This window comes from Pseudomonas sp. B1-22, assembly GCF_050474425.1.
Classification (GTDB): Bacteria; Pseudomonadota; Gammaproteobacteria; order Pseudomonadales; family Pseudomonadaceae; genus Pseudomonas.
Genome location: NZ_JBCHVH010000005.1, coordinates 454,336 through 511,552, shown reverse-complemented (window position 1 = coordinate 511,552; position 57,217 = coordinate 454,336). Strand labels below are relative to the sequence as shown.

Annotated in this window: 47 protein-coding genes and 3 tRNA genes (2 of these 50 running past the window's edge); 24 read left to right on the top strand and 26 right to left on the bottom strand. The window is 64.1% G+C overall.

The window, feature by feature from the left end:
* Nucleotides 1-784: the 5' portion of a posphoenolpyruvate synthetase regulatory kinase/phosphorylase PpsR gene (gene ppsR / locus ACQ5BL_RS21200; protein ID WP_207888454.1), read on the bottom strand. The gene continues 35 nt to the left of window position 1, outside the view; only the first 784 of its 819 coding nucleotides appear in the window; its start codon is at nt 782-784; its stop codon lies beyond the left edge, outside the window.
* Between the two features lie 165 nt (nt 785-949).
* Between ppsR and ppsA the strand changes: the two genes are divergently transcribed.
* From ppsA to ACQ5BL_RS21160, 8 genes are all read left to right on the top strand, one after another.
* A complete protein-coding gene (gene ppsA / locus ACQ5BL_RS21195) occupies nt 950-3,319 on the top strand; it encodes a phosphoenolpyruvate synthase (RefSeq protein ID WP_207888455.1) in 2,370 nt (789 codons plus the stop codon).
* Nucleotides 3,320-3,385: 66 nt separating this feature from the next.
* On the top strand, nt 3,386-4,360 hold the full coding sequence (locus ACQ5BL_RS21190) for an alpha/beta fold hydrolase (protein WP_243806968.1): 975 nt from the start codon (nt 3,386-3,388) through the stop codon (nt 4,358-4,360).
* 105 nt (nt 4,361-4,465) lie between these two features.
* On the top strand, nt 4,466-4,954 hold the full coding sequence (gene rraA, locus ACQ5BL_RS21185; protein WP_152222602.1) for a ribonuclease E activity regulator RraA: 489 nt from the start codon (nt 4,466-4,468) through the stop codon (nt 4,952-4,954).
* Between the two features lie 93 nt (nt 4,955-5,047).
* Nucleotides 5,048-6,046, top strand: coding sequence for a zinc transporter ZntB (locus ACQ5BL_RS21180; RefSeq protein WP_243806967.1), 999 nt, complete (start codon nt 5,048-5,050; stop codon nt 6,044-6,046).
* A 48-nt stretch (nt 6,047-6,094) separates the two neighbouring features.
* Nucleotides 6,095-6,349, top strand: a complete 255-nt coding sequence (locus ACQ5BL_RS21175; RefSeq protein WP_207888458.1) for a CrfX protein — start codon at nt 6,095-6,097, stop codon at nt 6,347-6,349.
* Nucleotides 6,350-6,351: 2 nt separating this feature from the next.
* Complete coding sequence (locus ACQ5BL_RS21170) at nt 6,352-7,176, top strand: mechanosensitive ion channel family protein (RefSeq protein ID WP_207888459.1); 825 nt, start codon at nt 6,352-6,354, stop codon at nt 7,174-7,176.
* Between the two features lie 72 nt (nt 7,177-7,248).
* Nucleotides 7,249-7,839 (top strand): RNA polymerase sigma factor SigX, encoded by a 591-nt coding sequence (gene sigX, locus ACQ5BL_RS21165; RefSeq protein ID WP_207888460.1) that lies wholly within the window; start codon nt 7,249-7,251, stop codon nt 7,837-7,839.
* A 108-nt stretch (nt 7,840-7,947) separates the two neighbouring features.
* A complete protein-coding gene (locus ACQ5BL_RS21160) occupies nt 7,948-9,003 on the top strand; it encodes an OmpA family protein (RefSeq protein ID WP_207888461.1) in 1,056 nt (351 codons plus the stop codon).
* Between the two features lie 69 nt (nt 9,004-9,072).
* On the opposite strand, the gene cobA is transcribed toward ACQ5BL_RS21160, so the two are convergent.
* The 12 genes from cobA to acnB form a co-directional block, all read right to left on the bottom strand.
* Nucleotides 9,073-9,810 carry a uroporphyrinogen-III C-methyltransferase gene (gene cobA, locus ACQ5BL_RS21155; RefSeq protein ID WP_243806966.1) on the bottom strand — a complete coding sequence of 246 codons (738 nt, stop codon included), beginning with the start codon at nt 9,808-9,810 and terminating at the stop codon, nt 9,073-9,075.
* Nucleotides 9,811-9,833: 23 nt separating this feature from the next.
* Nucleotides 9,834-12,548, bottom strand: coding sequence for a nitrate reductase (locus tag ACQ5BL_RS21150; protein ID WP_243806965.1), 2,715 nt, complete (start codon nt 12,546-12,548; stop codon nt 9,834-9,836).
* Nucleotides 12,549-12,570: 22 nt separating this feature from the next.
* On the bottom strand, nt 12,571-12,900 hold the full coding sequence (gene nirD, locus ACQ5BL_RS21145) for a nitrite reductase small subunit NirD (protein WP_243806964.1): 330 nt from the start codon (nt 12,898-12,900) through the stop codon (nt 12,571-12,573).
* A gap of 56 nt (nt 12,901-12,956) precedes the next feature.
* Entirely contained in the window at nt 12,957-15,407 is a 2,451-nt protein-coding gene (gene nirB, locus ACQ5BL_RS21140; RefSeq protein ID WP_243806963.1) for a nitrite reductase large subunit NirB, read from the bottom strand.
* A 268-nt stretch (nt 15,408-15,675) separates the two neighbouring features.
* Nucleotides 15,676-17,346, bottom strand: a complete 1,671-nt coding sequence (locus ACQ5BL_RS21135; protein WP_243806962.1) for a bifunctional protein-serine/threonine kinase/phosphatase — start codon at nt 17,344-17,346, stop codon at nt 15,676-15,678.
* A gap of 230 nt (nt 17,347-17,576) precedes the next feature.
* A complete protein-coding gene (locus tag ACQ5BL_RS21130) occupies nt 17,577-18,788 on the bottom strand; it encodes a nitrate/nitrite transporter (RefSeq protein WP_430293233.1) in 1,212 nt (403 codons plus the stop codon).
* Nucleotides 18,789-19,097: 309 nt separating this feature from the next.
* Complete coding sequence (locus ACQ5BL_RS21125; protein WP_243806960.1) at nt 19,098-19,589, bottom strand: cytochrome C; 492 nt, start codon at nt 19,587-19,589, stop codon at nt 19,098-19,100.
* A gap of 79 nt (nt 19,590-19,668) precedes the next feature.
* The gene (locus ACQ5BL_RS21120; protein WP_243806959.1) at nt 19,669-20,097 is read right to left on the bottom strand and encodes a thioesterase family protein; all 429 of its coding nucleotides are present in this window, start codon (nt 20,095-20,097) and stop codon (nt 19,669-19,671) included.
* A gap of 86 nt (nt 20,098-20,183) precedes the next feature.
* Nucleotides 20,184-20,873: a polysaccharide lyase family 7 protein gene (locus ACQ5BL_RS21115; RefSeq protein ID WP_207888305.1), complete on the bottom strand. Its 690-nt coding sequence runs from the start codon at nt 20,871-20,873 to the stop codon at nt 20,184-20,186.
* 202 nt (nt 20,874-21,075) lie between these two features.
* Nucleotides 21,076-21,654, bottom strand: a complete 579-nt coding sequence (locus tag ACQ5BL_RS21110) for an ANTAR domain-containing response regulator (protein WP_207888306.1) — start codon at nt 21,652-21,654, stop codon at nt 21,076-21,078.
* Between the two features lie 2 nt (nt 21,655-21,656).
* Nucleotides 21,657-22,859 (bottom strand): CmpA/NrtA family ABC transporter substrate-binding protein, encoded by a 1,203-nt coding sequence (locus ACQ5BL_RS21105; RefSeq protein WP_243806958.1) that lies wholly within the window; start codon nt 22,857-22,859, stop codon nt 21,657-21,659.
* 378 nt (nt 22,860-23,237) lie between these two features.
* Complete coding sequence (acnB, locus tag ACQ5BL_RS21100; protein ID WP_243806957.1) at nt 23,238-25,847, bottom strand: bifunctional aconitate hydratase 2/2-methylisocitrate dehydratase; 2,610 nt, start codon at nt 25,845-25,847, stop codon at nt 23,238-23,240.
* 427 nt (nt 25,848-26,274) lie between these two features.
* On the opposite strand from acnB, the gene ACQ5BL_RS21095 reads away from it, so the two are divergent.
* On the top strand, nt 26,275-26,751 hold the full coding sequence (locus tag ACQ5BL_RS21095) for a DUF1289 domain-containing protein (RefSeq protein ID WP_243806956.1): 477 nt from the start codon (nt 26,275-26,277) through the stop codon (nt 26,749-26,751).
* Nucleotides 26,752-26,902: 151 nt separating this feature from the next.
* Here the strand turns inward: ACQ5BL_RS21095 and ACQ5BL_RS21090 are convergent, their stop codons facing one another.
* A complete protein-coding gene (locus ACQ5BL_RS21090) occupies nt 26,903-27,766 on the bottom strand; it encodes a universal stress protein (RefSeq protein WP_243806955.1) in 864 nt (287 codons plus the stop codon).
* Between the two features lie 165 nt (nt 27,767-27,931).
* On the opposite strand from ACQ5BL_RS21090, the gene ACQ5BL_RS21085 reads away from it, so the two are divergent.
* The gene (locus ACQ5BL_RS21085; protein ID WP_243806954.1) at nt 27,932-28,549 is read left to right on the top strand and encodes a tRNA-(ms[2]io[6]A)-hydroxylase; all 618 of its coding nucleotides are present in this window, start codon (nt 27,932-27,934) and stop codon (nt 28,547-28,549) included.
* 147 nt (nt 28,550-28,696) lie between these two features.
* Here ACQ5BL_RS21085 and ACQ5BL_RS21080 read toward each other — a convergent pair whose 3' ends face one another.
* From ACQ5BL_RS21080 to ACQ5BL_RS21070, 3 genes are all read right to left on the bottom strand, one after another.
* Nucleotides 28,697-30,025, bottom strand: coding sequence for an SPFH domain-containing protein (locus ACQ5BL_RS21080; protein WP_243806953.1), 1,329 nt, complete (start codon nt 30,023-30,025; stop codon nt 28,697-28,699).
* Between the two features lie 122 nt (nt 30,026-30,147).
* A complete protein-coding gene (gene lpxH / locus ACQ5BL_RS21075; protein ID WP_243806952.1) occupies nt 30,148-30,870 on the bottom strand; it encodes a UDP-2,3-diacylglucosamine diphosphatase in 723 nt (240 codons plus the stop codon).
* A gap of 4 nt (nt 30,871-30,874) precedes the next feature.
* Entirely contained in the window at nt 30,875-31,381 is a 507-nt protein-coding gene (locus ACQ5BL_RS21070; protein ID WP_207888314.1) for a peptidylprolyl isomerase, read from the bottom strand.
* 121 nt (nt 31,382-31,502) lie between these two features.
* Here ACQ5BL_RS21070 and ACQ5BL_RS21065 point away from each other — a divergent pair, with 121 nt between their 5' ends.
* Nucleotides 31,503-33,185 carry a glutamine--tRNA ligase/YqeY domain fusion protein gene (locus ACQ5BL_RS21065; protein WP_430293267.1) on the top strand — a complete coding sequence of 561 codons (1,683 nt, stop codon included), beginning with the start codon at nt 31,503-31,505 and terminating at the stop codon, nt 33,183-33,185.
* A gap of 3 nt (nt 33,186-33,188) precedes the next feature.
* Nucleotides 33,189-34,577, top strand: coding sequence for a cysteine--tRNA ligase (cysS, locus tag ACQ5BL_RS21060; protein ID WP_243806951.1), 1,389 nt, complete (start codon nt 33,189-33,191; stop codon nt 34,575-34,577).
* A gap of 65 nt (nt 34,578-34,642) precedes the next feature.
* On the opposite strand, the gene folD is transcribed toward cysS, so the two are convergent.
* On the bottom strand, nt 34,643-35,497 hold the full coding sequence (gene folD / locus ACQ5BL_RS21055; RefSeq protein ID WP_243806950.1) for a bifunctional methylenetetrahydrofolate dehydrogenase/methenyltetrahydrofolate cyclohydrolase FolD: 855 nt from the start codon (nt 35,495-35,497) through the stop codon (nt 34,643-34,645).
* A 264-nt stretch (nt 35,498-35,761) separates the two neighbouring features.
* Between folD and ACQ5BL_RS21050 the strand changes: the two genes are divergently transcribed.
* The 9 genes from ACQ5BL_RS21050 to ACQ5BL_RS21010 all read left to right on the top strand — a co-directional run bounded on the left by ACQ5BL_RS21050 (nt 35,762) and on the right by ACQ5BL_RS21010 (nt 44,708).
* A tRNA-Arg gene (locus tag ACQ5BL_RS21050) sits at nt 35,762-35,838 on the top strand.
* A gap of 31 nt (nt 35,839-35,869) precedes the next feature.
* Nucleotides 35,870-35,945 (top strand) — tRNA-His (locus ACQ5BL_RS21045).
* A gap of 52 nt (nt 35,946-35,997) precedes the next feature.
* Nucleotides 35,998-36,082 (top strand) — tRNA-Leu (locus tag ACQ5BL_RS21040).
* Between the two features lie 141 nt (nt 36,083-36,223).
* Nucleotides 36,224-37,534, top strand: a complete 1,311-nt coding sequence (gene tig / locus ACQ5BL_RS21035; RefSeq protein WP_207888317.1) for a trigger factor — start codon at nt 36,224-36,226, stop codon at nt 37,532-37,534.
* A 92-nt stretch (nt 37,535-37,626) separates the two neighbouring features.
* Nucleotides 37,627-38,265: an ATP-dependent Clp endopeptidase proteolytic subunit ClpP gene (gene clpP, locus ACQ5BL_RS21030; protein WP_041711910.1), complete on the top strand. Its 639-nt coding sequence runs from the start codon at nt 37,627-37,629 to the stop codon at nt 38,263-38,265.
* A gap of 108 nt (nt 38,266-38,373) precedes the next feature.
* On the top strand, nt 38,374-39,654 hold the full coding sequence (gene clpX, locus ACQ5BL_RS21025) for an ATP-dependent Clp protease ATP-binding subunit ClpX (RefSeq protein ID WP_207888318.1): 1,281 nt from the start codon (nt 38,374-38,376) through the stop codon (nt 39,652-39,654).
* Nucleotides 39,655-39,787: 133 nt separating this feature from the next.
* A complete protein-coding gene (gene lon, locus ACQ5BL_RS21020) occupies nt 39,788-42,184 on the top strand; it encodes an endopeptidase La (protein WP_207888319.1) in 2,397 nt (798 codons plus the stop codon).
* A gap of 136 nt (nt 42,185-42,320) precedes the next feature.
* Entirely contained in the window at nt 42,321-42,593 is a 273-nt protein-coding gene (gene hupB / locus ACQ5BL_RS21015) for a nucleoid-associated protein HU-beta (protein ID WP_003087931.1), read from the top strand.
* Nucleotides 42,594-42,821: 228 nt separating this feature from the next.
* A complete protein-coding gene (locus ACQ5BL_RS21010; RefSeq protein ID WP_243806949.1) occupies nt 42,822-44,708 on the top strand; it encodes a SurA N-terminal domain-containing protein in 1,887 nt (628 codons plus the stop codon).
* 89 nt (nt 44,709-44,797) lie between these two features.
* On the opposite strand, the gene fabI is transcribed toward ACQ5BL_RS21010, so the two are convergent.
* The 8 genes from fabI to gloB all read right to left on the bottom strand — a co-directional run bounded on the left by fabI (nt 44,798) and on the right by gloB (nt 55,617).
* Nucleotides 44,798-45,595, bottom strand: coding sequence for an enoyl-ACP reductase FabI (fabI, locus tag ACQ5BL_RS21005; RefSeq protein WP_243806948.1), 798 nt, complete (start codon nt 45,593-45,595; stop codon nt 44,798-44,800).
* A 19-nt stretch (nt 45,596-45,614) separates the two neighbouring features.
* Nucleotides 45,615-47,228, bottom strand: a complete 1,614-nt coding sequence (locus ACQ5BL_RS21000; protein ID WP_243806947.1) for an ABC transporter ATP-binding protein — start codon at nt 47,226-47,228, stop codon at nt 45,615-45,617.
* A gap of 1 nt (nt 47,229) precedes the next feature.
* On the bottom strand, nt 47,230-48,249 hold the full coding sequence (locus ACQ5BL_RS20995) for an ABC transporter permease (RefSeq protein WP_243806946.1): 1,020 nt from the start codon (nt 48,247-48,249) through the stop codon (nt 47,230-47,232).
* Nucleotides 48,250-48,253: 4 nt separating this feature from the next.
* Complete coding sequence (locus tag ACQ5BL_RS20990) at nt 48,254-49,336, bottom strand: microcin C ABC transporter permease YejB (protein WP_243806945.1); 1,083 nt, start codon at nt 49,334-49,336, stop codon at nt 48,254-48,256.
* Nucleotides 49,336-51,192, bottom strand: coding sequence for an extracellular solute-binding protein (locus tag ACQ5BL_RS20985; protein WP_243806944.1), 1,857 nt, complete (start codon nt 51,190-51,192; stop codon nt 49,336-49,338). Before ACQ5BL_RS20985 ends, ACQ5BL_RS20990 begins: the two co-directional genes overlap by 1 nt.
* Nucleotides 51,189-53,018: an extracellular solute-binding protein gene (locus ACQ5BL_RS20980; protein ID WP_243806943.1), complete on the bottom strand. Its 1,830-nt coding sequence runs from the start codon at nt 53,016-53,018 to the stop codon at nt 51,189-51,191. Before ACQ5BL_RS20980 ends, ACQ5BL_RS20985 begins: the two co-directional genes overlap by 4 nt.
* Before the next feature lie 117 nt (nt 53,019-53,135).
* A complete protein-coding gene (locus tag ACQ5BL_RS20975; RefSeq protein WP_243806942.1) occupies nt 53,136-54,758 on the bottom strand; it encodes a LysM peptidoglycan-binding domain-containing protein in 1,623 nt (540 codons plus the stop codon).
* A 79-nt stretch (nt 54,759-54,837) separates the two neighbouring features.
* Nucleotides 54,838-55,617, bottom strand: coding sequence for a hydroxyacylglutathione hydrolase (gene gloB / locus ACQ5BL_RS20970; protein ID WP_243806941.1), 780 nt, complete (start codon nt 55,615-55,617; stop codon nt 54,838-54,840).
* A gap of 86 nt (nt 55,618-55,703) precedes the next feature.
* On the opposite strand from gloB, the gene ACQ5BL_RS20965 reads away from it, so the two are divergent.
* The 3 genes from ACQ5BL_RS20965 to dnaQ all read left to right on the top strand — a co-directional run.
* The gene (locus ACQ5BL_RS20965) at nt 55,704-56,465 is read left to right on the top strand and encodes a class I SAM-dependent methyltransferase (RefSeq protein WP_207885686.1); all 762 of its coding nucleotides are present in this window, start codon (nt 55,704-55,706) and stop codon (nt 56,463-56,465) included.
* A gap of 11 nt (nt 56,466-56,476) precedes the next feature.
* Nucleotides 56,477-56,920: a ribonuclease HI gene (gene rnhA, locus ACQ5BL_RS20960; protein WP_243806940.1), complete on the top strand. Its 444-nt coding sequence runs from the start codon at nt 56,477-56,479 to the stop codon at nt 56,918-56,920.
* Between the two features lie 72 nt (nt 56,921-56,992).
* Nucleotides 56,993-57,217 carry the 5' end (the start) of a DNA polymerase III subunit epsilon gene (gene dnaQ, locus ACQ5BL_RS20955; protein WP_207885684.1) on the top strand. 513 nt of this gene lie beyond the right edge of the window, so the window shows 225 of its 738 coding nt (coding positions 1-225); its start codon is at nt 56,993-56,995; its stop codon lies beyond the right edge, outside the window.

The following is a 57,217-nucleotide window of genomic DNA, read 5'->3' as shown; positions in this document are numbered from 1 at the left end:
GGATCTTGGCGGAAATCTCTTCCACCGAGAAATGCGTCGAGTTGATGTAGGCGATGTTCTCGCGACGGAACAGGTTCTCCACCTCGCGCACCTCGAACTCGCACTGGGCGAAGCTGGCGTAGCGGCTGTTGGGCTTGCGCTCGTTGCGGATGGAGGTGAGCCGGTCGGGGTCGATCGTCAGGCCGAACAGCTTGTGTTTGTAGGGCTTGAGCGCATTGGGCAGCTGCAGGCGCTCCATGTCTTCCTCGGTCAGCGGGTAGTTCGCCGCGCGGATGCCGTACTGCAGGGCCATATAAAGGCAGGTCGGGGTCTTGCCCGAGCGCGACACGCCCACCAGGATCAGGTCGGCCTTGTCGTAGTAGTGGGTACGGGCGCCGTCGTCGTTGTCGAGGGCGAAGTTGACCGCGTCGATACGCTCCATGTAGTTGGAGTTGTGGCCGATGCTGTGGGATTTTCCGACGGAATACGACGAGTCGGCGGATAATTCTTGCTCGAGCGGGGACAAAAAGGTCGAGAAGATGTCAATCATGAAACCGTTGGATTGCGCAAGGACCGAACGGATCTCGCGGTTTACGATGGTATCGAAGATGATCGGGCGCGCCCCGTCCGCCTCGGCAGCGGTATTGATTTGCTGTACCATGACGCGCGCTTTTTCTTCGGTATCGATGTAAGGTCGCGTCAGTTTGACGAAATTGATGTTCTCGAACTGCGCAAGAAGGCTCTGGCCGAGGGTTTCGGCAGTAATGCCGGTGCCGTCGGAAATGAAAAATGCAGTTCGTTTCATATGCGCTGCGGGCCTTAAGGTAGGAACGTTTCTTGGCTATGATAGGCCGCGCGTTTGCAAGGCCCTTTGCCGGGGCATTCTTACTCATTTTTCTGGCCCGGACCAGAAGAGTGGCGCCGCACCGGCCCGTACGACCTTTTCCAACACCTTAGTGGAGAGATCACCTTGGTAGAGTACGTAGTTTCCCTCGATAAGCTCGGCGTCCATGATGTCGAACGTGTGGGGGGCAAGAACGCATCCCTGGGCGAAATGATCAGCAACCTCGCCGGTGCCGGCGTTTCCGTACCGGGTGGTTTCGCTACCACCGCCCAGGCCTACCGTGACTTCCTCGAGCAGAGCGGCCTTAACGAGCGCATCCATGCTGCGCTGGACGCTCTCGATGTGGATGACGTGAATGCCCTGGCCAAGACCGGCGCGCAGATCCGCCAATGGGTGATGGATGCCGAATTCCCGGCCCAGCTCGACGCCGATATCCGCAAGGCCTTCACCGAGATGGCCGCCGGCAACGACAACATGGCCGTTGCCGTACGTTCCTCGGCAACCGCCGAAGACCTGCCGGACGCCTCCTTCGCCGGCCAGCAGGAGACCTTCCTGAACATCCGCGGCGTGGACAACGTGATCCGCGCGGCCAAGGAAGTCTTCGCCTCCCTCTTCAACGACCGTGCCATCGCCTACCGCGTGCACCAGGGCTTCGACCACAAGCTGGTCGCCCTGTCCGCCGGCGTGCAGCGCATGGTCCGCTCGGAAACCGGCACCGCCGGCGTGATGTTCACCCTGGACACCGAATCCGGTTTCCGTGACGTGGTGTTCATCACCGGCGCCTACGGCCTCGGCGAGACCGTGGTGCAAGGTGCGGTGAACCCCGACGAGTTCTACGTCCACAAGCCGACCCTGGAGGCCGGTCGCCCGGCGATCCTGCGTCGCAACCTGGGCAGCAAGGCCATCAAGATGGTCTACGGCGAAGAAGCCAAGGCCGGCAAGTCGGTCAAGGTGGTCGACGTGGAGAAGGCCGATCGCGCGCGCTTCGCCCTGTCCGATGCCGAAGTGACCGAGCTGGCCAAGCAGGCCCTGATCATCGAGAAGCACTACGAGCGTCCGATGGACATCGAGTGGGCCAAAGATGGCGACGACGGCAAGCTGTACATCGTCCAGGCCCGCCCGGAGACCGTGAAGAGCCGCGTCAGCGCCACCGTGATGGAGCGCTACCTGCTCAAGGAAAAGGGCAAGGTCCTGGTGGAAGGCCGCGCCATCGGCCAGCGCATCGGCGCCGGCCCGGTGAAGGTGATCCACGACGTTTCCGAGATGGACAAGGTCCAGCCGGGCGACGTACTGGTCTCCGACATGACCGACCCGGATTGGGAGCCGGTGATGAAGCGCGCCAGCGCCATCGTCACCAACCGCGGCGGCCGTACCTGTCACGCGGCGATCATCGCCCGTGAGCTCGGCATCCCGGCGGTCGTCGGTTGCGGCAACGCCACCGCCGCTCTGAAGGACGGCCAGCGCGTGACCGTGTCCTGCGCCGAGGGCGACACCGGCCTGATCTACGAAGGCGAACTGGGCTTCGACATCCGCCAGAACTCGGTCGATGCCATGCCCGAGCTGCCGTTCAAGATCATGATGAACGTCGGCAACCCGGATCGCGCCTTCGACTTCGCCCAGCTGCCGAACGAAGGTGTGGGCCTGGCCCGCCTGGAATTCATCATCAACCGCATGATCGGCGTGCACCCCAAGGCGCTGCTGAACTTCGCCAGCCTGCCGGCGGACATCAAGGACAGCGTCGAGAAGCGCATCGCCGGTTACGACGATCCGGTCGGCTTCTACGTCGAGAAGCTGGTCGAGGGTGTCAGCACCCTGGCTGCTGCCTTCTGGCCGAAGAAGGTCATCGTGCGCCTGTCGGACTTCAAGTCCAACGAATACGCCAACCTGATCGGCGGCAAGCTCTACGAGCCGGAAGAAGAAAACCCGATGCTTGGCTTCCGTGGCGCCTCGCGCTACATCAGCGAATCCTTCCGCGACTGCTTCGAACTCGAATGCCGCGCGATGAAGAAGGTTCGCAACGAGATGGGCCTGACCAACGTCGAACTGATGGTGCCCTTCGTGCGTACCCTGGGCGAAGCCTCCCAGGTGGTCGACCTGCTGGCCACCAACGGCTTGAAGCGTGGCGAGAACGGCCTGCGCGTCATCATGATGTGCGAGCTGCCGTCCAACGCCCTGCTGGCCGATGAGTTCCTGGAGTTCTTCGACGGCTTCTCCATCGGTTCCAACGACCTGACCCAGCTGACCCTGGGCCTGGACCGTGACTCGGGCATCGTCGCGCACCTGTTCGACGAACGTAACCCGGCCGTGAAGAAGCTGCTGTCCAACGCCATCCAGGCGTGCAACAAGGCCGGCAAGTACATCGGCATCTGCGGCCAGGGCCCTTCGGACCACCCGGACCTCGCCAAGTGGCTGATGGAGCAGGGCATCGAGAGCGTGTCGCTCAACCCCGACTCGGTCCTCGACACCTGGTTCTTCCTCGCCGAAGGCCAGTCCTGACGGTTCCTCCACCATCCTGAGAAGGGCGGGTGATTTCACCCGCCCTTTTTTGTGCCAGCCGATTCCATGCAAAGCAGCAGTCAACTCTTTCCTGTCGCGCTCCTGAGCGCGGAGTTCCGCGGTGACCTCACCGAGGACGTCTACCGCCTGAAACCGGGCAACAGCCCCGACTCCAGCGTCGAGCTGGTGCTGACCCGCCTCGGACTGCGCGACGGCGCACGCGGCGTGCCGGTAATCCTCCTGCACGGCAGCTTCTCCAACCGCCGCTTCTGGTATTCGCCCAAGTGCATCGGCTTCGGTCCTTACCTGGCGCGTGCCGGCTTCGATGTCTGGATTCCGGAGATGCGTGGCCACGGCCTGTCGCCACGCAACGAGGACTATGACCGCAACCGCGTGGCCGACTATGCGCGCTTCGACCTGCCGGCCATCGGCAGCTTCGTCGTCGAGCAGAGCGGCCAGGCGCCGCACTGGATCGGTCATTCCCTGGGGGGCATCACCCTGGCGGCAGCATTGGGCGGCGGCTATCTGGAAGAGGGTCAGGCGGCCAGCGCGGTGCTCTGCGGCAGCCAGATCAGTCGCACCTACTGGCCGCTCAAGCTGCCGCCGGTGGCCTGGAGTGGGCGTTTCCTGCTCAAGCGCATGGGTGGCCTGTCTGGCTCCAGGCTCAAGCGGGGGCCGGAGGACGAGCCGCTCGGCCTGGCGCTGGAAACCCTGCGCTGGTACAGCCTGTTCGGCCGCTTCGGCGAGAAGGACAACGACTGGTGGGGTGGGTTGCAGAGCGTCAGGGTGCCGGTGCTGGCGGTGGCTGCCGATGGTGATTATCAGGACCCGGCCTGGGCCTGTCGCCAGCTGCTGGAGCAGTTCGGCTCCGAGGTCCGCGAATACCTGTGCCTGGGCAAGCGCCAGGGGTTCTCCGAGGACTATGGCCATGTCGAGATGCTCATCAGCAAGGGTGCGCAGCGTGAGGTCTGGCCGCTGTTGCAGCACTGGCTGGAGCAGGGTTCGCTGCCGGCGGGGCAGGGCGCTCTGGCACAGGCTTGAGCGTTCCTCGCAGACGTTGTAGCGGGTAGACTGTGACGCCAGTGAGCCTTTCGGTCACGTCAGGGCCGGATTGCCGTATCCGTTTTCATCAAGAGGAGCGTCTCCATGCATTACGTCACCCCCGATCTGTGCGATGCCTACCCGGAGCTGGTCCAGGTCGTCGAGCCGATGTTCAGCAACTTCGGCGGGCGGGACTCCTTCGGTGGCGAGATCGTCACCATCAAGTGCTTCGAGGACAACTCGCTGGTCAAGGAGCAGGTCGAGAAGGACGGCAAGGGCAAGGTCATGGTGGTGGACGGCGGCGGCTCGCTGCGTCGCGCGCTGCTGGGCGACATGCTGGCCGAAAAGGCGGCGAAGAATGGCTGGGAAGGCATCGTGGTGTACGGCTGCATCCGTGACGTGGACGTGATCGCGCAGACCGACCTGGGTGTGCAGGCCCTGGCCAGCCACCCGATGAAGACCGACAAGCGCGGCATCGGCGACCTGAACGTCGCGGTGACCTTCGGTGGCATCACCTTCCGCCCGGGCGAGTTCGTCTATGCCGACAACAACGGCATCATCGTCTCGCCTAAGGCGTTGAAAATGCCGGAATAAATCGAACCTCCGAGCGCGGTTCGAGTCAATGCCGGAAGCGAAGGCTTCCGGCATTTTTCATGGAGCGCCCCAGGGGCGAACGCGGGAGAGGGCATGCAGGCATACGAAACTGGTACCGAGCGTGGCTTGATCGATGGCTTCGTGCTCGATGGACGTGGCGGCGCCCGGGAAATTTCCCGCAATGAACTGCCATTGCTGGATCTCAAGCCGGAAGAAAGCCTCTGGGTGCATTGGGATCGTGGCGTTCCCGAGGCGCAGAGCTGGCTGCGCGAGTCCAGCGGGCTCAATGAGTTCGCCTGCGACCTGCTGCTGGAGGAGGCGACGCGTCCGCGCCTGGTCGATCTGGGCGGCGAACGCCTGCTGCTGTTCCTGCGTGGTGTGAACCTGAACCCTGGCGCGGTGCCGGAGGACATGGTGTCGCTGCGTGTCTACGCCGAGTCGCAGCGGGTGATTTCCCTGCGCTTGCGTCCGCTCAAGGCGGTGGCCGACCTGCGTACCGATCTTGCTGCCGGGCGCGGCCCCAAGACTGCCTCGGAAGTCGTGCTGTTCCTGGCGCACTACCTCACCGACCGGGTCGATACCCTGATCGGCGGCCTGGCGGACCAGCTCGACAGCATGGAAGAGGCTATCGAGGAGGACGAGCGCAGCATTCCCGACCAGCATCAGCTGCGGACGTTGCGTCTGCGCGCTGCCGGGCTGCGGCGCTATCTCTCGCCCCAGCGCGACATCTATGCGCAGATGGTCAAGTTCAAGCTGTCCTGGACGGTCGCCGACGACGCCGACTACTGGAATGAGCTCTACAACCGCCTGACCCGGAACCTGGAGGAACTGGAGCTGATCCGCGAGCGCATCAGCCTGATCCAGGAGGCCGAACATCGTCGAATTACCGAACGAATGAACCGCACCATGTATCTGCTTGGTATCATTACCGGCTTTTTCCTGCCCATGAGCTTCGTGACGGGGCTTCTGGGCATCAATGTCGGCGGTATCCCGGGGGCGCAGGCGCCCTATGGTTTCGTGGTGGCCTGCCTGCTGATCGGCGGCATCGCGACCTTCCAGTGGTGGGTTTTCCGCCGCTTGCGTTGGCTCTAGGTGTGACTTTTGAGGTGGTGGGTGCGTCAAGCACCTCACACAGGCGAGGTGCGTATGCACGACCCATTTGAAGAATCCTTGCGTGATCTGCTGAAGATGCCGCCGGAGCAGCCGGGCGATGACCTGCGCCTGGGCCGCGTGCTCAAGACCGCCAACCGCCAGGTCGGCGCGGGCGATCTGTTCAGCCTGATGGGCCACTGGCTGGAAGCCTTGTCCATCGGCGTCACCCGCGGTGCCTTGCACCTTGCGCCCGTCTCGCGTCGCGCGCAGAATTCCGCCCCTTCCGCTGACAAGGCCGATTGAACATGCAATTCGACATCTGGACGCAAAGCCTGCTGACCGCCATGAACACCCTGTGGGGCAAGCTGGCCGGGTTCATTCCGAACCTGCTCGCCGCGCTGGTAATCGTGCTGCTGGGCTTCATCGTCGCCAAGCTGCTCGACGCATTGCTGTCCAAACTGCTGGCCAAGCTGGGCCTGGATCGCCTGATGGCGGGTACCGGTCTGACCAAGCTGATGTCCCGTGCCGGCATCCAGGTGCCGGTTTCGACCTTGATCGGCAAGATCATCTACTGGTTCGTGCTGCTGGTGTTCCTGGTCTCCGCGGCCGAGTCGCTGGGCCTGCAGCGCGTTTCCGCGACCCTCGACATGCTCGCGCTGTACCTGCCGAAGGTCTTCGGCGCGGCGCTGGTGCTGATCGTCGGCATTCTCCTCGCCCAACTGGCCAATAGCCTGGTGCGCGGCGCTGCGGACGGCGTCGGCCTCGAATATTCCAACGGCCTGGGCCGTGTCGCCCAGTGGCTGGTCATCATCATCAGCATCTCGGTGGCCATCGGCCAGCTCGAGGTCAAGACCGACCTGCTGAACTACATCATCGCCATCGTGCTGATCACCATCGGCCTGGCGGCGGCGCTTGCGCTTGGCCTTGGCAGTCGTGAAGTCGCCGGCCAGATCATCGCGGGCATCTACGTGCGTGAGCTGTACCACGTTGGGCAACAAGTGAAAGTCGCGGATGTCGAAGGCATCATCGAGGAAATTGGTACCATCAAGACTATCCTGCTGACGGAGGAGGGCGAGCTGGTGTCCATTGCCAACCGTATCCTGCTCGATCAGCGAGTGACCAGTCGCTGAGATGATGACCGATCGCCGATGCCGCTCCCCGGGAGCCGCATCGGCCGCTGACATGACCTGGCCCGACCTGACTTGAACACGCCGCAATCACTGCCCTTGCGCTACGACCCGCGCCAGCTCACCGACGAGGAGCTGGTGGAGCGTTCGCACGTGGAGCTGTTCCATGTGACCCGTGCCTATGAAGAGCTGATGCGCCGCTACCAGCGCACGCTGTTCAATGTCTGCGCCCGATATCTGGGCAACGACCGGGACGCCGATGATGTGTGTCAAGAAGTGATGTTGAAGGTTCTGTATGGTTTGAAGAACTTCGAGGGAAAATCGAAGTTCAAGACCTGGCTGTACAGCATCACTTACAACGAGTGCATTACCCAATATCGGAAGGAGCGGCGCAAACGGCGATTGCTCGATGCGTTGAGTCTGGATCCGGTGGAGGAGGCTTCCGAAGAGAAGGCTCCGAAGGTGGAAGAACGCGGTGGACTAGACCGATGGCTAGTTCATGTCAATCCCATTGATCGGGAAATTCTGGTGTTGCGGTTCGTGGCCGAACTCGAGTTCCAGGAAATCGCCGATATCATGCACATGGGGTTGAGCGCCACCAAAATGCGCTACAAGCGTGCACTCGATCGATTGCGCGAAAAGTTTTCCGGTGTGACGGAATCTTAGTTTAGTAAATATTGTCTCTTTGGCCGGGAAGTTCTGATAAACTTGCCCACCAAGTTGTACGGCCTATGGTTAGACAACTTATTGACCACCAAGATGGGGATTTAACGGATGAAACTGAAGAACACCCTTGGCGTCGTTGTCGGCTCTGTAATCGCCGCTTCCGCTATGAACGCCTTCGCTCAAGGCCAGGGCGCGGTCGAGGTCGAGGCCTTCGGCAAGCGCTATTTCACTGACAGCACCCGCGACATGAAGAACGCGGATCTGTACGGCGGTTCGGTTGGCTACTTCCTGACCGACGACGTCGAGCTGGCTCTGTCCTACGGTGAGTACCACGACGTTCGTGGCACCTACGAGACCGGCAACAAGAAGGTACACGGCAACCTGAGCACTCTGGACGCCATCTACCACTTCGGCACTCCGGGTGCTGGCAACCTGCGTCCGTACGTGTCGGCAGGTATCGGCCACCAGAGCCTGACCAACATCAGCGATGCCAATGGCAGCCGTCAGAACCTGACCATGGCCATGATCGGTACCGGTCTGAAGTACTACTTCACCGAGAACTTCTACGCCAAAGCCAGCCTGGACGGTCAGTACGGCCTGGAACAGCGTCAGAATGGCCACCAGGGCGAGTGGATGGCTGGCCTGGGCGTCGGCATGAACTTCGGTGGTGGCAAAGCCGCCCCGGCTCCGGAGCCGGTTGCTGAAGTCTGCTCCGACTCCGACAACGACGGCGTCTGCGACAACGTCGACAAGTGCCCGAACACCCCGGCCAACGTCACCGTTGACGCCAACGGCTGCCCGGCTGTTGCTGAAGTCGTTCGCGTTCAGCTGGACGTGAAGTTCGACTTCGACAAGTCCAAGGTTAAAGAGAACAGCTACGCTGACATCAAAAACCTGGCTGACTTCATGAAGCAGTACCCGTCCACCTCCACCACCGTTGAAGGCCACACCGACTCCGTCGGCACCGACGCCTACAACCAGAAGCTGTCCGAGCGTCGTGCCAACGCTGTTCGTGACGTACTGGTCAACGAGTACGGTGTTGAAGGCGGCCGCGTAAACGCTGTTGGTTATGGTGAGAGCCGTCCGGTTGCTGACAACGCAACTGCCGAAGGCCGCGCTGTTAACCGCCGCGTAGAAGCCCAAGTAGAAGCCCAAGCCAAGTAATTGGTCTGAGCTCCTGAGAAAAACCCGGCCTAGGCCGGGTTTTTCTTTGCCTGCAGGAAAGCACCGGGCTTAGGCGCTGCGGACCAGGGCCGCCTGTTGCACGGCAGCGGCAACCTCGCCAATCACCAGAATTGCCGGGCTTTTCAGGGCGAAACGCTGGGCGTCTTCGATCATGTCCTGCAACTGGCTACGGTACTCGCGCTGGCTGGGCAGGGAAGCGTTTTCGATCATCGCCACCGGAGTGTCAGCGCGCATTCCGCCGTCCAGAAGACCGTCGCGAATTTCCGCCAGTTTCGCCACGCCCATGTACACCACCAGTGTCGTGCCGCCTTCGGCCAGGCCGCGCCAGTTCAAGGTGCTGTCGTCCTGGGTGTGGGCGGTCACCAGGGTCACGCCCCGACTCACGCCACGCAGGGTCAGCGGGATGCGACACTGAGTCGCAGCTGCCAGTCCGGCAGTGATGCCGTTGACCAGTTCGCATTCGATACCCCGTGCGCCAAGCCAGTCGGCTTCCTCACCGCCACGCCCGAAGATGCAGGGATCGCCACCTTTCAGGCGTGCTACGCACCGCCCCTGGCGGGCATAGCGCAGCATCAGCCGATGGATGAAGTCCTGCGGTGTAGAGCGGCAGCCGCCGCGCTTGCCGACCGGGATCACCCGTGCCGTCGGGCAGTGTTCCAGTACCGCCGGATTGACCAGGTCGTCGATCAGAACCACCTCGGCCTGTGCCAGTGCGCGTACCGCCTTCAGGGTCAGCAACTCCGGGTCGCCCGGGCCAGCGCCGATCAGCCAGACTTTTCCACTCATATCGATCTCCTCGGACTCGCGATTCAGGCTGTTGCGGCCAGCGGATGCCGAGCCAGCAGACGTTTGATTTCCGGTACGCAGGAGCCGCAGGCGGTCCCGCACTTGAGTTCGCACTTGAGGCCGTCCAGGTCCATGCCCTGGTCGATGCCGGCCTGGATGCGGCTCTGGCTGACGTTCAGACAGTTGCACAGAGTCTTGTCGGCGACGGCGCCTGCCTTACCCGGCGCCGCGCTGAGCGGAGCCAGCAGCCAACGGCGCAATTCCTGGTCGGCGCGACCTTCCTTCCACAGTTCGCGCAGCCAGGCGCGAGCGGCGGTTTCGCCGGCCAGGCGCAGCGAGACAATCCGGGATTGTTCGATTCGCACGCGCTTGCCGACCGACAGGCGCGGATCGTCATAGGCCATCACCGGCCCTTCGTTAAGGCCAAGCAGTGCGTCGATGGCGGCCAGCCATTCCGCACTTGGCGCTTCAACGTGTGCGGCCCGGATCACCAGCGCCGGGCGTTCGCGGCCGACAGGGCTGAAGCTGGCGTAGCGCAGGTCTTCGAACAGCGGGCGCAGGGCCTCGAAGCGCTTTTGCACACCGCCTTCCACCAGGGCGAAGAACTGCCAGGGCAGTTCGATGCGGCTGACTTCTACCGTGGCATGTTTCAGCTCGGGCTGGTGGGACAGCGGATCCACCGCCGACAGGGTGAGCACGTTGATGCCCAGGCCCTTGAGGAAGCGGTCGCCCCAGTGCATCGGCAGGAAGGCCTGGCCGGGGCGCAGGCGATCATCGGCCTGTACCGGCAGTACCAGTTCGCCACGGCGGCTGTGCAGGCGGACCAGTTGGCCATCGCTGATGCGGCGGCGGCGCAGTTCGTCCGGGTGCAGGCCGAGCACGGCTTCTTCCACGTGGCCGAACAGTTGCGGGGCGGTGCCGGTGCGGGTCATGCCGTGCCATTGGTCACGCAGGCGACCGGTGTTGAGGATCAGCGGGTAGCGCGCATCGCGCTTCTCCTTCGGCGCGCGATAGGGCTCGGCAATCAGCCGGGCGCGCCCATTGGCGGTGGGGAACTGCCCATCGCCATACAGGCGCGCATTGCCGTGGTCCGCGCCGACGGGAAAGGGCCATTGCTGCGGCCCGCTCGCGTCCAGCAGCGCATAGTCGATCCCGGAAAGATCGAGATCACGCTCGCGGGTCAGCCACTTGTATTCGTTGAACAGAGCCGAGGGCGAGTCAAAGTCGAACAGGCTGGGTTCGCCGGGACGCAGATGTTGCTCAAGGCGCCGAGCGAAGTCGCAGACGATGCTCCAGTCTGCCCGCGCCTCGCCGATGGCGGGGATGGCCGGGCGTACATGGCTGATACGGCGTTCCGAGTTGGTTACCGTGCCTTCCTTCTCGCCCCAGCTGGTGGCCGGCAGCAGCAGGTCGGCGTAGTGGCACGTCTCGCTGGTGGCGAAGGCTTCCTGGACGATGACGAAGGGGCAGGCGGCCAGGGCTTCACGTATGCGGGTCTGGTCCGGCAGCGATTGTGCGGGGTTGGTGCAGGCGATCCACAGCGCCTTGATGCGCCCGTCGCGGACTGCGTCGAAGAGTTCGATGGCGCTCAGACCGGGGGTATCCGGTAGTTGCTCGACGCCCCAGTAAGCGGCGACTTCCGCACGATGTTCGGCGTTCGCAGCTTCGCGGTGGCCGGGTAGCAGGTTGGCGAGGCTGCCGGTCTCGCGGCCGCCCATGGCGTTGGGCTGGCCGGTGAGGGAGAAGGGGCCGGCGCCGGGACGGCCGATCTGCCCGGTGGCCAGGTGCAGGTTGATCAGCGCACTGTTCTTCGCGCTGCCGGCGGTGGACTGGTTCAGGCCCATGCACCAGAGCGAGAGGAAGGCGGGCGCCTGGCCGATCCACTGGGCGGCGCGCTGCAGGTCGTCGACGGCGATGCCGCAGATTTCCGCCACGGCCAGTGGGCCGTAGTCGCGCACCAGGGCTTTCAGTTCATCCAGCCCTTCGGTGTGGGCATCGATGAAGGGGCGGTCGATCCAGCCTTCCCAGAGCAGGATATGCAGGATGCCGTGGAACAGTGCGACGTCGGTGCCGGGTATGATCGCCAGGTGCAGATCGGCCGCCTCGGTGGTATCGGTGACGCGTGGGTCGACGACGATCAGCTTCATCTCCGGACGACGCGCGCGGGCGTCTTCCAGGCGGCGGAACAGCACCGGGTGTGCGTAGGCCATGTTGCTGCCGGCGATCATCACGCAGTCGGCCAGCTCGATGTCCTCGTAACTGCAGGGCGGGGCGTCGGCGCCGAGACTGCGCTTGTAGCCGACCACCGCCGAGGACATGCACAGGCGCGAATTGCTGTCGATGTTGTTGGTACCGACCAGGGCGCGAGCCAGCTTGTTGAAGGCGTAGTAGTCCTCGGTGAGTAGCTGGCCGGACACGTAGAACGCCACGCTGTCCGGCCCGTGTTCGCGAATGGTTTTGGCAAAGACGCCAGCGGCGTGCTCCAGCGCCGTGTCCCAATCGGTGCGGGTGCGCGACAGGCCCTTGCCCAGGCGCAGCTCCGGAAACTGTGCGCGGGCATCCGTATCACCCGTGAGGTGCAGGGTCGAACCCTTGCTGCACAGGCGGCCGAAGTTGGCCGGGTGTTGCGGGTCGCCCTGCACGCCCAGGATGCGCTTGTCGTTGTGCTCGATCAGTACGCCGCAGCCCACGCCGCAGTAGCAGCAGGTCGATGCGGTGGTGCGACGGTTGGGGTTCATGGCACAGGCCTCACTGGTGGACTCAAGCGCAATGGGCGACGGAGGTGTGCAGTGCCAGCAGCACGCGCCCACCTTCGACCTTTACCTCATGGCGATGGGCGCAGCCCTGGTCGGGCGCCACGGCTTCGCCGCTCTCAAGCTCGATCTGCCAGTTGTGCAGCGGACAGGCTACGCGCTTGCCATAGATCAGTCCCTGGGACAGCGGGCCGCCCTTGTGCGGGCAACGGTCGTCGATAGCGAAGACCTGGTCATCGGAGGTACGGAATATCGCGATGTCGCCTTTGGGGCCGGCGATTACGCGGGAGCCCAGCGGGTTGATGTCGTCCAGGGCGCAGATGTCGAACCAATTCATGGGATATCTCCGGCGATCGGGTAATAGGGGCCCCGATGGCGGGGCCCGGCGGGCACTCAGGCGGTTTCCAGTTGCTTGAGCGGAATCCGTTCGAATTCCTTCTTCAGCGGCTGCTGGGCAATGCGTTCCTGCCACGGGTCCTGTTCCAGCGACAGGGAGAATTGCAGGCGGGCGTTGAGAGCCCTGCGGTTCTCCGCGTCTTCCAGCACGGCCTTCTTGATGCGCTCCATGCCGACGCGCTGCAGGTAGTGCACGGTGCGCTCGAGGTAGAAGGCCTCTTCGCGGTAGAGCTGGAGGAAGGCGCCGCTGTACTCGCGGACCTCGTCGGCGGTCTTGAGCTTGACGAAGAACTCCGCCACCTCGGTCTTGATCCCGCCGTTGCCGCCGATGTACAGCTCCCAGCCTGAATCCACGCCGATGATGCCGATGTCCTTGATGCCGGCCTCGGCGCAGTTGCGCGGGCAGCCGGAGACCGCCAGCTTGACCTTGTGCGGCGACCACATGTTGAACAGGTCGTGCTCCAGATCGATGCCCAGCTGGGTCGAGTTCTGCGTGCCGAATCGGCAGAACTCGCTGCCCACGCAGGTCTTCACGGTGCGGATGGATTTGCCGTAGGCGTGGCCGGAGGGCATATCCAACTCTTTCCAGATCGCCGGCAGGTCGTCCTTCTTGATACCCAGCAGGTCGATGCGCTGGCCGCCGGTGACCTTGACCATGGGCACCTGGTACTTGTCGGCGACGTCGGCGATACGGCGCAGTTCGGCAGCGTTGGTGACGCCGCCCCACATGCGCGGGACCACCGAGTAAGTGCCGTCTTTCTGGATGTTGGCGTGGGCGCGTTCGTTGATCAGGCGCGACTGCGGGTCGTCTTTCGCCTCGCCCGGCCAGGTGGAGATCAGGTAGTAGTTGAGCGCCGGTCGGCAGGTGGCGCAGCCATCCGGGGTCCGCCAGTCCATGAAGCGCATGGCGGCGCCCAGCGAGGTCAGGTGATGCTCGCGGATCGCCTTGCGCACCTGGCCGTGGTTGAGGTCGCTGCAGCCGCAGATGGCTTTCTCGCTCTTGGGCTTCACGTCCGCCGCGCCGCCCACGGTGCTGATCAGTATCTGCTCGACCAGGCCGGCGCAGGAGCCGCAGGAGCTGGCGGCCTTGGTGTGCTTCTTCACCTCGTCGACGCTGAACAGGCCGTTCTCCTGGATCGCCTTGACGATGGTGCCCTTGCATACGCCGTTGCAGCCGCAGACTTCGGCGCTGTCGGGCATGCTGGCCGCGCTGTTCTGGCCCTGGTGACCGACGTCGCCAAGGCTGCTCTCGCCGAACATCAGGTGATCGCGAATCTGCGCAATATTGTGGTTCTCGCGGATCTGCCGGAAGTACCAGCCGCCGTCGGCGGTGTCGCCATAGAGGCAGGCGCCGACCAGCACGTCGTCCTTGATCACCAGCTTCTTGTACACGCCGCCGATGGGGTCGGAGAGGGTGATGGTCTCGGTGCCTTCGCCGCCCATGAATTCGCCGGCGGAGAACAGATCGATGCCGGTGACCTTGAGCTTGGTGGAGGTCACAGAGCCCTGGTAACGAGCGAAGCCGAGCATGGCCAGGTGGTTGGCGCAGACCTTGGCCTGTTCGAACAGTGGTGCCACCAGGCCGTAGGCGATGCCGCGGTGACTGGCGCATTCACCCAGGGCGTAGATGCGGGGGTCATAGGTCTGCAGGGTGTCGTTGACCAGGATGCCGCGGTTGCAGGGCAGGCCGGTCTTTTCCGCCAGTTCGGTGTTGGGGCGGATGCCGGCGGCCATCACCACCAGGTCTGCGGCGATCACTTCGCCGTCCTTGAAGCGCACGGCGCAGACGCGGCCGCTGCCGTCGTCGATCAGCTCTTCGGTCTGGGTATTGAGGCGGAAGTGGATGCCGCGCGATTCCAGCGCGCCCTGCAGCAGCTTGCCGGCGGTGCGGTCCAGCTGGCGTTCCAGCAGCCAGTCGGAGAGGTGCACCACGGTCACGTCCATGCCGCGCTGCTTGAGGCCATTGGCGGCTTCCAGGCCGAGCAGACCGCCGCCGATGACCACCGCGTGGCTGTGGGTGCCTGCGGTGTCGATCATGGTCTGGGTGTCGGCGATGTCGCGGTAACCGATCACGCCCTGCAGGCGGTTGCCCGGCACCGGCAGGACGAAGGGGTTGGAGCCGGTGGCGATCAGCAGGCGGTCGTACTCGGCCTCGGTGCCGTCTTCGGCGTAGACCTTGCGGCGGTGGCGGTCGATGCGGCTGACCTTGCGGTTGAGCAGCAGGCGGATGCCGTTCTCGCTGTACCAGTTGAGGTCGTTGAGGACGATGTCCTCGAAGGCCTGCTCGCCGGCCAGCACCGGGGAGAGCAGGATGCGGTTGTAGTTGGGGTGCGGCTCTGCGCCGAACACGGTGATGTCGTAGAGGTCGGGCGCGATCTTCAGCAGTTCTTCGAGGGTGCGCACACCGGCCATGCCGTTGCCGATCAGTACGAGCTTGAGCTTTTTCATGTCAGGGCTCCGTCACGCAATCGCGGAAAACAAAAAAGGCGTCCCGCCGGTTACCCAGCGAGGACGCCTTTGTCCAAGTCCCGTTCGATCGGGAAGTGCGAGCCTCTTCGTTGAGGGACGCGCTTTTGTAGATTGTTGCCAAGGTTATTGCAGGGGCTGTGCCAACTTGCTCGGTGCCCGGACTTTCAGGTTTTGCGGCTGAGCAGTGCAGGTGTTCGGTCGGCGTATTGCACTGCGGTGATGCATTTCGAACCGATCTGGTGCGCCTTCAGCCGCGATGCAACAGCCAGAGAATCAGCCCCAGGTTGATCGCCAGGGAGGCCAGGGCAATCCCACGCCAGACCCTGAGCGGCTCGCGCTCCAGCAGTGGACGCGGACGTGTGGGCGTCTGGCGTTCCCCTTGTTCCAGGGCGAGCAGACACTCCTCGGCGGTTTCGAAGCGCTGTTGCGGCTGGGCAGCGGTCAGCTTCGCGAGCCAATCGTCGAGCCAGGCCGGTACGTCCGGGCGGTAGCGGCTGGCCGGTGCGGGCGTGCCGAAGCGTGGGTGCTGGAAGGCTTCGATCTCGCCGTAGGGGTAGTGGCTGCAGAGCAGGCGGTACAGCGTGACGCCGGCGGCGTAGAGGTCCTGGCGGGCGTCCGGTGCTGCACCCTGGAAAGACTCCGGGGCGAGATAGCTCGGTGTGCCGGGCAGGTCGTGCGGATCGTCCTGGGACAGTCCCGGACAGTAGGCCAGGCCGAAGTCCAGCAGGCGCAGCTCGCCGTCGTTGGCCCAGTGCAGGTTCTCCGGCTTGATGTCCCGGTGCAGGATGTTGCGCCGGTGCAGCTGGCCCACGCCGCGCAGCAGGCGCTGGGCGAGGTCCAGCCAGTCGGGCAGGTTCAACGGGCCGTTGAGTTTCAGGTGCTCGTCCAGGGTCTGCCCCGGATACTCGCGCATCACGTAGTACAGGTGCTGGCGTTGCGGCAGACTGTGCAGTTCGGGGAAGTAGCGGCCCTGTACGCGGCGCAGGAACCACTCCTCCAGCAGCAGGGCCTGGGCGGCTTCAGGGGAGTCGTGAAGCGCCGGCGGCAGGGTCTTGAGCAGCCAGGGGCGATTCTGCCGGTCGCGTACGCGGTAGATCAGCGATTGGCGGGATTGGGCCAGCTTGCCTTCGACCTGCCAGCCTTCGAACTCCTGTTCTTCCCGCAGCGCGGGTGGCGTGGGCCAGTGGTCGAGCTGGGCGAGGGCGTCGCCAAGGCTCGCCGGCGGCAGTGCGTCCACTCGCAGCAGCAGGGCGCTGGCGTTGTCCTGGCTGCCGGCGAGGTGCGCGGCGCTGACCAGGGTGTCGGCACAGGCCTGTAGCGACGGCGCATCCTCCAGCAGGCGCAGGATGCCGGCGTCGCCCAGCACAGACCAGACGCCGTCGCTGACCAGCAGGAAGGACTGCCCGGCCTCCAGTTCGCCGTCGCGGTAATCCACCACCAGGTGCTGATCGAGGCCCAGCGCGCGCTTGAGCACGTGCTGCATGCCCGGCTGTTCCCAGACGTGATCCTGGGTCAGGCACTCCAGTTGCCCGGTGTGCCAGCGGTAGAGACGGCAGTCGCCGACATGGGCAAGGGTGAAGCGGCGGCCACGCAGTACCAGCGCGGTAAGGGTGGTAAGCAGTGGTTGGCCGCCGCCGTTGGCCTGCAGCCAGCGGTTCTGCGAGATCAGCAGGCGGTCGAGTGCCTGGGCGACGGCCCAGGTCTCGGGGGTGGCGTAGTAGTCGGCGGCCAGCGCCTGCAGGGTCAGGCGCGCGGCCAGGCCGCCATCGGCACAGTGGCTGACGCCGTCGGCGATGGCGAACAGGTGCCCCTTGCTCGCCGCCAGTCCTGCGGGCGGGGTGACCACCCGCAGGGCATCCTGGTTCTCGTCGCGCGGTCCGGTGGCGCTGGCCTGGGCGAAGCTCAGGGTCAGGCTCATGGCCTGCTCCTACGGGATGGATTGGCGCTCGGGATGGCCCTCACCCTAACCCTCTCCCAGAGGGAGAGGGGACCATTCGGTACAGGATGAAACCTCAGCGTCAGCCGGCACGGTCGGCTCCCTCTCCCTGAGGGAGAGGGCTGGGGTGAGGGGGAAGGCACTGACACGGATTTATCCGGGAGAAAACCGTTGCCCCTGCAATTATTACGTGTCGCTGCAAAGGGCATGGCCTACACCCGCGCGGCATTAACGGCCGCGCTGCCCCAGGTGGTACGCCAACGGGCTTTCACCGCATGCAAACCGAACCAGGCCAGTACGCCGAGGCTGGCGAACAGCCACAGGCCGATCTGGTAATCACCAGTCGCCTGCTTGATCGCGCCCAGGCCCGCCGTCAGGCAGAAGCCGCCGATGCCGCCGGCCATGCCGATCAGGCCGGTCATCACGCCGATGGTTTGGCGGAAGCGCTGCGGCACCAGCTGGAACACCGCACCGTTGCCCGCGCCGAGGCTGAGCATGGCGACCACGAAGAGGCTCAGCGCCGCCACCGCGCTGGGCAGGTGGAAGCCCACGGCGGCGATGCAGATCGCAGCGACCGTGTACATCACCAGCAGGCTGCGGATACCGCCGATGCGGTCGGCCAGGGCGCCGCCCAGGGGGCGCATCAGGCTGCCGGCGAAGACGCAGGCGGCGGTGTAGTAGCCGGCTTTCACCGGGTCCAGGCCGTACTGGTCATGGAAGTAGCCGGGCAGGGTGCTGGCCAGGCCCAGGAAGCCGCCGAAGGTCACGCTGTAGAAGAACATGAACCACCAGCTGTCGCGGTCGCCCAGGGCCTTCAGGTAATCCGCCAGGGACTTGGCCGGCGGCCGCTCCGGGGCGTTGCGGGCGAGCAGGGCGAACACCAGCAGGGTCGCCAGCAGCGGGATCAGCGCGAAGCCGAAGACGTTCTGCCAACCGAAAGCGGCGGCGATGGCGGGCGCGAACAGCGCGGTGAGCACCGTGCCGGAGTTGCCGGCGCCGGCGATGCCCATGGCCTTGCCCTGATGCTGCGGCGGGTACCACTGCGAGGCCAGCGGCAGAGCCACGGCGAACGAGGCGCCGGCCATGCCCAGCAGCACGCCGAGAATCATCGCCTGCTCCAGGCTGTGGATGCCCAGCCGCCAGGCACCGAACAGCGCACCGATGACGATGACCTGGCCAAGAATGCCGGCGGCCTTGGGCGACCAGCGATCGGCCAGCAGGCCCATCAGGAAGCGCAGGATGGCGCCGGAGAGGATCGGCGTGGCCACCATCAGCGCGCGCTGCTGGGTGGTCAGTTGCAGGTCGGCGGCGATCTGCACCGCCAGCGGGCCGAGGACGTACCAGACCATGAAGCTCAGGTCGAAGTAGAGGAAGGCGGCAAACAGGGTCGGCGCATGGCCGGCTTTCCAGAAACTCGTGTTCATCGAACACCTCGTCAGCAACGGTTGAGAGCCCCGGTCGTGGCCACAGGGGGCCGCCGGGAAGTCCTGAGCCCCTGCGCCGGGGCAAACGAAAAAGGCGTCGCTCCACCCACCGCACTGCGCGGGTGTGGATGCGACGCCTTTGTCGAAGTCGGGTAATCGCCGTTGACTACCATCGCCTTGCCTGGAGCAAGGCGCGGGCCAAGAGTGGAAATCCCAGATGGACCAATGGGTTAGCCGAGTGTGCGGAGAGTCCGGTGTGCCACAACGGGGCGCTCGCGGTCAGGGCGTGCTCCCCGTTGGGGCGGTGGGTCACTGGGTGGGCGGGGAAGGGAAAACAACCGCCGGACCTTTGGGGGCGCTGCCCGGCGGCAGGTAGGCGGGGGCGACCTCTCCGGCCGGCCCCAGTTGGCGGACGAAGCGGTAAATACTGCGCAGATCGTCCTCGTTCATCACACGCAGCACATAGGATGGCATGGGAGGGCGGAAATTCGCCTGCCGCGCCGTGGCCAACCACTGCTCTTCGCTGCGGCCCTGCATGTACAGGCGCAGATTGGCGGGGTAGGTGGTGCCCCATGGGCCGCTCCAGCCCAGTTGGTCACCAGTGAGCCAGGTGCTTTCCGGGACTTTTTCGGGGGCCATGGCGTAGCCGGGGGTGTGGCAGTCGTTGCAGCCGGCGATCTGCACCAGATAGCGGCCGCGTTGCAGGGGATCGGTGTCCGCAGCCGAACTTGGCGCGGGCAGGGTCAGGATAGGCAGGCACAGACAGCCGGACAGCGCGCCCACCCGAAGGAAGGACGGCATTGGAGGTTCTCCTCTGATGGCGATTCGGTTTACGGCTCCAGAGGTATAGCGCGTAGCCAGTACCCGTGCCCGGTGTGGTTCAGGCGATCCAGTTCACATTGGGGAATGCGTCACGAAACGCGTCGGGAATGGGCATGACCTTGCCGGTCTCGTAGTCGAAGAACACGAAGCCGGACTTTGCCATGGCGACCAGGGTGCCGTCCGCCGGGCGGGTGATGCGGAAGATGATGTCGCCGCCGTACTTGTTGAAGTCCATGACGCCAACCTCGAACAGCAGCTGGTCGCGGGCGTGGGCCTCGGCGCGGTAGGTGGTGGCCAGGTCGGTGACGATGATGCCGGTCTCACGGATGCCGTAGTCGAACAGGAAGCGTGCGCGGGCCTCGGAAATCATCGAGATCATCGAGTCGTTGCCCAGGTGGTTGGCGCCGTTGATGTCGGTGACGCGTACGGTCAGCTTGGTTTCGTAGAGAAAGAGTTCTTCGGGGAATTCCAGTTTCAGGCGAGCCATGGGGCGCTCTCGGATCACAGGGAATGCGCCATTGTACGGAGCCCGCCGCCGGTTTCGCAGCGCCATTGGCGGGCTGAATGGGGACGTCAGTGCGCCAGGTTGACGTGGTAGAAGGTCACGCGGCCTCCCTCGTCGTCGGTGCCCTTGTTGTCGCTGATGTAGGCGCCTGCCTTGAAGTAGAGCAACTGCTTGCTCCAGGTCGAGCTCAGGGCCTGGCGGTAGTACTGCTGCTCACCATCCGCGCTTTCGGCGCGCAGGCCCAATTGACCGGTGGAGGTCACGCGCAGGCTGTAGGTGACGCGCTCGTTCAGGCGCACATCCTTGAGTAGCGGGATGTTCTTGCTGACGCTGTCGTCCGGGTGATTGCGCACCAGGGCCTCGACGCTGCCGGTCTGGGTGTCGGGGTGGTAGTAGTACTGCAGCTTCACCAGTGGCTCGCCGTCGCCGCTGGTGGGCGACTTGCTGTGGATCTGGCCGATGATGATCTTGTTCTGCGAGGGCACGCGGCCGACGCTGACGGTAGCGCGCAACTCGTTGTCGCCGCCGGTGTAGTACCAGTTGTAGATACTGCCGTCGCGCTTGGTCTCGCGCAGTTCGGTGCGCGGGTAGGTGCTGTCCTCGGTGTGGGAGCCGTTGACCGGCACCCAGAACACGACGGTGTCGCCGTCGCGCTTGAAGTAGCGGCTCTGGTAGCCGTTCTGCAGTTGCTGGGTAGTGATTTCGGTGGGGCGGGGGTCGCTGGGGATTGTCAGGTTCCAGGTGGAAAGATCGATCATGCTGTCTCGCTCACGAAGGGGCGGATGCGACCGGCCGGTTCCTGGTCGGCGGGTCGCACTACGGACTTCCATGGTCAGGCGATGGAAGCGAGGAGCCGCACGTTTGCGCGGCGCGCGGAGGATACGCAGTCGTCGCACGGATGGGGGCCAGCAACTGCGCTGGCTTTCTGATCGCGGGATGCCGCCGCTGGCAGATGGCCTGTCAGTGCCCGAGCATTTCGTGCATGGCGATGATCTGCTCAGCCACCTGCACCAGCTTCTGCTGGCGCCCCATGGCCTGCCGGCGCATCAGGGTATAGGCCTCTTCCTCGGCGCAGCCCTTCATCTTCATCAGCAGTCCCTTGGCCAGTTCGATGCGCTTGCGCTCGGCCAACTGCTGCTCACGGGCTTGAAGTTGCGCGCGCAGTGCCTGGTCGCTCTCGAAGCGGGCCATGGCGACGTCGAGGATCGGTTGCAGGCGCTGCGCCTGGATGCCCTCGACGATGTAGGCGCTGACCCCGGAGCGGATGGCCTGGCGCATCACCTGCGGGTCGTGCTCGTCGGTGAACATGACGATGGGTCGCGGCTGGTCGCGGCTGACCAGTACCACCTGTTCCAGCACATCGCGGCCGGGGGATTCGGTGTCGATGAGGATCACGTCCGGGTGCAGGGCTTCCACGCGTTGCGCCAGGTCGACGGTGAGACCGGATTCGTCGACCACATCGAAACCGGACTCCACCAGTGCCGCCTTGAGGCGCCCGACCTTCTTCGGGGTGTCGTTGATCAGCAGGACGCGCAGCATGCTCAGTCTCGCTCCGTCAGGGCATTCAATTCGAAGCCATGGGCATAGCCGACCGGATCGCTGCCGTCCCAGACGCGGCCGTCGATCAGCGTCGAGCGGCGCATGTCGGCGCCCGGTACGGCTACGCCAACCGCTTCGGCGGCTTCTCGGTACAGGTCGAGCTGTTGTACCTGGCGGGCAATGCCGAGGTAGTCGACGTCCTCGCGCAGCAGGCCCCAGCGGCGGAACTGGGTCATGAACCACATGCCATCGGACAGCCAGGGGAAATTGGCCTGGCCGCCGTCGAAGAAGCGCAGCGGATGGGCGTCCTGCCAGGCATGACCGAGGCCGTCCTGGTAGCGGCCGAGCAGGCGCGGTTCGATGCTGGAGAGCGGAGCGTCGACGTAGTCCTGCCCGCTGATGAGTTGCGCCGCGCTGCGCAGGTTGTCCTCGCTGGCCTCGATGAAGCGGCTGGCGTCGAGGAGGCTCATCACCAGGGCGCGGGCGGCATTGGGGTAGTGTTCGACGAAGGCGCGGGTGGTGCTCAGCACCTTTTCCGGGTGGTCCGGCCAGATCTGCTGGCTGGTTGCCAGGGTGAAGCCCAGGCCCTCGTCCACCGCCAGGGCGCCCCAGGGGCCGCCAGCGCAGAAACCATCGATGCGTCCGGCCTTCAGGTGTTCCACCATCTGCGCCGGCGGCACCACCAGGGAGCGCACATCGCGCAGCGGGTGGATGCCGTGGGCGGCCAGCCAGTAGTACAGCCACAGGGCATGGGTGCCGGTGGGGAAGGTGTGCGCCAGGGTCAGCGGTGCACCGTTGTGGCGCGCGTGCTGGCGCAGTGCTTCAGCGCAGGTCACGCCGTCGCGCATCAGCGGTGCGGAGAGGTTGATCGACTGGCCGTTCTGGCACAATCCCATGAGCACGGCCATGTCGGTGGCAGGGGTGCCGCCCAGGCCGAGCTGCATGCCATAGATCAGGCCGTAGAGTCCCTGCGCCGCGTCCAGTTCGCCGCTGAGCAGGCGATCGCGCAGGCCGGCCCAGGAGCTCTGCCGCTGCAGGTTGAGGGTCAGGCCGTAGGGCTGGGCGAAGCCCTGGGTGGCCGCAACCACCAGGGAGGCGGAGTCGGTAAGGGCCATGAAGCCCAGGTTCAGTACGGTCTTCTCCGGTGCGTCGGAGCCGGCGACCCAGGCCAGGCTGTCCGGGCGGCCGCTGGTGCTGTCGATCATTTCCACCTCTGAAGGCAAAGGACGCCGCTGCTCCGGCCGTCGTTGGGCGGAGGTGGCTACGTCATCGTCTTTCAGGGCCCGCCGTTGGGCTGCCTGTTGCAGGCCGTACAGCAAGGGGTGTGCCAGGCTCGGCGGAAAAAACAAGCCCCGCCACAAGGGCGGGGCTCAGAGGGAGGGAGCGCACCTCTGGAGGGTTCCATCAAGGGCACCTGAGCACGGAAATGGCAGGGCCTGCTGACACCTTAGCCACGCGGGCCACGGGCGCAACGGTCAATAAGTATTAGCCCCATCGTGAGTACCGGCTCCGGCAGCTCTATTTCGGCACTGCAAAAGAAAAGCCCCGCACTCAGGCGGGGCTTTTCATCACGCTGGGATCACTCAGACCTGAACGGCCGGGATCTTCGCGTTGGCTGCCGCTTCGCGGAACTCGGCGATCTGGTCGAAGCTCAGGTAGCGGTAGATATCGGCAGACATGCTGTCGATGTCCTTCGCGTAGGCCATGTACTCCTCGACGGTCGGCAGCTTGCCGATGATCGAAGCGACAGCGGCCAGCTCGGCAGATGCCAGGAACACGTCGGTGGCGTCGCCCAGACGGTTCGGGAAGTTACGGGTCGAAGTGGAGACCACGGTGGAACCGGTCTGTACGCGAGCCTGGTTACCCATGCACAGCGAGCAGCCCGGCATTTCCATGCGCGCGCCAGCCTTGCCGTAGATGCCGTAGTAGCCTTCTTCGGTCAGCTGGTGGGCGTCCATCTTGGTCGGCGGAGCCAGCCACAGACGGGTCGGAATGCCACCCTTGACCTTGTCCAGCAGTTTGCCGGCAGCGCGGAAGTGACCGATGTTGGTCATGCAGGAACCGATGAAGACTTCATCGATCTTGCGGCCTTCGACGCTGGACAGCAGACGGGCGTCGTCCGGGTCGTTCGGCGCGCAGAGTACCGGCTCCTTGACGTCGGCCAGGTCGATCTCGATGACCGCGGCGTACTCGGCGTCCTTGTCGGCTTCCAGCAGTTGCGGGTTGGCCAGCCAGGCTTCCATCGCTTGCGCGCGGCGCTCCAGGGTGCGGGCGTCGCCGTAGCCTTCGCCGATCATCCAGCGCAGCAGGGTGATGTTGGACTTCAGGTACTCGGCGATGGCCTCTTCCGGCAGCTTGATGGTGCAACCGGCAGCCGAACGCTCGGCGGAGGCGTCGGACAGCTCGAAGGCTTGTTCGACGGTCAGGTCGTTCAGACCTTCGATCTCGAGGATGCGGCCGGAGAAGATGTTCTTCTTGCCCTTCTTCTCGACGGTCAGCAGGCCGGCCTGGATGGCGTAGTAGGGGATCGCATGGACCAGGTCACGCAGGGTGATGCCCGGTTGCAGCTTGCCCTTGAAGCGCACCAGAACCGATTCCGGCATGTCCAGCGGCATGACGCCGGTGGCCGCGGCGAAGGCGACCAGGCCGGAACCGGCCGGGAAGCTGATGCCGATCGGGAAGCGGGTGTGCGAGTCGCCGCCGGTGCCGACGGTGTCAGGCAGCAGCATGCGGTTCAGCCAGCTGTGGATGATGCCGTCGCCCGGACGCAGGGAGACACCGCCGCGGGTCATGATGAAGTCCGGCAGGGTGTGGTGGGTCTTGACGTCGATCGGCTTCGGATAGGCAGCGGTGTGGCAGAAGGACTGCATCACCAGGTCGGCGGAGAAGCCCAGGCAAGCCAGGTCTTTCAGCTCGTCGCGGGTCATCGGGCCGGTGGTGTCCTGGGAACCGACGGTGGTCATCTTCGGTTCGCAGTAGGTGCCCGGACGCACGCCCTGGCCTTCCGGCAGACCGCAGGCGCGGCCAACCATCTTCTGGGCGAGGGTGAAGCCCTTGCCGCTGTCGGCCGGCGCTTCCGGCTTCTTGAACAGGTCCGACGGAGCCAGACCCAGCTCGGCGCGGGCCTTCTCGGTCAGGCCACGGCCAACGATCAGCGGGATACGGCCGCCGGCGCGGACTTCGTCCAGCAGAACCGGGGTCTTCAGCTCGAAGGTGGTGACCACTTCGCCGCTGTCATGACGCACGACCTTGCCTTCGTACGGGTACACGTCGATGACGTCGCCCATGGCCAGGTTGGTGCAGTCGAATTCGATCGGCAGGGCGCCGGCGTCTTCCATGGTGTTGTAGAAGATCGGGGCGATCTTGGTGCCGAAGCAGAAGCCGCCAGCACGCTTGTTCGGAACGTAGGGGATGTCGTCGCCGAAGAACCACAGCACCGAGTTGGTGGCGGACTTACGGGACGAACCGGTGCCGACCACGTCACCGACGTAGGCAACCGGGAAGCCCTTGGCCTTGACGGCTTCGATCTGCTTCAGCGGACCGACCACGCCCGGCTGGACCGGCTCGATGCCGTCACGGGCCATTTTCAGCATGGCCAGGGCGTGCAGCGGGATGTCGGGGCGCGACCAGGCGTCCGGAGCGGGGGACAGGTCGTCGGTGTTGGTTTCGCCGGGGACCTTGAACACGGTCAGGGTCAGCTTCTCGGCGACGGCCGGCTTGGCCTTGAACCACTCGCCTTCGGCCCAGGACTGCAGCACGGCCTTGGCGGCGGCGTTGCCTTTCTTGGCGCGCTCGGCGACGTCGTGGAAGGCGTCGAACATCAGCAGGGTGTGCTTCAGCTGCTCGGCGGCAACTTCGGCCAGCTCGGCGCTGTCCAGCAGCTCGACCATGGTGGCGATGTTGTAGCCGCCCTGCATGGTACCCAGCAGCTCAATGGCGCGGGTCTTGGTCAGCAGCGGGGAAGTGGCTTCGCCCTTGGCGATGGCGGAGAGGAAACCGGCCTTGACGTAGGCGGCTTCGTCGACACCCGGCGGCACGCGGTTGGTGATCAGGTCGAGGAGAAATTCTTCTTCGCCGGCCGGCGGGTTCTTCAGGAGTTCGACCAGACCAGCGGTCTGCTCGGCGTTCAGCGGCTGGGGCACGACGCCCTGGGCGGCACGCTCTTCTACGTGTTTGCGATAGGCTTCAAGCACAGTATTTCCCTCATCAGTGGTCCCGGAGGACGCGTATCCAGGAGACCCCTCCGATCCATTCGTCAGGCATGGTGGACGGTAATCCACTGACCTACGACGGCACCGGCGATCTCCGGGCAGAAGCTGTTTTCAAAGTTTTACGCCGGGGAGGCCTGGAACTGATGGGGCTGGACGCTTGAGGGGAGCGCCCAGACCGCGCGGCTGCCGGAATCTGTGCTTCGTGACGCTTTGAAAACAGCTTCTTTCGGACAATGACGCCAAAAAGGCGAAGGGATTCTAATGGAAAAAAACGGCGTTGGTAAGCCGGATTGCGACCCCAGCACGGGTGATCCTGCCTAGACAATGGTCGTGTCCAGGGGCGGAGATGTGGTTTGCGATGAGCCCCCTCGGACACTACTATGCCGTTTTGCCCGCCATACGTTCCCTCATGTCTTCTCAGCGCATCAAAACTCCCTGCGTCGGGCTCTGCTCGACGGTCTACGGCGATCTGGTCTGTCGTGGCTGCAAGCGTTTCCACCATGAAGTGGTGAACTGGAACGGTTACAGCGACGAGGAGAAGCGCTCGGTGTTGAGCCGTCTGGAGGCTCTGCTGACCCAGGTGATGATGGCCAAGCTGGAAGTCTTCGATGCGCAGCGCCTGCGTACCCAGCTGGAGCAGCGGCAGATCCGCTTCGTACCCGAACAGTCGCCGTATTGCTGGGCTTACCAGCTGATCGCCCGCGGTTCGCGGATGATCAACCAGGTGGAGGCCTATGGCCTGGCTCTGCTGCCGGAGTTCCGCGGCTGGCCGCTGCCGGACCTGCGCGATGCCATCGACAAGGAGTTCTTCATCCTTTCCGAGGCGCACTACGAGCGCTACATCGCCCCGCGCTTCCTGGCCGAGGGGATGGAGTCGCGGGTCTGAAGTCGTCCGCATGAAAAAGCCGCCCGATGGGCGGCTTTTTTGTGTTCTTCGTAGGAGCGAGCTTGCTCGCGAACCGCCCAGCACCGGAGCCGCCGGCAAAAGGTTCGCGAGCAAGCTCGCTCCTACAGGTAGTCGTTCCGCATTTGCTCTGTCAGGGCTGGGCGGCCAGTTCTTCCAGGTGGGCGATGATGTCGTCCGGCTTGAGCACCAGCACGTCGCTTTCCAGCGCATCCAGCACCACTTCCGCGGTGTTGCCGATCAGGGCGCCGGAGAATCCGGTGCGCGCCACACTGCCGATCACCGTCACGGCCGCCGTCAGGTTGTGCGCCGCGCGCGGGATGAGCACGTCGGCCGGGCCTTCCTCGATATGCAGGTGGTCGTTGTCGATGCCGTACTCGGCCTGGAACGCCCGGCAGGCCTCGCGGTATTTCGCCTCGATGGTCTCGCTGAGCTGGAAGGTCGGGTCGGCGGCCGAGAGCATCGGCGAGGGGTGGGCGCTGATCACATGCAGCTCGCCATGGGCCAGCCCGGCGATGTCATAGGCATGGCTGACGATGCCGGCATGCAGGGTACGGTGCTCGGTGTCGCTGTTGCCCACGTCCACCGCCGCGAGGATGTTGCGCCCGGCCCAGGGCTGGTTGGTTTTCACCAGCAGCACGGGGGAGGGGCAGTGGCGCAGCAGCTTCCAGTCGTCCGGAGTCAGCAGTGCTTTCTTCAACGGGTTGTCGGGGAAGTGCTGCTTGATCACCAGGCCGCAGCCTTCGGCCTGCTGCTCGGCGATGATGGTGTTCTGCAGGCTGTCCTTCCAGGACTGGCGGCTGGAGGCGCTGAAGCCTTCCTCGCGCAACCCCTGGGTGAGCTCTTCGAGCGCCGCACTGCAGTCGCCGCGCTTCTCGCAGGCCAGCAGGTGCAGGTGGGACTGGGTGACGCTGGCGATCAGGCGTGCCCGCTTCAGGGCGAGACCGTCCGGCTGGTCGGGGTCCACGACTACGAGGATGCTACGGATGGCTTGCATGATCGTCTCCCTTCGTGCGCGTTGTTTATGTGGAACAACTGTAGTCGGGATATCGCCGTCATGACGTTGAGGCATATCAAGGGCGGACGCTGGTTCCGCGCGGCGGCATTCGTATAATGCCCCGCATTTATGACACCGGCCAGCCGGTGGAAGGCTTCGTTGGAGTTGAGCATGCTGTCTGAAATCAGGGAATTCCTCGGTTGTGCCACGCCGGATGCGTGGGTGGAAGCCGCGCTGCGGGATCAGGCAGTGATGCTGATCGACCACAAGAACAACGAGTTCAAGGCCGCCAGCACCGCCCTGGCCCTGATCGCCAAGTACAGCGCCCACGAGGAGCTGGTGAACTTCATGTCGCGCCTGGCTCGCGAGGAGCTGCGCCACCACGAGCAGGTGCTGGCGATCCTGAAGAAGCGCGGCATCCCCCTGCGGCCGATTTCCGCCAGCCGCTATGCCTCCGGCCTGCGCGCCGTGGTGCGCAATCACGAGCCGCAGAAGCTGGTGGATACCCTGATCGTCGGTGCATTCATCGAGTGCCGCAGCTGCGAGCGCTTTGCCGCGCTGGTGGATCACCTGGACGCGGACCTGGCGAAGTTCTACGGCTCGCTGCTCAAGTCCGAGGCGCGGCACTTCCAGGGTTACCTGAGCTTGGCGCGCCGTTATGGCGACGATGCGGACATCGATCGCCGGGTGGTGGAGATTCGCGAGGTGGAGGCGGGCCTGATCCAGTCGCCGGATAGCGAGTTCCGCTTCCACAGCGGTATACCGGTGGAGCAGGCAGCCTGAGCCGCTCGCTGGAATCAAAAAAGCGCCCACCAGGGCGCTTTTTTCTCGGTTCTTCGTAGGAGCGAGCTTGCTCGCGAACAGATTTTCCGGCAGCTCTGGCGCTGGGCTGGTTCGCGAGCAAGCTCGCTCCTACATAAAAAGCAAAACTCAGTCCTTTACCTTGAGGTCCAGCGCCAGGTCTCGTGCGGCCTTGGTCGCCAGCACGCCCATCAGTTGGCCGATCTCGTCCTGGCGGCTGCTGGCGCTGTTCTGCCCGCCGGCCATCATCACGCTCGGCACCGGCGCCTGGGCGGCGGCTTCGGCCCAGACCTTGTTGATGGCGATCAGCGCATCGAGCTTCGGCTGCAACGCACCGTCCGCCTTGATCACGGCTTCGCGGGCATAGGCATCGGCGTCGGCGGTGATCTTGGTGGCCTGGGCCGTTACGGCGGCCTTGTCGCGTAGCAGCTCGGCGGTCTGCTTCTCGATCTCGGCGCGCTGTTTCTCGCGCTCGGCGTTGATCACGGCCAACTGTTTCTCGGTTTCCGCCTGGGTGGTGCGCTCGATCTGGTCGCGCAGGGTTTCCTGGCGCTTGGCTTCCACTTCCTTCTCGCCGCGGGCGGTGACCAGCAGCTTCTCTTCCTCTTCCTTCAGGCGGTTCTGCCGGGCCACGGCCAGCTCGGCCAGGGCCTGCTGGACCTTGACCATGCGCTGTTTGTACTGCGGATTGGGGTCGACGTTGGTGATGCGCGCTTCCACCACTTCCACGCCGAACTTGCGGAACTGCTGCTGCTTGCGCACCGGGATGCCCTTGGCGTCGGTGACCTTCTCGGTGACGAACTGGCTGGCGTTGTTGTCGCCGAAGCTGCCCTGTTCGGTGCCGGCCTGGAGGATGGCGGTCTGGTGCGGAACGGCGCCGCGCGGGCCGCGGACTTCCTTGCGCTTGATCAGGTACAGGCCGTCGTTGAGCTGGTTCTCGAACTCCGCGGCGAACTCGCTGCGGGCGCCGGCGTAGTAATCGTCGGCGGTCATCAGCGAGGCGGTGGCCTGCAGGGTTTCCTTGATCGCCGGAACCAGTGCGGTGCGAATGAAGTTGTCCGGGTTGCGGTATTCCTGAGCCATCTTCAGGAACTGGTCGCCGCCGGGCAGGCGGAAGCGTGCGGAGGATTCGACTTTGGCGTCGACGTTGCCGAGGAAGACTATGGGGAAGGCTTCGATGGTGGCGCCCAGGGCGTCGTTGTCGGGGTTGTTGTCGTTCTCGTCCATGACCAGCACGGACTGCACGCTGATGGCTTTCTTCCATGTGGTGGCGCGGCCGAACCATTTGGTGGCGTAGCCGACGTCGTCGACGATCTTCTCGTCGCCGAAGATGGTCCGCACGTGGGTCATGTAGCCGGCTTCGTTATAGAAGAAGACGCCGTTGAACAGAATGAAGGCGGCGACGACCAATGCCAGGGGCAGGGCGCCGAACTTGATGAGATTTCCCTTGCTGAACATGTTTCTTCCTTGATTGAGCAAACCGGGAATGCTGCGCAAGGCCGCCGGTGCTGGTCAAGAAGAAATGTCTGACAGTGCGGGTGGGTTTGCGTCAGAAGGCCACCCTTGCGGTGGCCGGTCGTTCAGAGAGGGAAGGGCGCCTGCCGCAGTCCCTGCTCGTCAGCTTCCAGGGCCCAGCCCTGGCGGTCCCAGTCGCCGAGGACGATGCGCCGGGCGGGGCGGCCGTCCAGTTCGAGTTCGTGGACGGCGGGGCGGTGCGTATGGCCGTGGATCAGGATGCGCACGCCCTTGTCGCGCATGATCTTCTCCACCTCCGCCGGGGTGACATCGACGATCTCGCTGGCTTTCATGCTCGTCTGCGCGCGGCTTTCCTTGCGCAGCTTGCGCGCCAGCTTGTGGCGGGTGGCCAGGGGCAGGTTGCGCAGGATGAACAGGGTCAGCGGGTTACGAAGCCAGCGGCGCAGCTTCATGTAGGCCGCGTCGAGGGTGCACAGGCTGTCGCCGTGCATCAGCAGCACCTTTTCGCCGCCCAGGTCGATCAGGCTCGGGTCGCGCAGCAGGGTGCAGCCGGCCTCGCGACAGAACGCCTTGCCGATCATGAAGTCGCGATTGCCGTGCATCAGGTAGATGCGTGTGCCGCTACCGGACAATTCACGCAGGGCACGGGCGATGGAGTGCTGGAACTCATCCATGCCGTCGTCGCCGATCCAGGCTTCGAAGAAGTCGCCGAGGATGTACAGCGATTCGGCCGAGCGGGCGCGGGTGGCGAGGAAATGCAAGAACGCCCGGGTGATGTCCGGGCGTTCCGCTTCGAGATGCAGGTCCGAGATGAACAGGACGCTCATCGACTCACTCGCCGAGGATTTCGGCTTTCTCGATGATCACGTCGTCGGCCGGTACGTCCTGGTGGCCGGAGCGCATGGTGGTGGCCACGCCCTTGATCTTGTTGACCACGTCCATGCCGTCCTTCACCTGGCCGAACACGCAGTAGCCCCAGCCCTGCACGGTCGGTGCGCTGTGGTTGAGGAAGTCGTTGTCGGCGACGTTGATGAAGAACTGCGCGCTGGCCGAATGCGGCTCCATGGTGCGGGCCATGGCGACGGTGCCGACCTTGTTGCCCACGCCATTGTTGGCTTCGTTCTTGATCGGCTTGTTGGTGGCCTTCTGCTTCATGCCCGGCTCGAAACCGCCGCCCTGGATCATGAAGTTGTTGATTACGCGGTGGAAAACGGTGTTGTCGTAATGGCCGGCCTTCACATACTCCTTGAAGTTGGCCACGGTTTCCGGCGCCTTGTCGTCGAAGAGTTCGAGGGTGATATCGCCGAAGTTGGTCTGCAGTTTGACGGTGGTAGTCATCAGGGAATTCCGCTGGTTGGAAAAATCGAAGGCCTGTCAGGGGGTTGACAGCTTCGGCTATCATAAGCGCTTTGGTTTGGCTGGCCTACCCTGGCCGAACAACAGCATGATCAAGGACACCATGAGCAAGCCTACCGCCGATACGAAAGAAGCCACTGTTGCCGCCAACTTCCTGCGCCCCGTCGTTGCGGCCGACCTGGAAAGTGGCAAGCACCAGAAAATCGTCACCCGCTTCCCGCCGGAGCCCAACGGCTACCTGCACATCGGCCACGCCAAGTCCATCTGCCTGAACTTCGGCCTGGCCAAGGAGTTCGGCGGTGACTGCCACCTGCGCTTCGACGACACCAACCCGGCGAAGGAAGACCAGGAGTACATCGATGCCATCGAGGCCGATGTGAAGTGGCTGGGCTTCGACTGGGTCGGCCCGGTGCGCTATGCGTCCAACTATTTCGACCAGCTGCATGCCTGGGCGGTGGAGCTGATCAAGGGCGGCAAGGCCTTCGTCTGCGACCTCAACGCCGAGGAAATGCGCGAGTACCGCGGTTCCCTGACCGAGCCGGGCAAGAACAGCCCGTTCCGTGACCGTTCGGTGGAGGAGAACCTGGACCTGTTCGCCCGCATGAAGGCCGGCGAGTTCCCGGACGGCGCCCGTTCGCTGCGTGCGAAGATCGACATGGCCTCGCCGAACATCAACCTGCGCGACCCGATCCTCTACCGCATCCGCCACGCCCATCACCACCAGACCGGCGACAAGTGGTGCATCTACCCCAGCTACGACTTCACCCACGGTCAGTCGGACGCCATCGAGGGTATCACCCACTCTATCTGTACCCTGGAGTTCGAGGATCACCGCCCGCTGTACGAGTGGTTCCTGGCCAACCTGCCGGTCCCGGCCCAGCCGCGCCAGTACGAATTCGCGCGCCTGAACCTGAACTACACCATCACCAGCAAGCGCAAGCTCAAGCAGCTGGTGGACGAGAAGCACGTCGACGGCTGGGACGATCCGCGCATGTCGACTCTGTCGGGCTACCGCCGTCGTGGCTACACCCCGGCGTCGATCCGCAACTTCTGCGACATGATCGGTGTGAACCGCGCCGGTGGCGTAGTGGACATCGGCATGCTGGAGTTCGCCATCCGTGACGACCTGGACGCCAACGCCAGCCGTGCCATGTGCGTGCTCAAGCCGCTGAAGGTGGTGATCACCAACTACCCGGAAGGCCAGACCGAGATCCTCGAGCTGCCGTGCCACCCGAAGCAGGACATGGGCATGCGCGTGCTGCCGTTCAGCCGCGAGATCTACATTGATGCCAGCGACTTCGAAGAAGTCCCGCCGGCCGGCTACAAGCGCCTGGTCCCGGGCGGCGAAGTGCGCCTGCGCGGCAGCTACGTGATCCGTGCCGACGAAGCGATCAAGGATGCCGACGGCAACATCGTCGAACTGCGCTGCAGCTACGACGAGAACACCCTGGGCAAGAACCCCGAGGGCCGCAAGGTCAAGGGCGTGATCCACTGGGTGCCGGCCGCCGAGAGCGTGGAGTGCGAAGTGCGCCTGTACGACCGCCTGTTCCGCTCCGCCAACCCGGAGAAATCCGAAGAGGGCGGCAGCTTCCTCGACAACATCAACCCTGACTCCCTGGTGGTGCTCAAGGGCTGCCGCGCCGAGCCGTCGCTGGCCAAGGCCACGGCCGTCGATCGCTTCCAGTTCGAGCGCGAGGGCTACTTCTGCGCCGACTCCAAGGACTCCAAATTCGGCGCCCTGGTGTTCAACCGCACCGTGACCCTGCGCGATTCCTGGGGGCAGTAAGGCATGGCTGACTTGCAGATCTACAGCACGCTGTCCAAGACCAAGGATGCCTTCAAGCCGCTGGTCGGCAACCAGGTGCGCATGTACGTGTGCGGCATGACCGTGTACGACTTCTGCCACATCGGCCATGCCCGCGTCATGGTGGCATTCGACGTCATCGCCCGCTGGCTGCGTCATCGCGGCTACGACCTGACTTACGTGCGCAACATCACCGACATCGACGACAAGATCATTCGTCGCGCCCAGGAGAACGGCGAATCGTTCGAAGACCTGACCGCTCGCATGATCGCCGCGATGCATGAGGACGAGGCGCGCCTGTCGGTCCTGCGTCCGGACATCGAGCCGCGCGCCACCGGCCATATCGCCGGCATGCACGAGATGATCCAGACCCTGATCGACAAGGGTTACGCCTACGCGCCGGGCAACGGCGACGTCTATTACCGGGTCGGCAAGTTCGCCGGCTACGGCAAGCTGTCGCGCAAGAAGATCGAAGACCTGCGCATCGGTGCGCGGATCGAGGTCGACGAATCCAAGGAAGACCCGCTGGACTTCGTGCTCTGGAAAGGCGCCAAGCCGGGCGAGCCGAGCTGGGAGTCGCCCTGGGGCGCCGGTCGTCCGGGCTGGCACATCGAGTGCTCGGTGATGTCCACCTGCTGCCTGGGCGAGACCTTCGACATCCACGGCGGCGGTCCGGACCTGGTGTTCCCGCACCACGAGAACGAGATCGCCCAGAGCGAGGCGGCCACCGGCAAGCTCTACGCGGCCAGCTGGATGCATGCCGGCGCTGTGCGGGTGGACGGCGAGAAGATGTCCAAGTCCCTGGGCAACTTCTTCACCATTCGCGAAGTGCTGGAGAAGTACCACCCGGAAGTCGTGCGCTTCCTGCTGGTCTCCAGCCACTACCGCAGCCCGATCAACTACTCCGAGGACAACCTGAAGGAAGCCAAGGGCGCGCTGGAGCGTTTCTACACCGCGCTGCGCGGCCTGCCGCAGGTTGCTGCCGCGGGTGGCGAGGCGTTCGTCGAGCGTTTCGCCGCGGCGATGGACGACGACTTCGGTACGCCGGAAGCCGTGGCCGTGCTGTTCGAGATGGCCCGCGAGATCAACCGTCTGCGCGACAGTGAGCCGGCGGCGGCTGCCGCACTGGCGGCGCGCCTGCGCGAGCTGGCCGGTCTGCTGGGCGTGCTGCAGCTGGACGCCGACGAGTTCCTCCAGGCGGGCGCGGCCGGCAAGGTTGACGCCGCTCAGGTCGAGGCGCTGATCCAGGCGCGTCTGGATGCCCGCGCGGCGAAGAACTGGGCCGAATCCGACCGCATCCGCGACGAGCTGACCGCTCTGGGTGTGGTGCTGGAAGACGGCAAGGGCGGCACTACCTGGCGTCTGGCCGAGTAAGTTCGCCCCCTGGAAATGAAAAAGGCCGCTGATCAGCGGCCTTTTTCTTGTGCGTCGCGAGCGTATCAGGCGTGCAGATGCTCGGCGGCGTACAGGGTGTTTTCCAGCAGGCAGGCGCGGGTCATCGGGCCGACACCGCCCGGCACCGGGGTGATCCAGCTGGCGCGCTCGGCGGCCACGTCATATTCCACGTCGCCCACCAACTTGCCGTCTTCCTGGCGGTTGATGCCCACGTCGATGACGATGGCGCCTTCCTTGATCCATTCGCCCTTGACCAGGCCCGGCTTGCCAGCGGCCACGACCACCAGGTCGGCGCGGCGTACGTGGTCGGCCAGGTCGCGGGTGAAGCGGTGGGTCACGGTGACGGTGCAGCCACCCAGCAGCAGTTCCAGCGCCATCGGGCGGCCGACGATGTTGGAGGCGCCGACGACCACTGCGTCCATGCCGTACAGATCGACGCCGGTGCTTTCCAGCAGGGTCATGATGCCCTTCGGGGTGCAGGGACGCAGCAGCGGGATGCGCTGGGCCAGGCGACCGATGTTGAAGGGGTGGAAACCGTCCACGTCCTTGTCGGGGCTGATGCGCTCCAGCAGTTGGGAGGCATCGAGGTGGGCGGGGAGGGGGAGTTGCACCAGGATGCCGTCGATGGCCGGGTCGGCGTTCAGGCGGTCGATCAGGCCCAGCAGCTCTTCCTGGGTGGTGCTGGCGGGGAGGTCGTACGCCTGGGAGATGAAGCCGACCTCTTCACAGTCCTTGCGCTTGTGCGCGACATAGACCTGAGAGGCGGGGTCGCTGCCGACCAGGATCACAGCCAGGCCGGGGATGCGCAGTCCTTGCTGGCGGCGTTCGTTGACGCGTTGGGCAATCTGCTGGCGGAGGCTGGCGGCGATCGCTTTGCCGTCGATCAGTTTTGCAGTCATGTCGGGGGGATAACCATTAAGGCGGCTGAAAAGAAGGCGCACATTTTCGCACGCTGCCTTCATAAGGCAAAGGCGGGCACCCTCGATTTGCCGTAACTCCTTTATCTCTTTGAATTTTTTTTAAAAAAGTTGTTGACGGGGTATGGGCGCATCGATAACATGCGCCCCGCTTGCCGAGCACAGCCTGAAACGAAAGACGAAGGCGGTGCCAACCGATTCAGTGGTTTCACTGAGTCTGCTTAGCAAGGGTTGCCGCCACTTAAAGCGCCCGTAGCTCAGCTGGATAGAGCATCCGCCTTCTAAGCGGATGGTCGCAGGTTCGAGTCCTGCCGGGTGCGCCAAGTGGCGTTCGGTACAAGCAAGTGTAATATGGTGGGCGTAGCTCAGTTGGTAGAGCACAGGATTGTGGCTCCTGGTGTCGTGGGTTCGATTCCCATCGTCCACCCCATATTCCGAAGCGCCAGGCCCAAAGCCTGGCGTTTTCGTTTCTGCGGTTCCCTGCGGACGTGGTGAAATTGGTAGACACGCCGGATTTAGGTTCCGGTGGCGCAAGCTGTGAGAGTTCGAGTCTCTCCGTCCGCACCATTCTTCTCTATTAGCTCTCGCATCCGTGAATTTCCGCAGCTTCCGGTCTTGGTGACTTCTGCATTTCTAGCTACTAGAATGCTTGCCCTTGATTCTGGGAGCCGGAAAGACCGGCTTACGTCTGTGCCACGAGGAATATCCATGCAAGTTTCCGTTGAAAGCACCTCCGCTCTTGAGCGCCGCATGACCGTTGGCGTGCCGGCCGAGCGCATCGAGACCGAAGTCAACAAGCGTCTGCAGCAGACTGCCCGTCGCGCCAAGGTTCCTGGCTTCCGTCCCGGCAAGGTGCCGATGAGCGTCATCCGTCAGCGCTACGAAGCCTCCGCTCGTCAGGAAGCACTGGGTGACCTGATCCAGGAAACCTTCTACGAAGCCGTGGTCGAGCAGAAGCTGAACCCGGCCGGTGCTCCGTCCGTCGAGCCGAAAGTGTTCGAAAAAGAGAAGGGCCTCGAGTACGTCGCTACCTTCGAAGTCTTCCCCGAGTTCCAGGTTGCCGGTTTCGACGGCATCAAGGTCGAGCGCCTGCAGGCCGACGTGGCCGATGCCGATCTCGACAACATGCTGGACATTCTGCGCAAGCAGAACACCCGTTTCGAAGCCGTTGACCGCGCCGCTCAGAACGACGACCAGGTGAACATCGACTTCGTCGGCAAGATCGATGGCGAAGCCTTCGCTGGCGGTTCCGCCAAGGGTACCCTGCTGGTGCTGGGCTCCGGCCGCATGATCCCGGGCTTCGAAGAAGGCCTGGTTGGCGCCAAGGCCGGTGAAGAGCGCGTTCTGAACGTGACCTTCCCCGAGGACTACCAGAACCTGGATCTGGCCGGCAAAGCCGCCGAGTTCGCCGTTACCGTCAACAGCGTCGCCGAGCCGAAGCTGCCGGAACTGAACGAAGAGTTCTTCGCTCTGTTCGGTGTGAAGGAAAGCACTCTGGAAGGTTTCCGCACCGAAGTTCGCAAGAACATGGAGCGTGAACTGCGTCAGGCCATCAAGTCCAAGGTGAAGAACCAGGTGATGGAAGGTCTGGTCGAGACCAACCCGATCGAAGTTCCGAAGGCCCTGATCGTCAACGAAGTCAACCGTCTGCGCGTGCAGGCTGTCCAGCAGTTCGGTGGCAACATCAAGCCCGACCAACTGCCGGCCGAACTGTTCGAAGAGCAGGCCAAGCGCCGCGTCGTGCTGGGCCTGATCGTTGCCGAGCTGGTCAAGCAGCACGAGCTGAAGGCCGACGAAGCCCGCGTTCGCGAGATGATCGAAGAAATGGCTTCCGCCTATCAGGAGCCGGAACAAGTTGTTGCCTGGTACTACAAGAACGACCAGCAACTGAACGAAGTTCGTTCGGTTGTACTGGAAGAACAAGTTGTAGATACTGTCCTGCAGAAGGCCACTGTGACCGACAAGCAGGTATCCTACGAAGAAGCGGTCAAGCCTGCTGAAGCTCCGCAAGCGGCCTGATCCATCGCTTCGTTCGATTGTCACAAGCCAGCCTTCGGGCTGGCTTGTGCGTCTTAGAGACATGATTTTTCATTAGGGAGTGATCGTCGGACATGCATAATCCTTATATGCCGCAAGTTCCGAACATCCAGGCCGCGGGTGGTCTGGTGCCGATGGTGGTGGAGCAGTCCGCCCGCGGTGAGCGTTCCTACGACATCTATTCGCGCCTGCTGAAGGAGCGGATTATCTTCCTGGTCGGCCAGGTCGAGGACTACATGGCCAACCTCGTGGTTGCCCAGCTGCTGTTCCTCGAAGCCGAGAACCCGGACAAGGACATCCATCTCTACATCAACTCCCCGGGTGGCTCCGTGACCGCTGGCATGTCGATCTACGACACCATGCAGTTCATCAAGCCCGATGTGTCCACCATCTGCGTGGGCCAGGCGTGCAGCATGGGTGCCCTGCTGCTGGCCGGCGGTGCCGCTGGCAAGCGCTACTGCCTGCCGCATTCGCGCATGATGATCCACCAGCCGCTGGGCGGCTTCCAGGGCCAGGCCTCGGACATCGAGATCCACGCCAAGGAAATCCTCTTCATCAAGGAGCGCCTGAACCAGGTGCTGGCGCATCACACCGGCCAGCCGCTGGACGTGATCGCCCGCGATACCGACCGTGACCGCTTCATGAGCGGCGAAGAGGCCGTCAGCTACGGCCTGATCGATCAGGTCTTCACTCAGCGTCCTTCCGCCAGCTGAGTTTCTCCGCAATACCGCGGCCGGTAATCCGGCCGCTTCGCGGGCTTGAAAATGCCTGCGAATGCCTTCATCTTGTCCTTCACGTATATCCCCGATTGGAACGATCGAATGACTGACACCCGCAACGGCGAGGACAACGGCAAGCTGCTGTATTGCTCCTTCTGCGGCAAGAGCCAGCACGAAGTGCGCAAGCTGATTGCCGGCCCCTCGGTCTTTATCTGCGACGAGTGCGTCGACCTGTGCAATGACATCATCCGCGAGGAGGTGCAGGAGGCACAGGCCGAGAGCAGTGCGCACAAGCTTCCGGCGCCGAAAGAGATCCGCACCATCCTCGATCAGTACGTGATCGGCCAGGAACGTGCAAAGAAAGTGCTGGCGGTAGCGGTCTATAACCACTACAAGCGTCTGAACCAGCGTGAGCGCAAGGACGACGTCGAACTGGGCAAGAGCAACATCCTGCTGATCGGGCCGACTGGCTCGGGCAAGACCCTGCTCGCCGAGACCCTGGCGCGCCTGCTCAATGTTCCGTTCACCATCGCCGATGCCACCACCCTCACCGAGGCTGGCTACGTGGGCGAGGACGTCGAGAACATCATCCAGAAGCTGCTGCAGAAGTGCGATTACGACGTCGAGAAGGCCCAGATGGGCATCGTCTACATCGACGAAATCGATAAGATCTCGCGCAAGTCCGACAATCCCTCGATCACCCGCGACGTGTCCGGTGAAGGCGTTCAGCAGGCCCTGCTGAAGCTGATCGAAGGCACCGTGGCTTCCGTACCGCCCCAGGGCGGCCGCAAGCACCCGCAGCAGGAGTTCCTGCAGGTCGACACGCGCAACATCCTGTTCATCTGCGGTGGTGCGTTCGCTGGCCTGGAAAAGGTCATCCAGAATCGCTCCACCAAGGGCGGCATCGGTTTCAACGCCGAGGTTCGCAGCCAGGAGGCCGGCAAGAAGGTGGGCGAGGCGCTGCGTGAGGTGGAGCCGGAAGATCTGGTGAAATTCGGCCTGATCCCGGAATTCGTCGGCCGCCTGCCGATCATCGCGACCCTCGACGAGCTGGACGAAGCTGCGCTGATGCAGATTCTGACCGAGCCGAAGAACGCGCTGACCAAGCAGTACGCCAAGCTCTTCGAAATGGAAGGTGTGGACCTCGAGTTCCGTCCGGACGCCCTCAAGGCCGTCGCCCGCAAGGCGCTGGACCGCAAGACCGGCGCCCGCGGCCTGCGTTCCATCCTCGAAGGCATTCTGCTCGACACCATGTACGAGATCCCCTCGCAGACCGAGGTCAGCAAGGTGGTCATCGACGAAAGTGTCATCGATGGCTCGTCCCAGCCGCTGCTGATCTACGAGAACAGCGAGCAGCCGGCCAAGGCTGCACCTGACGCCTGAAACCAGAAGGGGCCCTAGGGCCCCTTTCTTCTTCCCATCTACCGCGCTTGTTTTTTCCCAGTCCTAACCCCATCTTAGGCCGAAGGGTTCAATCCCATCGTTTTGGCCAAGTGCCGCTGTAGAGCCGAATATCATGAAAACACTCGTCGAGTTGCCCCTGCTCCCCCTGCGTGACGTAGTGGTGTATCCGCACATGGTCATCCCGCTTTTCGTCGGGCGTGAGAAATCCATCGAGGCCCTCGAGGCCGCCATGACCGGCGACAAGCAGATCCTGTTGCTGGCGCAGAAGAACCCTGCCGACGACGACCCGGGTGCGGACGGCCTGTACCGCATGGGTACCGTGGCCACCGTCCTGCAGCTGCTGAAGCTGCCCGACGGCACCGTCAAGGTGCTGGTCGAGGGTGAGCAGCGCGGCCAGGTAGAGCGCTTCATCGATGAGGAAGCCTACTGCCGCGCAGAAGTTTCGATCATCGACGAGGTATCCATTGGCGAGCGCGAGTCCGAAGTCTTCACGCGCAGCCTGCTGAGCCAGTTCGAACAGTACGTGCAGCTGGGCAAGAAGGTCCCGGCGGAAGTCCTGTCCTCGCTCAACAGCATCGATGAGCCCGGCCGCCTGGTGGACACCATGGCTGCCCATATGGCGCTGAAGATCGAGCAGAAGCAGGAAATCCTCGAAATCACCGAGCTGTCCGCCCGCGTCGAGCACGTGCTGGCCATGCTGGATGCCGAAATCGACCTGCTGCAGGTCGAGAAGCGCATTCGCGGTCGCGTGAAGAAGCAGATGGAGCGCAGCCAGCGCGAGTACTACCTGAACGAACAGATGAAGGCCATCCAGAAGGAGCTGGGTGACATCGACGAGGGCCACAACGAAGTCGAGGAGCTGAAGAAGCGCATCGACGCCGCCGGCCTGACCAAGGAAGCCATGGCCAAGGCCACTGCCGAGCTGAACAAGCTCAAGCAGATGTCGCCGATGTCCGCCGAGGCCACCGTGGTGCGCTCCTACATCGACTGGCTGGTGAACGTGCCGTGGAAGGGCGAGAGCAAGGTGCGCCACGACCTGGAAAAGGCCGAGGATATCCTCGATGCGGACCACTACGGCCTGGAAGAGGTCAAGGAACGCATCCTCGAATACCTCGCCGTACAGAAACGCGTGAAGAAGCTGAAAGGCCCGGTGCTCTGCCTGGTCGGCCCGCCCGGCGTGGGCAAGACCTCGCTGGCAGAGTCCATTGCCCGGGCGACCAACCGCAAGTTCGTGCGCATGGCCCTGGGCGGCGTGCGTGACGAGGCTGAAATCCGCGGTCACCGTCGTACCTACATCGGCTCCATGCCCGGTCGCCTGATCCAGAAGATGACCAAGGTCGGCGTGCGCAACCCGCTGTTCCTGCTGGATGAGATCGACAAGATGGGCAGCGACATGCGCGGCGACCCCGCCTCGGCGCTGCTGGAGGTTCTCGATCCGGAACAGAATCACAACTTCAACGATCATTATCTTGAAGTCGATTACGACCTGTCCGACGTGATGTTCCTCTGCACGGCGAATTCCATGAACATTCCGGCGGCGCTGCTGGACCGTATGGAAGTGATTCGCCTGCCGGGTTACACCGAGGATGAGAAGGTCAACATCGCTTCGAAATATCTTGTACCGAAACAGACTGCGGCCAATGGTCTCAAGAAGGGCGAGCTGACCTTCGAGGAAGCGGCGATCCGCGACATCATTCGTTACTACACCCGTGAAGCCGGCGTGCGCAGCCTGGAGCGCCAGATCGCCAAGGTCTGCCGCAAGGCGGTGAAGGATGGTGCCAAGGCCAAGCGCATCGATGCCAAGGTGACTCCGGAAACCCTGGAGAACTACCTGGGTGTGCGCAAGTTCCGCTACGGCCTGGCCGAGCAGCAGGACCAGATCGGTCAGGTGACCGGCCTGGCCTGGACCCAGGTGGGCGGCGAACTACTCACCATCGAGTCGGCCATCGTTCCCGGCAAGGGCGCGCTGACCAAGACCGGCTCGCTGGGCGACGTCATGGCCGAATCCATCACCGCCGCGTTGACCGTGGTGCGCAGCCGGGCGAAGAGCCTGGGGATTCCGGCGGACTTCCACGAGAAGCAGGACATCCATATCCACGTGCCGGAAGGCGCTACGCCGAAGGACGGTCCGAGCGCCGGTATCGGCATGTGCACTGCACTGGTCTCTGCCATTACGCAGATTCCGGTAAGGGCCGATGTTGCCATGACCGGTGAAATCACCCTGCGGGGTCAGGTGCTGGCCATTGGCGGGCTGAAGGAAAAACTTCTGGCCGCGCATCGCGGTGGAATCAAGACCGTGATCATTCCCGAGGAAAATGTCCGAGATCTTAGGGAAATTCCGGACAATATTAAGGCTGATCTTGTTATTAAACCGGTTAAATGGATTGACGAGGTCCTGCAAATTGCGCTGCAATACGCCCCGGAGCCCTTGCCCGATGCGGCTCCCGAGATGGTTGCAAAGGATGAGAAACGCGAGTCTGATTCCAAGGAGCGAATCAGCACGCATTAGTTGGGGGGCTTTCTTGACACTGTTTTTGAGCCCTTGTTATAAAGCGGCACTTGCTTTGTCAGTTGGCAAACCAGCACCTGCTTTTGCTTACACCTAACACATAGAAACATACTCAACAGAAATAAGGGGACTTAGAGTGAACAAGTCGGAACTGATCGATGCTATCGCCGCATCTGCTGATATCCCGAAAGCTGTTGCCGGTCGCGCTCTGGACGCGGTGATCGAGTCTGTAACTGGCGCCCTGAAGGCTGGTGACTCCGTCGTACTGGTCGGCTTCGGCACCTTCGCCGTGAAAGAGCGTGCTGCTCGCACCGGTCGCAACCCGCAAACCGGCAAGCCGATCAAGATCGCTGCCGCTAAGATCCCGGGCTTCAAGGCCGGTAAAGCCCTCAAGGATGCTGTAAACTAAGCGTCTTTTTGGACTAGACCTGGATCGGCCCCGCTTCGGTTGGGCCGATCACGGAGCGGCGATCCTACAGGCCCAGGGCTGGTAGGATTCGCTGGGGGTCACGGGCAGATGCCCGCACGCTCCAACAGTTACGAGAAGGCGCATCCTCGGATGCGCCTTTCTTATATCCGCCTTTTTTCCACGCCGCGCCGCCATTGACGGCAGGCCGTGGCCGCGTTCGGGGGCCGCATGCTGCAAAACATCAGGGACAATTCTCAGGGCTGGATCACCAAGACCATCCTGGGGGTGATCGTTGTCCTCATGGCTTTGACCGGGTTCGATCAGATCATTCGCGCAACCCATCACGAGAACGTCGCCGCGCAGGTCAATGGTGACGACATCGGTCTGCCTGAAGTGCAGCAGGCCGTGGACATGCAGCGTCGCCAGCTGATGCAGCGCCTGGGCAAGGACTTCGATGCCTCCATGCTCGACGACAAGCTGCTCAAGGACTCCGCGCTGAAGTCGCTCATCGAGCGCAAGCTGGTCCTGCAGGCCGCCCAGAAGGACAAGTTCGCCTTCTCGCAGCAGGCGCTGGACCAACTGATCCTGCAGACCCCCGAGTTCCAGGTGGACGGCAAGTTCAACGCCGACCGCTTCGACCAGGTCATTCGCCAGATGGGCTATAGCCGCATGCAGTTCCGCCAGATGTTCGGCGAGGAAATGCTGATCGGCCAACTGCGCGCCGGCATCGCCGGTACCGGTTTCGTCACCGATGACGAGCTGAAGGCCTTCGCACGCCTGGAAAAGCAGACCCGTGACTTCGCGACCCTGACTCTCAAGGCCGATCCGTCCAGGAGCAAGGTCGAGGACAGCGAGATCAAGGCGTACTACGACGCCCATAGCAGCGAATTCATGACCCCCGAACAGGTCACCATCGACTATATCGAGCTGAAGAAGTCCGCTTTCTTCTCTCAGGTCGAGGTGAAGAAGGAAGACCTCGATGCCCTGTACCAGAAGGAAATCGCCGGTCTCGCCGAGCAGCGTGACGCCGCGCATATCCTGATCGAGGTGAGCGACAAGCAGAACGACCAGCAGGCCAAGGCCAAGATCGAAGAGATCAAGGCGCGCCTGGCCAAGGGCGAAGACTTCGCCAAGCTGGCCAAGGAGCTTTCCAACGACGTTGGCTCCGCTGCCAATGGCGGCGACTTGGGCTATGCCGGTCGTGGCGTGTATGACCCGGCCTTCGAAGAGGCGCTCTATGCGCTGAAGAAGGACGAGGTTTCCGCTCCGGTGAAAACCCCCTACGGCTGGCACCTGATCAAGCTGCTGGGCGTCGAGGCACCGGATGTTCCGACCTTCGAGAGTCTGAAGCCGAAGCTGGAGCAGGAAGTGAAGACCCAGCTGGTCGAGCAGCGCTTCGTCGATGCCACCAAGCAGCTGGAAAGTGCCGCCTACGAGGCGTCCGATCTGTCCCAGCCGGCCCAGGACATGGGGCTGAAGGTACAGACCAGCAAGCCGTTCGGTCGCGAAGGCGGCGAGGGCGTGACTGCGAACCGCCAGGTCATCCAGTCGGCATTCAGCCCCGAGGTGCTGGAAGATGGCGCCAACAGCGGCGCGATCGAACTGGACCCGGACACCGTGGTTGTTCTGCGGGTCAAGGAGCATAAGAAGCCTGAGCAGGAAACCCTGGAGCAGGTGAGCGCAACCATCCGTACTCGTCTGCAGCAGGAGCATGCCGCTACCGATGCCAAGGCCCGTGGTGAAGCACTGCTCGCCAGCCTGCGCGATGGCAAGACCCCGCTGAACGCGGATCAGGAAGGCCAGAGCTGGAAGGTGGTGGAAGCCGCCTCCCGTAGCCAGGAAGGCGTCGAGCCGGTCGTGCTGCAAGGCGTGTTCCGCATGGCGCATCCGGCGTCGGCCGACAAGCCGAGCCTGTCCGGCGTGGCCCTGCCCAACGGCGACTTCGTGCTGGTGCGCCTCTCCGGCGTCAGCGAGCCCGAAGCCAAGATGACCGACGAAGAGAAGGCCATGTACCAGCGCTTCCTCGCGTCGCGCAGTGGCCAGGAAGACTTCGCTGCCTTCCGCCGTCAGTTGCAGGAGCAGGCGAAGATCGAGAAATTCGACAACGCCAAGTAATGGCTGACCCGGACTGCTCCCGGCAGTCCGGAATCGGAAAAGAAAAAAGGCCGCACATGCGGCCTTTTTTCATGGGCGGGCGAAAGGAATCACTCGTCTTCCAGCGGCCCCATGGCGGTGGTATTGAAGCCGCCATCGACGTAGAGGATTTCGCCGCTGATGCCACTGGCCAGGTCGGAGCAGAGGAAGGCGCCGGCGTTGCCGACTTCCTCGATGGTCACGTTGCGGCGTAGCGGCGTCTGCCGTTCGTTGGCGGCGAGCATCTTGCGGAAGCTCTTGATGCCCGAGGCGGCCAGGGTGCGGATGGGGCCGGCGGACACGGCGTTGACCCGCGTGCCCTCCGGGCCGAGGCTGCCGGCCAGGTAGCGCACGCCAGCTTCCAGGCTGGCCTTGGCCATGCCCATCACGTTGTAGTTGGGCATGGTGCGTTCGGCACCGAGGTAGGAGAGGGTCAGCAGGCTGCCGTTACGGCCCTTCATCATGGCGCGGCCGGCCTTGGCCAGGGCGATGAAGCTGTAGGCGCTGATGTCGTGGGCGATCCTGAAGCCATCGCGGGTGGTGACTTCGGTGAAGTCGCCATCGAGCTGGTCGCCCGGTGCGAAGCCTACGGAGTGGACGATGATGTCCAGGCCGTCCCAGTGCTTGCCCAGTTCGGTGAATACCGCCTCGATGTCGGCATCATTGACGACGTCGCAGGGGAAGCACAGTTCGGCGCGGGAGCCCCAGCCGGCGGCGAATTCCTCGACACGGCCCTTGAGCTTGTCGTTCTGGTAGGTGAAAGCCAGTTCCGCGCCTTCGCGGTGCATCGCGGCGGCGATGCCGGAGGCGATGGAGAGTTTGCTGGCAACGCCGACGATCAGCGCGCGTTTACCGGTCAGAAATCCCACGGGTATTCCTCTCCCTGCTTCAGTGAGCTTGCGCCGGAACCATGAAGGCGGCTTCCAGCAGTTGTTGCGTGTAGGCGTGCTGCGGCGCGGAGAACACCTGTTCTGCCGAGCCCTGTTCGACCACCTTGCCGTGGCGGATCACCATCAGCTGGTGGCTCAACGCCTTGACTACCGCCAGGTCATGGCTGATGAACAGGTAGGTCAGGTTGTACTTGGCCTGCAGGCGGCGGAGCAGTTCCACCACCTGGCGCTGCACGGTTCGGTCGAGTGCCGAGGTCGGCTCGTCCAGCAGGATCAGCGCCGGCTTGAGCACCAGGGCCCGGGCGATGGCGATGCGCTGCCGTTGGCCACCGGAGAACTCGTGGGGATAGCGATGGCGGGTGTCCGGGTCGAGACCGACTTCCTTCAGCGCATCGATGATCGCCTGCTCGCGCTCTTCGGGCGTGCCGATGCCGTGGATCTCCAGGCCTTCGCCAACGATCTGGCCCACGGACATGCGTGGGCTGAGGCTGCCGAAGGGGTCCTGGAAGACCACCTGCATTTCGCGGCGCAAGGGCCGCACCTGGCTCTGGTTCATGCCCTCGATGTCATTGCCTTCGAAGCGGATACCGCCCTGGCTGTTGATCAGGCGCAGGATGGCCAGGCCGAGGGTGGACTTGCCCGAGCCGCTCTCGCCGACGATGCCCAGGGTCTGCCCACGGGGCAGGCTGAAGTCGATGCCGTCCACCGCCTTGACGTGGTCCACGGTGCGGCGGAACACGCCTTTCTTGATCGGGAACCAGACCCGCAGGTCGTTCACGTTGAGCAGTGGCGGGCCGGGCGGGTTGTCGGCCGGATTGCCGCTGGGCTCCGCGCCCAGCAGTTCGCGGGTGTAGGGATGCTGCGGCGACTCGAACAGGGTCTCGCAAGGCGCCTGCTCGACGATGCAGCCGTGCTGCATGACACACACGCGGTGGGCGATGCGCCGCACCAGGTTGAGGTCGTGGGTGATCAGCAGCAGTGCCATGCCCAGGCGTTGCTGCAGGTCGCGCAGCAGGTCGAGGATCTTCAGCTGGACGGTGACGTCCAGCGCGGTGGTCGGCTCGTCGGCGATCAGCAGTTCCGGCTCGCAGGCCAGTGCCATGGCGATCATCACCCGCTGCCGCTGGCCGCCGGAGAGCTCGTGGGGATAGGCCTTCAGGCGGCTGGCCGGGTTGGGGATGCCGACCAGGTCGAGCAGCTCCAGGGTGCGCGCCCGCGCCTGTGGGGTGTTCATGCCCTTGTGCAGGGCCAGGACTTCGCCGATCTGCTTCTCGATGGTGTGCAGCGGGTTCAGCGAGGTCATGGGCTCCTGGAAGACCATGGCGATGCGGTTGCCGCGAATGCCGCGCAGCTTGCTCTCGGGCAGCTTCAGCAGGTCCTTGCCGGCGTAGTGGATGCTGCCCGAGGGATGGCTGGCCGTGGGGTAGGGCAGCAGGCGCAGGATGGAGTGGGCGCTGACCGATTTGCCGGAGCCGCTTTCGCCCACCAGCGCCAGGGTTTCGCCCTTGCGGATGTCGAAGCTGATCTTCTCCACCGCATGGACCGTCTCGTTGCCGCAAAGGAAGTCCACCGAGAGGTCGCGGACTTCGATGAGGTTTTCGCTGTGGGTCATCTCACTTCCTCGGGTCGAAGGCATCACGGGCGGCTTCGCCGATGAACACCAGCAGGCTGAGCATCACCGCCAGCACCACGAAGGCGCTGATACCGAGCCAGGGCGCCTGCAGGTTGGACTTGCCCTGGGCCACCAGTTCGCCCAGCGAGGGGGCCCCGGCGGGCAGGCCGAAGCCGAGGAAGTCCAGCGAGGTCAGGGTGCCGATGGCGCCGGTGAGAATGAACGGCATGAAGGTCAGGGTGGAAATCATCGCGTTGGGCAGGATGTGGCGGAACATGATCGCCCCGTTGCGCATCCCCAGCGCCCGCGCGGCGCGCACGTATTCCAGGTTGCGGCCGCGGAGGAATTCTGCACGCACCACGTCCACCAGGCTCATCCAGGAGAACAGCAGCATGATTCCCAGCAGCCACCAGAAGCCCGGCTGCACGAAGCTGGCGAGGATGATCAACAGGTAGAGCACCGGCAGGCCCGACCAGATTTCCAGGAAGCGCTGGCCTAACAGGTCGGTCCAACCGCCGTAGAAGCCCTGCAGCGCGCCCACGACGACGCCGATGAGCGAGCTGAGTACGGTGAGGGTCAGGGCGAACAGCACCGAGATGCGGAAGCCGTAGATCACCCTGGCGAACACGTCGCGCGCCTGGTCGTCGGTGCCCAGCCAGTTCTCGCGGGTGGGCGGGGAGGGGGCGGGGACGCGCAGGTCGTAGTTGATGGTGTCGTAGCTGTACGCGATCGGTGGCCAGAGGATCCAGCCTCCCTTTTGCGCGATCTGCTCGCGCATGTAGGGGCTCTTGTAGTTCGCCTCCATGGGGAACTCGCCGCCGAAGGCGGTTTCCGGGTAGCGCTTGACCACCGGGAAGTACCAGTTGCCGTCGTAGCGGATGGCCAGCGGCTTGTCGTTGGCGATCAGCTCGGCGCCCAGGCTTGCGACGAACAGCACGAGGAACAGCCAGAGCGACCACCAGCCGCGCTTGTTGGCCTTGAAGCGCGCCCAGCGGCGCTGATTGATGGGAGACAGGCGCATCGGATTACTCCCGGTTCTCGAAGTCGATGCGCGGATCGACCAGCGTGTAGAGGACGTCGCTGACCAGCTTCATGATCAGGCCGAACAGGGTGAAGATGAACAGCGTGCCGAACACCACCGGGTAGTCGCGGTTCAGCGCCGCCTCGAAGCTGAGCAGGCCCAGGCCGTCGAGGGAGAAGATCACTTCGATCAGCAGCGCACCGGTGAAGAAGATGCCCAGCAGCGCCGAGGGCAGGCCGGCGATGACCAGCAGCATGGCGTTGCGGAACACGTGGCCGTAGAGCACGCGGCGCTCGGTGAGGCCCTTGGCGCGGGCGGTGACCACGTACTGCTTGCCGATCTCGTCGAGGAAGCTGTTCTTGGTCAGCAGGGTGATGGTGGCGAAGTTGCCGATCACCAGCGCGGTGATGGGCAATGCCAGGTGCCAGAAGTAGTCGCGGATCTTGCCGCCCAGGGTCAGCTCGTCGAAGTTGTTGGAGGTCAGTCCGCGTAACGGGAACCAGTCCCAGTAGCTGCCGCCGGCAAACAGCACCACCAGCAGGATGGCGAACAGGAAGGCCGGGATGGCGTAGCCGATGATGATCGCCGAGCTGGTCCAGACGTCGAAGTGGCTCCCGTGGCGCACCGCCTTGGCGATGCCCAGCGGGATCGACACCAGGTACATGATCAGCGTGCTCCACAGACCGAGGGAGATGGAGACCGGCAGCTTCTCGACGATCAGGTCTGTGACCTTGGCGTCGCGGAAGAAGCTCTGGCCGAAGTCCAGATGCACGTAGTTCTTCAGCATGATCCAGAAGCGCTCGGGCGCAGGCTTGTCGAAGCCGTACATGCGCTCGATCTCCTTCACCAGCTCCGGGTCCAGGCCCTGGGCGCCGCGGTAGTGCGTGCCGGCCGAGGCGACTTCGCCGCCGCCGCCGGAGATGCGCCCGGTGGCGCCGCCGCTGGCGGCATCGAAGCCTTCCAGCTTGGCGATCATCTGTTCCACCGGACCGCCGGGGGCGGCCTGGATGATGATGAAGTTGATCAGCAGGATGCCGAACAGGGTGGGAATGATCAGTAGCAGGCGCCGCAGGATGTAGGCCAGCATCAGTGCGCTTCCTCTGCCTGGGCGTCACTCGCCATAGCCTGCGCGGCCTCGGTCTTGGTCGGTACCGCCTGGTCGCGCGCTTGCCACCAGGTCTGCAGGGCGTAGCTGTAGGGTGGCAGTTTCTGCGGATGGGCGATGCGGTTCCAGTAGGCGATGCGCCAGGTGCCCAGGTACCAGTTGGGCACCACGTAGTGGCCCCAGAGCAGCGCGCGATCGAGGGCGCGGGCGTGGCGCACCAGGCTTTCGCGGGAGTCGGCATTGATCAGGCCGTCCACCAGGGCGTCGATGCCCGGATCGCGCAGGCCGATGAAGTTGCGGCTGCCGGGCTTGTTGGCGCTGCTGGAGTGCCAGAACTCGCGCTGCTCGTTGCCCGGCGAGTTGGACTGCGGCCAGCTGCTGACGATCATGTCGTAGTCCCGCGAGCGCAGGCGGTTGACGTACTGCGAGACGTCGACCCGGCGCAGCTGCATGTCGATGCCCAGTTCGGCGAGGTTGCGCTTGAACGGTAGCAGTACGCGCTCGAAGTCGGCCTGGGCGAGCATGAATTCGAAGCTCAGCTGCTTGCCGTCGGGGCCGACCATCCTGTCGTTCTCGATCTTGTAGCCGGCGTCCAGCAGCAGTTGGTAGGCCTTGCGCTTCTGCTCGCGGATGATGCCGCTGCCGTCGCTGGTGGGCGGCACGTAGACCTGGGTGAAGACCTGCGGCGGCAGCTTGTCGCGCAGCGGTTCGAGGATTTTCAGCTCCTCGGCGTCGGGCAGCTGGTGCGCGGCCATTTCGGAGTTCTCGAAGTAGCTGCCATCGCGCAGGTAGGAGCCGAAGAACAGCTGCTTGTTGGTCCACTCGAAATCGAACAGCTGGGTGATCGCTTCGCGCACGCGCGGGTCCTGGAACACCGGACGGCGCAGGTTGAAGGCGTAGCCCTGCATGCCCCAGGGATTGCCGTTGACCGGCTCCTCGCGAACGATGCGGCCGTCGCGTACCGCCGGCGAGTCGTAGGCAGTGGCCCAGTTCTTGGCGATGCGCTCGTCGTTGAAGTCGAACTGTCCGGCCTTGAATGCCTCCAGGGCGACCGTGAGGTCGCGGTAGGAGTCCACCACCACCGCGTCGAAGTTGTTGAAGCCGCGGTTCACCGCCAGCTTCTCGCCCCACCAGTCCTTGACCTTCTCGTAGCGGATCGAGCGCCCGGCGTCGACCTTGGTGATGCGGTACGGACCACTGCCCAGCGGCGGCTCCATGCCGGTCTTGTTGAAGTCGCGGCTGGCCCACCAGTGCTTGGGCAGGATCGACAGTTGGCCGAGGATCAGTGGCAGCTCCCGGTTGTTGCCGTGCTTGAAGTCGAAGCGCACGCGCAGCTTGTCCTCGGCCACCACCTTGTCGACGTCCGCGTAGTAGTTGCGGTACATCGGGTCGCCGTCCTTCATCAGCGTCTCGAAGGTGAAAACCACGTCCTCGGCGGTGACCGGCGTGCCGTCCTGGAATTTCGCCTCGGGGCGCAGGAAGTAGCGCACGAAGCGGTGTTCCGGGTCCTTCTCGATCTTTTCCGCGAGCAGGCCGTACTCGGTGAAGGGCTCGTCGAGGGAGTGGAAGGTGAGGGTGTCGTAGATCAGGTTGATCTGCGGCGCGGAATTACCCTTGGCGATGAAGGGGTTGAGGCTGTCGAACCCGCCGAAATCGGAGAGGCGCAGGGTGCCACCCTTGGGTGCGTCCGGATTGACGTAGTCGAAGTGCTTGAAGTCGGCCGGGTACTTCGGCGCTTCGTCATACAGGGTGATGGCGTGCTGCGGCGCGGCCTGCGCACTGCCCAGCAGTCCCAGCAACAGGCCGGCGAACAGCGCGGCGCGGCGGGGGCTCTTCATAGGGTGTTCTCCTGATTTTTCTGCCACCAGGCTCGCAGGCCCAGGGTGTAGGGCGGCGTGGTGACGAAGGCGAAGCGGTTGCGGTACGCCAGTCGATGCTTGTTCAGGTACCAATTGGGAATGCTGTAGTGCTGCCAGAGCAGCACCCGGTCCAGGGCGCGGGCGGCGGTTTCCTGCTGGTCGCGGTCGGTGGCGCCGAGGAGTTTGTCGAGCATCGCGTCCACCACGGGGTTGGCGATGCCCGCATAGTTCTTGCTGCCTTTCACCATGACCTGGCTGGAATGGAAGTATTGCCATTGTTCGAGGCCGGGGCTCAGGGTCTGGGGCAAGGTCATCAGAATCATGTCGTAGTCGAACTGGTCCAGACGCTGTTTGTACTGGGCACGGTCCACGGTGCGCAAGCGTGCATCGATGCCAATGCTGGCGAGATTCTCGCGGTACGGCTGGAGGATTCGCTCCAGGCTCGGATTGACCAGCAGGATTTCGAAGCGCAGCGGCTTGCCGCTGGCGTTCAGCAGGCGATCTCCGGAGAGCTTCCAGCCGGCGTCGGCCAATAGACCCAATGCATGGCGCAGGGTTTCCCGCGGAATACCGTTACCCTGGGTGACCGGCACCGTGAAGGGGCGGGTGAACAGTTCTTCCGGCAATTGCTTGCGGTAGGGAGAGAGCAGCAACCATTCCTGACCCTGGGGCACGCCGGTGGCGGAAAAGCTGCTGTTCGGGTAGTAGCTGCTGGCGCGCGCGTAGGCGTCGTTGAACAGTGCGCGGTTGGTCCATTCGAAGTCGAACATCAAGCCGAGGGCCTCGCGCAGGCGGCGGTCGGCGAAGGTCGGCCGGCGCGTGTTCATGAACAGCGCCTGGGTCTGGGTCGGAATCTTGTGCGGGATTTCCGCGCGTACTACGTCGCCCCGGCGCAAGGCCGGGAAGTGATAGGCGCTGCGCCAGTTCTTCGCCTGGTGCTCGATGTAGAAATCGAATTCGCCGGCTTTGAAGGCTTCGAAGGCGATGCCGGCATCGCGATAGAACTCCACCTCGACCCGGTCGAAGTTGTACTTGCCGCGATTCACCGGAAGGTCCGCGCCCCACCAGTCCTTGACCCGTTCGAATACCAGGCGCCGCCCCGGCACCACTTCGCTGATCCGATAGGGGCCGCTGCCCAGCGGGGGCTCGAAGGTGGTGGCCGTGAAGTCGCGGCCTTTCCAGTAATGCTGTGGCAGGACAGGCATTTCGCCCAGGCGCAGGATCAGCAGCGGGTTGTCGCTGCGCTTGAGCACGAAGCGGATGCGCTGAGGCGAGAGGATGTCGACCCGCTGCACTTCCTGCAGCGCGGTGCGGTACATCGGATGCCCGTGCTTGAGCAGGGTGCGGTAGGAAAACGCCACGTCGTAGGCGCTGATCGGCTTGCCATCGTGGAAGCGTGCCTGTGAGCGCAGGTTGAACACCACCCAGCTGCGGTCTTCGGCGTATTCGACGCTGCCGGCGATCAGGCCGTAGCTGGAGGCCGGTTCGTCGCCGGACGGGTCATAGAGGCCGGTGCCGACCATCAGCGGCTCGTTCAGCTCGCTGACGCCGTACTGCAGGAAGTCGGCGGTGCTGATCGGCGGGCTGCCCTTGAGGGTGTATGGGTTGAGGGTGTCGAAGCTGCCCAGGCCCATCAGGCGCAGGGTGCCGCCCTTGGGCGCCTTGGGGTTGACCCAGTCGAAATGGTCGAAGTTGGCGGGGTATTTCAGGTCGCCGAACTGCGCATAGCCGTGGCTTTCCGTGATCTGGGCCGAGGTAGGCAGACTGAGCAGGAGGCCGAGGAACAGGAGGGGCAGGCGACGCATCGGGCGTAGGGTCCGATCCTTGGCAGGCGTTGGGCGAATGGCACCCTACAGTAGCAGCTTGTCCGTGCCGCCAGAAGCCGCGCGCCGGGACAATTGCGTCACGGCGCGTGACGAGGGTCAGCGGCTGGCGGTATCGAGGTACAGCGTCAGGGTCTGGCCCGGCTTCAGGGCCTTGCCGCTGCGCGGGTTCCAGCGTTTGATGTGCTGCATTTCGACGTTGAAGCGCTTGGCGATCAGTTGCATTGAATCGCCTCGCTTGACCTTGTAGTAAGTCACCTTTTCCTTGGACTTGGCGTTCGACGCGACCTGCTGGGTTGTTGCGCTGGAGCCGCCCTGCAGCTTGAGCGTCTGCCCCGGCTTGACGCCGTGGCTGTCCAGTTTGTTCCAGCGCTTGATGTCGGCGACGTCGACGTCGTTCTTCTTGGCGATCTGCCAGAGCGTATCGCCGTTCTTCACGGTGTAGGTGCGGCTCTGGGCGCGCGTGGACGTGCGCTCGACCTGCGCCAGCTGACGCGGGCTTTCCGGCTCGACGACCGGACGGCCCGGCTGGCCGGGGATGACCAGGACCTGACCGTTGCGCAGGCGGTTGGCGCTCAGGCGATTGGCGGATTTCAGCTCGGCCACGGTGAGGCGGTAGCGCTGGGCGATGCTGTGCAGACTGTCGCCCTTGCGTACGCGGTACTGCTGCAGGCCCTTGCCGGACGTCGAGGCGGAGGCGACCGAGGTGTAGGCGCTGATGGGCTGCGGCGTCAGGGTGTCGATGTTGGCCTTCAGGGTATCGGCCTTGTCCTTGGGCACCAGCAGATGGTGTGGGCCGTCGAGGGTGACCTTGCGCTTGAAGGCGGGGTTCAGCTGGTACAGCTCGTCCTCGTCGAGGTCGGCGAGAGCGGCGACACGCGACAGGTCGAGGCCCGGCTTGATGCGAATCGAGGTGAAGTAGGGCTCGTTGGCGATCGGGTTGAGGTTGATGCCGTAGATGGTCGGTGCGTTCACCAGTTGCGACAGTGCCAGCAGCTTGGGCACGTAGTCCTGGGTTTCCTGCGGAAGCGGCAGGTTCCAGTAGTCGGTCGGCAGGCCGAGGCGCTCGTTGCGCTCGATGGCACGGCTGACGGTGCCTTCGCCGGCGTTGTAGGCGGCCAGCGCGAGCAGCCAGTCGCCGTTGAACATGTCATGCAGGCGGGTCAGATAGGTCAGCGCGGCGTTGGTCGAGGCCTGGATGTCGCGGCGACCGTCATAGAAGTTGGTCTGGCGCAGGTTGAAATGGGTGCCTGTGCTCGGGATGAACTGCCACAGGCCGACGGCCTGGGCGCGGGACACCGCCATCGGGTTGTAGGAGCTTTCGATGACCGGCAGCAGGGCCAGTTCCAGCGGCATGTCGCGCTCTTCCAGGCGCTCGACGACATAGTGCATGTAGGGGCTGCCGCGTTCGCTGGCGTTTTCCAGGAACGACGGGTTGCTCATGAACCACAGGCGCTGGCGCTCGATGCGCGGGTTGGTGTCGATCTGGTCCTGCAGCTGGAAACCGACGCGCATGCGCTCCCAGATATCGTTCTGGGAGTCCGACCAGGCCGGCTTGAACTTCACGTCGACGGCGCGGGCGGCATTGCGGGCCTGGGAGTCGTTGGCGACGTGCTGGGTCGACTGACAGCCGGCCAGGCCCGCGGCGAGCAGCACCACGGAGACTCGGATGGAGCGAGCCAATGCGTCTAGATCGAAGGTCTTGCTGGTCTTTGGCGGCATTGGCTGATGACTGTGTCCGGGGCAAAAATTTCGGGGATTCTAGGAACCGCCGCTGCCCTGGTCAAGATTTCGCCACCCCTCAGAACTGGTCCTTCCAGCGGCGAATGGTCGCAAAGACCTCGTCCGGCGTGCGGATTTGCTGGCCGCTCCGCTCGTCGGCGATTTTCTTAACGGATGTTTCCGACACACGAAGGAAAGGATTCGTCGCCCGTTCCAGGGCAATGGAGGAGGGCAGGCTGATCTTCCCCTGTTCGCGCCAACGGCTGACTTCTTCGAAGCGTGCGCGGACTTCGGGATTCTCCGGTTCCACCGCGCAGGCGAAGCGCAGGTTGCTCAGGGTGTATTCATGGGTGCAGTAGACCTGGGTCTGGCCCGGCAGCGCGGCCAGGCGGCTCAGCGAGGCGTACATCTGCGCCGGTGTGCCTTCGAACAGGCGGCCGCAGCCGGCGGCGAACAGGGTGTCGCCGCAGAACAGCAGCGGCGGCTCATGGTCCCCATTGAAGTAGGCGATATGCCCGAGGGTGTGACCGGGCACATGGATGACGTCGAAGCCGAGGCCGAGTACCTCGACGCGGTCGCCGTCTTCCAGCGCCACGTCGCGTGCGGGGATATTCTCGCCAGCCGGGCCGAGCACGCGGGCGCCGGTTGCGGCCTTGAGCTGGGCGACGCCGCCGACATGGTCGGCATGGTGGTGGGTGACCAGGATATCGGTCAGGGTCCAGCCGGGATGGGCGTCCAGCCAGGCCAGTACCGGGCCGGCATCACCCGGGTCGACTATCGCGCACTGGCGACGGGTTACATCCTGCAACAGCCAGAGGTAGTTGTCGGAAAAGGCGGGTAGCGCGTCTATCTGTATCATGGCCGGAAAGTCGCTAAGTAATGGGCATTGGCGCATAGTAGTGCGGTTACGCACTTTTGTGTCGCGCACTCCCACAGGGGGTAGTGATGATCGAACCCGAACCCTTTGCTCAGGCCGATGCCGACTGGCTGGAGCTGATCGCTCAGGCGCGCGACTGGCTGGCCGGTCCGATCGGCGGGATGATGCTCGCCGAAGAACAGCAACTGCTGACCGACGAGCTGGAGCGCTATTTCGGCGGCTATCTGGTGCATTACGGCCCGCACGCCGAGCTGCCGGCCAGCACCGGCAACATCCAGCGCGGCGTGCGCCTGGGGCCGCCGTTGCCGGGCGTTGAGATCGCCTGCGACGAGGCGGCCTGGCCGCTGGGCGAACATGCTGCCGACGTGGTGCTGCTGCAGCATGGCCTGGACTTCTGCCTGTCGCCGCACCGGCTGCTGCGCGAAGCCGCGCGCAGCGTGCGCCCCGGCGGGCACCTGCTGGTGGTCGGGGTGAACCCCTGGAGCGCCTGGGGCATCCGCCATTACTTCGCCCGCGACGCTTTGCGCCGTGCCCGCTGCATCTCGCCGACGCGGGTCTGCGACTGGCTCAACCTGCTGGGATTCGCGCTGGAGAAACGCCGCTTCGGGTGTTATCGTCCGCCGCTTGCATCGGCGAAATGGCAGGGCCGCCTGGCCCGCATGGAGACCTGGGGCCCCGTCCTGCAGGGCTCTGGCGCCGGCTTCTATTTGTTGGTGGCGCGCAAGCTGGTAGTCGGTTTGCGGCCCCTGCGCCAACCTCGCCGCGAACCGCGCGGACAACTGGTGCCGCTGCCGGTGGCCAAGGTCAGCCGCCGCGATTCCGAGTCCTGAACACGAGCGATATGAGCGAAGAGAAAGTCGAGATCTACACCGACGGTGCCTGCAAGGGCAACCCGGGCCCGGGCGGCTGGGGCGCAGTGCTGTTCTACAAGGGCGCCGAGCGCGAACTGTGGGGCGGCGAGCCGGAAACCACCAACAACCGCATGGAACTGATGGCCGCCATCATGGCCCTGGCTGCGCTCAAGCGGCATTGCGACGTGCGCATCGTCACCGACTCGCAGTACGTCATGCAGGGCATCACCGAGTGGATGACCAACTGGAAGAAGCGCGGCTGGAAGACCGCCGCCAAGCAGCCGGTGAAGAACGCCGACCTATGGCAGGCGCTGGACGAACAGGTGAACCGGCATAATGTCGAATGGCGCTGGGTGCGCGGCCACACCGGCCACCCCGGCAACGAGCGCGCCGACATGCTCGCCAACCGTGGCGTGAGCGAATTGCCGCGCTAAGCGTCCGGATATCAGGATCAAGGTCGCCCGGAGCCGTCCGGGCGAATCAACTGCAAGAAGGTTTCACACAGAATGCGCAGCGTCGTACTCGATACTGAAACGACCGGTATGCCGGTCACCGACGGCCACCGGATCATCGAGATCGGTTGCGTCGAGCTCGAGGGCCGCCGCCTGACCGGCCGGCACTTCCACGTCTACCTGCAGCCCGACCGCGAGATCGACGAAGGCGCCATCGCGGTCCACGGCATCACCAACGAATACGTCAAGGACATGCCGCGCTTCCGCGAGGTGGCCAAC

Bases quoted from the DNA above. Each gene is read 5' to 3' on its own strand.
- lon (WP_207888319.1), top strand. From the start codon at position 39,788: ATGAAAACACTCGTCGAGTTGCCCCTGCTCCCCCTGCGTGACGTAGTG.
- ACQ5BL_RS21105 (WP_243806958.1), bottom strand. From the start codon at position 22,859: ATGATCGACAGCACCAGCGGCCGCCCGGACAGCCTGGCCTGGGTCGCC.
- ACQ5BL_RS21110 (WP_207888306.1), bottom strand. From the start codon at position 21,654: ATGCTGCGCGTCCTGCTGATCAACGACACCCCGAAGAAGGTCGGGCGC.
- nirD (WP_243806964.1), bottom strand. From the start codon at position 12,900: ATGAATTGGTTCGACATCTGCGCCCTGGACGACATCAACCCGCTGGGC.
- lpxH (WP_243806952.1), bottom strand. From the start codon at position 30,870: ATGAGCGTCCTGTTCATCTCGGACCTGCATCTCGAAGCGGAACGCCCG.
- ACQ5BL_RS21190 (WP_243806968.1), top strand. From the start codon at position 3,386: ATGCAAAGCAGCAGTCAACTCTTTCCTGTCGCGCTCCTGAGCGCGGAG.
- ACQ5BL_RS21095 (WP_243806956.1), top strand. From the start codon at position 26,275: ATGTCTTCTCAGCGCATCAAAACTCCCTGCGTCGGGCTCTGCTCGACG.
- ACQ5BL_RS20985 (WP_243806944.1), bottom strand. From the start codon at position 51,192: ATGAAGAGCCCCCGCCGCGCCGCGCTGTTCGCCGGCCTGTTGCTGGGA.
- ACQ5BL_RS20965 (WP_207885686.1), top strand. From the start codon at position 55,704: ATGATCGAACCCGAACCCTTTGCTCAGGCCGATGCCGACTGGCTGGAG.
- cysS (WP_243806951.1), top strand. From the start codon at position 33,189: ATGGCTGACTTGCAGATCTACAGCACGCTGTCCAAGACCAAGGATGCC.
- ACQ5BL_RS21180 (WP_243806967.1), top strand. From the start codon at position 5,048: ATGCAGGCATACGAAACTGGTACCGAGCGTGGCTTGATCGATGGCTTC.
- clpP (WP_041711910.1), top strand. From the start codon at position 37,627: ATGCATAATCCTTATATGCCGCAAGTTCCGAACATCCAGGCCGCGGGT.
- gloB (WP_243806941.1), bottom strand. From the start codon at position 55,617: ATGATACAGATAGACGCGCTACCCGCCTTTTCCGACAACTACCTCTGG.
- ACQ5BL_RS21065 (WP_430293267.1), top strand. From the start codon at position 31,503: ATGAGCAAGCCTACCGCCGATACGAAAGAAGCCACTGTTGCCGCCAAC.
- cobA (WP_243806966.1), bottom strand. From the start codon at position 9,810: ATGAGTGGAAAAGTCTGGCTGATCGGCGCTGGCCCGGGCGACCCGGAG.
- ACQ5BL_RS21120 (WP_243806959.1), bottom strand. From the start codon at position 20,097: ATGGCTCGCCTGAAACTGGAATTCCCCGAAGAACTCTTTCTCTACGAA.
- ACQ5BL_RS21125 (WP_243806960.1), bottom strand. From the start codon at position 19,589: ATGCCGTCCTTCCTTCGGGTGGGCGCGCTGTCCGGCTGTCTGTGCCTG.
- ACQ5BL_RS21150 (WP_243806965.1), bottom strand. From the start codon at position 12,548: ATGAACCCCAACCGTCGCACCACCGCATCGACCTGCTGCTACTGCGGC.
- rraA (WP_152222602.1), top strand. From the start codon at position 4,466: ATGCATTACGTCACCCCCGATCTGTGCGATGCCTACCCGGAGCTGGTC.
- ACQ5BL_RS21135 (WP_243806962.1), bottom strand. From the start codon at position 17,346: ATGAGCCTGACCCTGAGCTTCGCCCAGGCCAGCGCCACCGGACCGCGC.
- ACQ5BL_RS21130 (WP_430293233.1), bottom strand. From the start codon at position 18,788: ATGAACACGAGTTTCTGGAAAGCCGGCCATGCGCCGACCCTGTTTGCC.
- ACQ5BL_RS21115 (WP_207888305.1), bottom strand. From the start codon at position 20,873: ATGATCGATCTTTCCACCTGGAACCTGACAATCCCCAGCGACCCCCGC.
- ACQ5BL_RS21070 (WP_207888314.1), bottom strand. From the start codon at position 31,381: ATGACTACCACCGTCAAACTGCAGACCAACTTCGGCGATATCACCCTC.
- ACQ5BL_RS20995 (WP_243806946.1), bottom strand. From the start codon at position 48,249: ATGCGCCTGTCTCCCATCAATCAGCGCCGCTGGGCGCGCTTCAAGGCC.
- ACQ5BL_RS21000 (WP_243806947.1), bottom strand. From the start codon at position 47,228: ATGACCCACAGCGAAAACCTCATCGAAGTCCGCGACCTCTCGGTGGAC.
- ACQ5BL_RS21090 (WP_243806955.1), bottom strand. From the start codon at position 27,766: ATGCAAGCCATCCGTAGCATCCTCGTAGTCGTGGACCCCGACCAGCCG.
- tig (WP_207888317.1), top strand. From the start codon at position 36,224: ATGCAAGTTTCCGTTGAAAGCACCTCCGCTCTTGAGCGCCGCATGACC.
- ACQ5BL_RS20980 (WP_243806943.1), bottom strand. From the start codon at position 53,018: ATGCGTCGCCTGCCCCTCCTGTTCCTCGGCCTCCTGCTCAGTCTGCCT.
- ACQ5BL_RS21170 (WP_207888459.1), top strand. From the start codon at position 6,352: ATGCAATTCGACATCTGGACGCAAAGCCTGCTGACCGCCATGAACACC.
- ACQ5BL_RS21010 (WP_243806949.1), top strand. From the start codon at position 42,822: ATGCTGCAAAACATCAGGGACAATTCTCAGGGCTGGATCACCAAGACC.
- ACQ5BL_RS21080 (WP_243806953.1), bottom strand. From the start codon at position 30,025: ATGTTCAGCAAGGGAAATCTCATCAAGTTCGGCGCCCTGCCCCTGGCA.
- ACQ5BL_RS21160 (WP_207888461.1), top strand. From the start codon at position 7,948: ATGAAACTGAAGAACACCCTTGGCGTCGTTGTCGGCTCTGTAATCGCC.
- folD (WP_243806950.1), bottom strand. From the start codon at position 35,497: ATGACTGCAAAACTGATCGACGGCAAAGCGATCGCCGCCAGCCTCCGC.
- clpX (WP_207888318.1), top strand. From the start codon at position 38,374: ATGACTGACACCCGCAACGGCGAGGACAACGGCAAGCTGCTGTATTGC.
- nirB (WP_243806963.1), bottom strand. From the start codon at position 15,407: ATGAAAAAGCTCAAGCTCGTACTGATCGGCAACGGCATGGCCGGTGTG.
- ACQ5BL_RS20975 (WP_243806942.1), bottom strand. From the start codon at position 54,758: ATGCCGCCAAAGACCAGCAAGACCTTCGATCTAGACGCATTGGCTCGC.
- rnhA (WP_243806940.1), top strand. From the start codon at position 56,477: ATGAGCGAAGAGAAAGTCGAGATCTACACCGACGGTGCCTGCAAGGGC.
- ACQ5BL_RS20990 (WP_243806945.1), bottom strand. From the start codon at position 49,336: ATGCTGGCCTACATCCTGCGGCGCCTGCTACTGATCATTCCCACCCTG.